Raw genomic sequence first — 57,671 nt, 5'->3', positions numbered from 1 at the left:
CAGGGGGATTTCCTGTTATTACAGAAAGCCGGTGCGGAGTATGGCTTTGAAGTCATCAGCACCCAGACCTATTGTGATGGCGGCAAACGTATCAGCAGTACGGCGGTACGTCAGGCGCTGGCGCAGGACGATTTTGCTCAGGCGCAGCAGCTGCTCGGTCATCCGTTCAGTATTTCTGGCCGCGTGGTGCACGGTGATGCACTGGGGCGCACCATTGGTTTCCCGACCGCCAATCTCCCGCTTCGTCGCACCGTGACGCCGGTTAAAGGTGTCTTTGCGGTAGAGGTGCTGGGACTGGGCGAGCAGCCGATTCCTGGCGTGGCAAACATTGGTACGCGCCCGACGGTAAAAGGTTTACGTCAGCAGCTTGAAGTTCACCTGCTCGACACACATATGAATCTTTATGGGCGCCACATTGAGGTGGTGCTGAAGCAGAAGATTCGCGACGAACAGCGTTTCGCTTCGCTGGACGCGCTGAAAGAACAAATTGCGAAAGATGTGGTGACGGCCCGCCAATTTTTTGGGCTAAAAACACCGGTTTAATGACCGAAATACGGAACCGAGAATCTGATGAGTGACTATAAATCTACCCTGAATTTGCCGGAAACGGGGTTCCCGATGCGTGGCGATCTGGCCAAACGCGAACCGGGAATGCTGCAACGTTGGTATGATGACAACCTGTACGGCATCATCCGCGCAGCCAAAAAAGGGAAAAAAACCTTTATCCTGCATGATGGCCCTCCGTATGCGAACGGCAGCATTCATATTGGTCACTCAGTTAACAAGATTCTGAAAGATATTATCGTTAAGTCGAAAGGCATGGCGGGCTTTGACTCGCCGTACGTTCCGGGCTGGGACTGCCACGGCTTACCGATTGAGCACAAAGTCGAGCAGATGATCGGCAAGCCGGGCGAGAAAGTCAGCGCCGCTGAATTCCGCGCTGCCTGCCGCAACTACGCGGCGGAGCAGGTTGAAGGCCAGAAAAAGGACTTCATCCGTCTTGGCGTGCTGGGCGACTGGGATCGTCCTTATCTGACCATGGATTTCCAGACCGAAGCCAACATCATTCGCGCGCTGGGCAAGATCATCGGTAATGGCCACCTGCACAAAGGCGCCAAGCCGGTGCACTGGTGCATGGACTGCCGTTCCGCGCTGGCGGAGGCGGAAGTTGAGTATTACGACAAAACCTCACCTTCCATCGACGTAATGTTTAACGCGCTGGACGCCGACGCGGTACGCGCGAAGTTTGGCGTTGCGGCGTCGGAAGGCCCGGTTTCACTGGTGATCTGGACCACCACGCCGTGGACCATGCCAGCAAACCGCGCCATTTCACTGCACCCGGAGTTCGACTACCAGCTGGTGCAGATTGCCGGCCGCAGCCTGATCCTCGCGAAAGATCTGGTGGAATCGGTGCTGAAACGCGCGGGCATCAGCGAGTGGCAGGTGCTGGGCGAGTGTAAAGGCGCCGCGCTGGAGCTGCAGCTGTTCCAGCATCCGTTCCTTGAGCAGATCCAGTCGAAAGTGGTACTGGGTGAGCACGTCACGCTGGACGCTGGTACCGGTGCGGTGCACACCGCGCCAGGCCACGGTCCGGATGACTATGTCATCGGCCAGAAGTACGGCATCGAAACCGCTAACCCGGTCGGTCCGGACGGCGCTTATCTGCCGGGCACCTATCCAACCCTGGATGGCGTCAACGTATTTAAAGCCAACGACATGATCGTTGCGCTGCTGCAGGAAAAAGGCGCGCTGCTGCACGTGGAAAAGCTGCTGCACAGCTATCCGCATTGCTGGCGTCACAAAACGCCGATCATCTTCCGTGCTACGCCGCAGTGGTTTATCAGCATGGATCAGAAAGGTCTGCGTGCGCAGTCGCTGAAAGAGATCAAAGACGTGCAGTGGATCCCGGACTGGGGCCAGGCGCGTATCGAAGCGATGGTCGCTAACCGTCCGGACTGGTGCATCTCGCGTCAGCGTACCTGGGGCGTGCCGATGGCGCTGTTCGTCCATAAAGAGAGCGAGCAGCTGCACCCGGATACGCTGGAGCTGATGGAGAAAGTGGCGCAGCGCGTCGAGCAGGACGGTATTCAGGCGTGGTGGGATCTCGATCCGCGCGATCTGATGGGCGATGACGCCGATCACTACGTCAAAGTACCGGATACCCTCGACGTCTGGTTTGACTCCGGATCGACCAGTTTCTCGGTGGTGGATGCGCGTCCGGAATTTGAGGGACACGCCCCGGATATGTATCTGGAAGGCTCGGATCAGCATCGTGGCTGGTTCATGTCGTCGCTTATGATCTCCACGGCGATGAAGGGCAAAGCGCCTTACCGCCAGGTACTGACTCACGGCTTCACCGTCGACGGTCAGGGCCGCAAGATGTCGAAATCAATCGGCAACACCGTGGCACCGCAGGACGTGATGGACAAGCTGGGCGCGGATATTCTGCGTCTGTGGGTGGCCTCAACCGACTACTCCGGTGAGATGGCGGTATCCGACGAAATCCTGAAACGTGCCGCCGATAGCTATCGCCGTATCCGTAATACCGCGCGCTTCCTGCTGGCTAACCTTGCAGGCTTCAACCCGGCGACCGACTGCGTCAGCCCGGAAGAGATGGTGGTGGTGGATCGCTGGGCTGTCGGCCGTGCGCTGGCGGCACAGCAGGATATCGTGCAGTCCTACGAGAACTACGATTTCCACGAAGTGGTGCAGCGTCTGATGCACTTCTGCTCCATCGAGATGGGCTCGTTCTACCTCGACGTGATCAAAGATCGTCAGTACACCGCGAAGGGCGACAGCCTGGCGCGTCGCAGCTGCCAGACCGCGCTGTGGCATATCGCTGAAGCGCTGGTGCGCTGGATGGCGCCGATCATGTCGTTCACCGCCGATGAGATCTGGGGCTATCTGCCTGGCGAGCGTCCACAGTATGTGTTCACCGAAGAGTGGTATCAGGGCCTGTTTGGCCTGGCGCAGGACGAAGCGCTGAACGATGCGTACTGGGCAGAACTGCTGAAAGTGCGCGGTGAAGTGAACAAGGTGATCGAGCAGGCGCGCAGCGATAAGCGCATCGGCGGCGCACTGGAAGCCACCGTTACGCTGTATGCCGATCCGGAACTGGCGGCGAAGCTGCAGGCGCTGGGCGATGAGCTGCGTTTCGTGCTGCTGACCTCGGGCGCGACCGTGGCGGATTACGTGACGGCCAGCGACGAAGCGCAGCAGAGCGAACTGTTAAAAGGTCTGAAAATCGCGCTGCACAAAGCAGAAGGCGAGAAATGCCCGCGCTGCTGGCATTACACTACTGACGTCGGCCAGAATCCGGAGCATGCTGCGGTGTGTGGACGTTGCTACACCAACGTAGCCGGAAACGGTGAAGTGCGGAAATTTGCCTGATGAGTAAACTGTGCTCAACCGGACTGCGCTGGGTATGGCTGGTGCTGGTGGTGATCGTCATCGATTTTGCCAGCAAGCAGTGGGTCATGGACAACATGATGCTGCATGAAACTCAGCCGCTGATGCCGTTCCTGAACCTGTTCTACGCGCACAACTATGGCGCGGCGTTCAGCTTCCTGGCAGACAAAGGTGGCTGGCAGCGCTGGTTCTTTGCCGGCATTGCCATCGCCATTGTGGTGTCGCTGCTGGTGATGATGTATCGCAACCGCGCCAGTAATAAATTAACCAACATCGCCTACGCGCTGATTATCGGCGGGGCGCTGGGTAACCTGTTTGATCGTGCCTGGCACGGCTTTGTGGTCGACTTCATCGACTTCTATGTCGGTGACTGGCACTTTGCCACCTTTAACATTGCCGACTGCGGAATCTGCATTGGTGCGGCGCTGGTGGTGCTGGAGGGTTTTCTGAGCCCGAAAGGCAAACAGGTCATGAATAAATAAGGGTAACAGATGACAGATATCGTTCAGCGCGACAGCGCGCTGCTGGTGCATTTTACACTGAAGCTGGAGGATGGCTCGACGGCTGAATCCACGCGCGCCAACGGCAAGCCTGCGCTGTTTCGTCTGGGCGATGGCAGCCTGTCGGCGGCGCTGGAGCAGGAGCTGGTCGGGCGTAAAGTGGGCGATCAGCACGCCTTTACGCTGGCGCCGGAAGACGCCTTTGGCGCTGCCAGCCCGGATCTGATCCAGTACTTCTCGCGCCGTGATTTCATCGACGCGGGCGAGCCGGAAGTTGGTGCCATCATGCTGTTCAGCGGCATGGGCGGCAGCGAAATGCCGGGCGTGATTCGTGAAATTTCCGGTGACTCAATCACCGTCGATTTCAACCATCCGCTGGCGGGTCAGCGCATTAAATTTGAGATTGAAGTGCTGGAGATCGATCCGGTGCTGGAGGCCAGTGATGCAAATCCTGTTAGCTAACCCACGCGGCTTCTGTGCCGGCGTTGACCGCGCCATCAGCATCGTCGAGCGGGCGCTGGAGATGTATGGCGCGCCGATTTATGTGCGCCACGAAGTGGTGCATAACCGCTACGTGGTTAGCAGCCTGCGCGAGCGCGGTGCGATCTTCATTGAAGAGATCAGTGAAGTACCGGACAACGCGATTCTGATCTTCTCGGCACACGGGGTTTCCCAGGCGGTACGCGCTGAAGCAAAAGCGCGCAGCCTCACTATGCTGTTTGACGCCACCTGTCCGCTGGTGACCAAGGTGCATATGGAAGTGGCGCGCGCCAGCCGTAAAGGGGTGGAAGCGATCCTTATCGGCCACGCCGGTCATCCGGAAGTGGAAGGCACCATGGGCCAGTACAGCAACCCTAACGGCGGCATGTATCTGGTGGAGTCGCCAGAGGATGTGTTTAAGCTGCAGGTTAAAGATGAAAGCAATTTGTGCTTCATGACGCAGACCACGCTGTCGGTGGATGATACCTCGGACGTCATTGACGCGCTGCGTCAGCGCTTCCCGGCCATCATCGGACCGCGAAAAGATGACATTTGCTATGCCACCACCAACCGCCAGGAAGCGGTGCGCGTGCTGGCGCAGGATGCGGATGTGGTGCTGGTGGTCGGCTCGAAAAACTCCTCCAACTCAAACCGTCTGGCAGAGCTGGCGCAGCGTGCCGGCAAGCTGGCGAAGCTGATTGATTCTGCGGACGATATTCAGGAAGAGTGGGTTAAAGGCGTGCAGTGTATCGGCGTAACCGCCGGCGCTTCGGCTCCGGATATTCTGGTGCAGCAGGTCATTCAGCGCCTGCGTGAGCTGGGCGGCGAAGCGGCAATTGAGCTGATTGGCCGTGAAGAGAATATTGTGTTTGAAGTGCCGAAAGAGCTACGCGTTGACGTACGCAACGTGCAGTAAGCGCTTCAATTTGCTCACAGAAACAGGCCGACAATGTTCGGCCTTTTCTTTATCCTTTATGACCTCAGCCGTGACTTCCAGCCGGCGGGATTGCTTTTACTGATAATCCGCGACGGCTGGCCTAAAATTCTTATTATCCCGTTATTATTGTGGCGTGACTGTTATCTGACCGTTAACCTGTTAACGCTTTGCATGCATAGTTTTGTATCAGGAATGAATAAATATGAGTGAAATCCGCATTGCTATTGTTGGTGCGCCGGGTCGCATGGGACGCAATCTGATTCAGGCCGCACAGCAGGCGGAAGGCGTGGTGTTAGGCGCGGCGCTGGCACGCAGCGGTTCCTCGCTGCTGGGTGCGGATGCCGGTGAACTGGCAGGGATCGGCAAAACCGGCGTACGGGTAACCGACGATCTGCTGCAGGTGGTGAATGATTTCGATGTGCTGATCGACTTCACCCGCCCGGAAGGCACGCTCGAGTATCTGGCGTTCTGCCGTCAGCATCAGAAAGCGATGGTGATTGGCACCACGGGTTTCGATGACGCCGGCAAGGCAGCCATCCGTGCGGCGGCTGAAGAGATTGGCATCGTGTTCGCCGCGAATTTCAGCGTAGGCGTCAATCTGGTGCTGAATCTGCTACAGCAGGCGGCAAAAGTGATGGGTGACTATGCGGATATCGAGATTGTCGAAGCGCATCACCGCCACAAAGTGGATGCGCCATCAGGCACGGCGCTGGCGATGGGAGAGGCGATTGCCGACGCCATGCACTGGAAGCTAAATGAGCACGCGGTATACGCGCGCGAAGGTCACACCGGTGAGCGCAAGGCGCAGACCATCGGTTTTGCTACCGTACGCGCGGGCGATATTGTCGGTGAGCATACTGCGATGTTTGCGGATATCGGCGAGCGCGTAGAGATTACGCACAAGGCTTCCAGCCGTATGACCTTTGCTAACGGAGCTGTTAAGGCCGCCGCATGGTTGAAAGACAAAAAATCTGGCCTTTATGATATGCGTGATGTGCTGGATTTAACGATGTTGTGAGTGTTGTGAACCATCGTGATGTGGTTATTTCAATCGGTAAGATATTGATTGAGCAGGGCAATGTGATCATTGCCCTTTATTTTGTCTTAAAAATAGCGCTCTGATAGTGTTTTTTGATTAGGGTGGCTGTTTTTGCGCTTTATCTGTGATTTTTGAATCATCGAATGGCTGTTTTTGACCATTTGGTCAAAAATTTATGCTCGCCAAGCCTGTTTCGTCATTATTTGCCTCAGGCAACCGATTATTCTCGTGAGATGTTTCGCTATTTTATCGCCTTGCGTCACTTTTAACATTCAGTAGCCCGAAATATACAAAAAAATAACCACTCAGGGTAGACAATCACAAGGTCGATCATTAGAATGCGCGCAATTTGCCAAAAATCGAGCGGTCAGGCGGTTTTTGCATTGATTCAGCGCATCATTTTGAATTAATATGCAGATATTGTGACTGTTTATTCCCTGGAGGATGTTTTGATTAAGTCAGCGCTCTTGGTTCTGGAAGACGGAACCCAATTCCACGGTCGGGCCATCGGGGCAACGGGATCGGCAGTGGGGGAGGTCGTTTTCAATACGTCAATGACCGGTTATCAAGAAATCCTCACTGATCCTTCCTATTCCCGCCAGATCGTCACCCTCACTTATCCTCATATCGGCAACGTTGGTGCCAATGCCGCCGATGAAGAATCCAGTCAAATCCATGCTCAGGGCCTCGTCATTCGCGATCTGCCGCTGATTACCAGCAACTTCCGCAGCGAAGAGAGCCTGTCAGCCTATCTGCAGCGCAACAATATTGTCGGTATCGCCGATATCGATACGCGCAAGCTGACGCGCCTGCTGCGTGAGAAAGGGGCACTGAACGGCTGCATCATCGCCGGCGACAGCCCGGATGCGGCGCTGGCGCTGCAAAAAGCGCAGGCGTTCCCGGGCCTGAAAGGCATGGACCTGGCGAAAGAAGTGACCACGGCGGAAACCTACGCATGGCAACAGGGAAGCTGGGCGCTGAAAGGAGGCCTGCCTGAGCAGCAAAGTGCCGACGCGCTGCCGTTCCACGTGGTGGCGTATGACTACGGCGCCAAGCGCAACATCCTGCGCATGCTGGTGGATCGCGGCTGTCGCCTGACAGTTGTACCGGCGCAAACGCCGGCAGATGAGGTGCTGGCGCTGAATCCGGACGGGATTTTCCTGTCGAATGGCCCTGGCGACCCGGAGCCGTGCGACTACGCCATCAGCGCGATTCAGGCCTTCCTGAAAACCGACATTCCGGTGTTTGGTATCTGCCTCGGCCATCAGCTGCTGGCACTGGCCAGCGGCGCGAAAACCGTGAAGATGAAACTCGGCCACCACGGCGGCAACCATCCGGTGAAAGACCTCGACAACAACACCGTGATGATCACCGCGCAAAACCACGGTTTTGCCGTCGATGAAACCAACCTGCCGGCTAACCTGCGTGTGACGCATGTTTCCCTGTTTGACCAGACCGTACAGGGCATTCACCGCACCGACAAACCGGCATTCAGCTTCCAGGGACATCCGGAAGCCAGCCCAGGCCCGCACGATGCGGCGCCGCTGTTCGATCACTTTATCGAACTGATCGAAGCTTACCGTTCTAACGCGAAGTAATCAGGAGCCCACGATGCCAAAACGTACTGACATAAAATCTATCCTGATCCTTGGCGCTGGCCCGATTGTGATTGGCCAGGCATGTGAATTCGACTATTCGGGTGCGCAGGCGTGTAAGGCGCTGCGTGAAGAGGGTTACCGCGTCATTCTGGTGAACTCCAACCCGGCCACCATCATGACTGACCCGGAAATGGCGGATGCGACCTACATCGAGCCTATCCACTGGGAAGTGGTGCGTAAAATCATCGAAAAAGAGCGCCCGGATGCGGTGCTGCCGACCATGGGTGGCCAGACCGCGCTGAACTGTGCGCTGGAGCTGGAGCGCCAGGGCGTACTGGCCGAGTTCGGCGTAACCATGATCGGTGCTACCGCTGATGCGATTGATAAAGCCGAAGACCGTCGCCGCTTCGACGTAGCGATGAAGAGCATCGGCCTGGATACCGCACGTTCCGGTATCGCGCATACGATGGAAGAAGCGCTGGCGGTAGCGGAAGACGTCGGTTTCCCGTGCATCATTCGTCCGTCCTTCACCATGGGCGGCACCGGCGGCGGTATCGCATACAACCGCGAAGAGTTTGAAGAGATTTGCGAGCGCGGCCTCGATCTGTCACCGACCAATGAGCTGCTGATTGATGAGTCGCTGATTGGCTGGAAAGAGTACGAGATGGAAGTGGTGCGTGATAAAAACGATAACTGCATCATCGTCTGCTCGATCGAAAACTTTGACGCGATGGGGATTCACACCGGTGACTCCATCACCGTGGCGCCGGCACAAACGCTGACCGATAAAGAGTATCAGATCATGCGTAACGCCTCGCTGGCGGTGCTGCGTGAAATCGGCGTCGAAACCGGCGGTTCCAACGTCCAGTTCTCGGTGAACCCCAAAGACGGTCGCCTGATCGTTATTGAGATGAACCCGCGCGTATCGCGCTCCTCCGCGCTGGCCTCGAAAGCGACCGGTTTCCCGATTGCCAAAGTTGCGGCCAAGCTGGCGGTAGGCTTTACGCTGGATGAGCTGATGAACGACATCACCGGTGGCCGTACGCCGGCTTCGTTCGAGCCGTCCATCGACTACGTCGTGACCAAAATTCCCCGCTTCAACTTCGAGAAGTTTGCCGGTGCCAATGACCGTCTGACCACGCAGATGAAATCGGTCGGTGAAGTGATGGCGATTGGCCGCACGTTCCAGGAATCGATGCAGAAAGCGCTGCGCGGTCTGGAAGTGGGCGCCAGCGGTTTTGACCCGAAAGTAGATCTGGATGATGGCGAAGCCCTGACCCGTATCCGCCGCGAGCTGAAAGATGCCGGTTCTGACCGCATCTGGTATATCGCTGATGCCTTCCGTGCCGGCATGTCGGTCGACGGCGTGTTTAACCTGACCAACGTTGACCGCTGGTTCCTGGTGCAGATTGAAGAGCTGGTGCGTCTGGAAGAGCAGGTGGCGCGTGAAGGCGTCAACTCGCTGAGCGCAGATTTCCTGCGTGCGCTGAAGCGTAAAGGCTTCGCCGATGTGCGTCTGGCAACGCTGGCGGGCGTGGCGGAAAGCGAAATCCGCAAGCTGCGTCATCAGTTCAACCTGCATCCGGTTTATAAGCGCGTCGATACCTGTGCGGCGGAGTTCGCCACCGACACCGCGTATATGTACTCCACTTATGAAGAAGAGTGCGAAGCCAATCCTAACCAGGATCGTGAAAAAATCATGATTCTGGGCGGCGGACCAAACCGTATCGGCCAGGGCATCGAATTCGACTACTGCTGCGTGCACGCGGCGCTGGCGCTGCGCGAAGACGGTTACGAAACCATCATGGTCAACTGTAACCCGGAAACCGTTTCAACTGATTACGATACCTCAGACCGTCTCTACTTTGAGCCGGTGACGCTGGAAGACGTGCTGGAAATCGTGCGCATTGAGCAGCCGAAAGGCGTTATCGTGCAGTACGGTGGTCAGACGCCGCTGAAGCTGGCGCGCGCGCTGGAAGCGGCTGGCGTGCCGGTGATTGGTACCAGCCCGGATGCTATTGACCGTGCGGAAGACCGTGAGCGTTTCCAGCAGGCGGTGGATCGCCTGAAGCTGAAACAGCCGGCTAACGCCACGGTGGCGACGCTGGAACAGGCGGTCGAGAAAGCCGCCGGTATCGGTTACCCGCTGGTGGTGCGTCCTTCATACGTGCTGGGCGGTCGGGCGATGGAAATCGTCTATGACGAAGTGGATCTCAAGCGTTACTTCCAGACTGCGGTGTCCGTGTCCAACGATGCTCCAGTGCTGCTGGATCGCTTCCTCGATGATGCGGTGGAAGTGGACGTCGATGCGATTTGCGACGGCGAACGCGTGCTGATTGGCGGCATCATGGAACACATCGAGCAGGCGGGCGTGCACTCCGGTGACTCGGCCTGTTCGCTGCCGGCGTACACCCTGAGCAGCGAGATTCAGAACGTGATGCGTCAGCAGGTGGAAAAACTGGCCTTCGAACTCAACGTGCGCGGCCTGATGAACGTGCAGTTTGCGGTCAAGGATAACGAAGTTTACCTGATTGAGGTGAACCCACGTGCCGCGCGTACCGTGCCGTTTGTCTCCAAAGCCACCGGCGTGCCGCTGGCGAAAGTGGCGGCACGCGTGATGGCTGGCAAAACCCTGGCTGAGCAGGGCGTGACCGAAGAGGTGATTCCGCCGTACTACTCGGTGAAAGAAGTGGTGCTGCCGTTCAACAAATTCCCGGGCGTGGACCCGATTCTTGGGCCGGAAATGCGTTCGACCGGTGAAGTGATGGGCGTGGGCCGCACCTTCGCGGAAGCATTCAGCAAAGCCATGCTGGGCGCCCAGAGCAATATGAAGAAGCAGGGGCGTGCGCTGCTGTCGGTGCGTGAAGGCGACAAGAAACGTATTGTTGACCTGGCCGCGAAGCTGCAGAAGTTTGGCTTCGAGCTGGATGCAACGCACGGTACTGCCGTGGTGCTGGGTGAAGCCGGCATCAATCCGCGCCTGGTGAACAAGGTGCACGAAGGGCGTCCGCACATTCAGGACCGCCTGAAGAACGGTGAGTACACCTACATCGTTAACACCACTGCAGGACGTCAGGCGATTGAGGATTCCAAACTGATTCGCCGCAGCGCGCTACAGTACAAAGTGCATTACGACACCACGCTGAACGGCGGCTTTGCCACCGCGATGGCACTCAACGCGGACCCGACCGAAAAAGTGATTTCGGTGCAGGAGATGCACGCGCAGATCAAAGGCTAAACCGCCTGCTCTGCGACTAAACGGCCCCGTGCGGGCCGTTTTTTTTGGCTGTTTTGCCGGCGTTGCATAAGGTTATGCGTTACAAATCTATTGATTTGACATAATTTTTATCAGTTGATGCGAAACCAGTTACATTCAGGCGTATCCGCACAAAATTATAAATACCTCTCCGCTAAGCGCACCGTACTATTTCGCTGCTCAATCATAGAGCGCTCACCTTAACGGGATATAAAAATGAAATTGCGTGCTTTCACTCTCAGCGCAGTGGCTGCGTTACTTGTTGCTGCACCCCTCGCCAGTCAGGCGGAAATTACCCTGCTGAAGCAGGATCCGCAGGCCGGTGATCCCCTTAGCCGTCTTGATTTCAAAGTGGGCGGCAGTATTCGTCCGCAGTACCTGCATCAGAACGGTGTTAACGACAAATCCTATAAGCGTAACGGCTACGATGGCGGTTCACGTTTCCGCTTCAGCGCTAACTACTACCTGTTTGACGATGTCAGCTGGGTGGGTTACTACGAGCTGGGCGTTAACTTCCCGGCATGGTGGGGCTGGGATAACCACTATGCGGACGGCGCTCATAACACCACGCGTCGCCAGCTGTATACCGGTTTCAAAAGCGCGTCGCTCGGCGAGCTCTATTTCGGCCAGCAAAACAGCGTGTATTACGATGTGGTCGGCGCTAAAACCGATATCTGGGACTACGACATGCTGGCCCAGGCGCCGGGCAACGGCATCAACGGCGACTACGACGGATCTTACCGTTCACGCAAGATGCTGAAGTACAAAAACACCTTCGGCGATGCAGATGTCTATGCCGCTTATCTGTTTGAGGATAACGACTATCTGCCGGGTAACGGCCTGCGCTACAAGCGTAAGGGCGGCGGTTCGCTGGGCGTGAACTATCACATCAGCAAAGATCTGGCGTGGGGCGCCGCATGGAACTACACCCGCGCGGATATCCGCAATCCGGGCAATGGCGACAGCAAGCGTTACGACCAGAATATCTACGGCACCGCGCTGAGCTGGACGCCGGACAACTGGACGCTGTCGGCTGGTGCGGGCTGGTATGAGAACTTCTCACCGACCAAACGCAATACCGTTAACAACTACTTCGCGGATGATGCGTGGGGCGTTGAATACTTCGCCGGTTATAAATTCCCGATTGGCCAGTATGCCGTGAAGAGCATCCAGCCTTACTTCATGGGCGACCGCCTGGAGTTCGTCAACGGACGTAACTACCAGCGTATCGATAATGGTGTGGGCGTCAGCGCGCAGCTCGACTACGGTTTCCGCGTCGACTACGAGTACGTGATCACCTCCAGTACTGATAAATCACTGGGCAACGTTAATCTGGTGCGTCTGCGCTACGATTTCTGATGCGTGTTAACGGCTCCTGCGGGGGCCGTTTTTTTGGGGCGGGCACAGTGCGCTTTTCTTTACACAGCGCGCGGGCAGCGCGGGGCATTACCCTGAGTTGTAGCGCCTTCACCGCGAAATCTGGCGGCTCTTTCCGCTAACTGCCGCAAAGCCGGAGTAAAACTCTGTGCGTCAGACAAAACACCGAGCCAAGCGGGCTTTACGTAAATAGCACTATCGCCCTATCGACGAAAGTTTCACCTTTACGTATCATTGCGCCAATTTTTTCCTGTAGGTCTTTTAACATGATTAGTTTGATCGCGGCACTGGCAGCAGACCGTATTATTGGTATGGAAAACGCCATGCCATGGCACCTGCCCGCCGACCTCGCGTGGTTCAAGCGTAATACGCTGAACAAACCGGTGATTATGGGCCGTCTGACGTTTGAATCGATTGGCCGGCCGCTACCGGGACGTCTGAATATTGTGATCAGCAGCCAGCCCGGTAACCACGATGGCGTAACCTGGGTGACGTCGCCGGAAGAGGCGATTGCCGCAGCGGGTGAGGCAGAGGAGATCATGGTGATTGGCGGCGGGCGGATTTATGCGCAGATGCTGGCGCGCGCCGATCGTCTCTATCTGACGCATATCGATGCGGAAGTGGAAGGTGATACCCAGTTCCCGGATTACGAGCCGGACGAGTGGCAGTCGACGTTCAGTGAGTTCCATGATGCCGACGCGCAGAATTCGCACAGTTACTGCTTTGAGATTCTGGATCGCCGCCGTTGATTGTGGCCTGGTGCGCATGGATGCGCAGCCTGTAAAAACGGCGCAATACGACTGCCTGGTGCGCATTAATGCGCAGCCTGTAAAGGCAGGGATATAGTGGTTCAGGAGCGCAGTTTATTGTAGCGGCGCAATTTATTGCGCGATAACACCGTGCGCTATCAGGCTGATGGGTGCCACGGTACAGATTGTCATGGTAGGGGCGCCATTTATGGCGACCGAAAAAAAGCCCCGCTAACATCGCGGGGCTTTTTGTTTACTGCATATCGCTCAGGGAAGAGGGCGCATTCACTGCGCTTTCCGCCATCGCCTGGTCGCGATTCGAGACCTGCACGTAATACTGGCCGCTCTCCCAGTGCAGCAGGGTCAGGGTTCCGCCCCAGCAGCAACCAGTGTCGAGCCCGATCACATGCTCCGGCGTGCCTTTTCCTTCCAGCGAAGCCCAGTGACCAAAGATTTGCGTATACTCGCTGCCGATTTTGCCGGGCACCTGGAACCACGGCTTCAGCGGTGGCGGCGCTGAAGCGGGCGCCTCTTTGCAGATCATATCGAGCTGACCATTGGGGAAACAGAAGCGCATGCGCGTCAGCGCATTGGTACTGAAGCGCAGGCGTGCCAGGCCGCTCAGCTCTGGCGTCCAGTTGTTCGGCATGTCGCCATACATGGCATCAAGAAACAGCGGATAGCTGTCGCTGGCCAGTACCGCTTCGACTTCACGCGCGCACTGCTTTGCCGTCTCCAGATCCCACTGCGGCGTGATACCGGCGTGCGCCATCAGCAGTTTTTTCTCTTCATCCACCTGCAACAGCGGCTGGCGACGCAGCCAGTTTATCAGCTCGTCGGCATCGTCGGCCTCCAGCAGCGGTGTCAGGCGATCTTTTGGCTTATTACGGCTGATACCGGCGTACACCGCCAGCAAATGCAGGTCATGGTTGCCCAGCACCAGGCGCACGCACGCGCCGAGCGACTTGACGTAGCGCAGTACCTCAAGCGAACCCGGACCGCGCGCCACCAGGTCGCCGGTCAGCCATAGCTCGTCCTGCTGTGCATCGAAATCAACCTGCGCCAGCAGCGCACGTAATTCGTCATAACAGCCGTGAATATCGCCAATCAGGTATGTGCTCATTAAGTCAGTCCGATGAAAACGCGCCGCCCGGACTGGCCGGGCGGAGGAGGAATTAGTGAATGTGGGTTTGCACCGCGAGCCGGAACACCGGAATCTCGACGTGGAAGGCGTCGCCTTCTTCGTCAGTCATCACATAGTGTCCCTGCATGGTGCCCATCGGCGTTTCCAGAATCGCGCCGCTGGTGTACTGAAACTCGCTGCCGGGCGCGATGTGCGGCTGCTCACCGACCACGCCTTCACCCTGAACTTCGGTCTCGCGTCCGTTGCCGTTGGTGATCAGCCAGTAGCGGCTGCGCAGCTGCACGCTGTTGCGCCCGAGGTTACGAATGGTGATGGTGTAGGCAAACACGTAACGATCCTCATCGGGAAAGGATTGCGATTCCACATACTGACTCAGTACCTGGACACAAACGCGGGCCAGTTCACTCATGCACTCAGTTCTCCGCAGATTCAGCCTGATGATTGCCCAGCCAGTTTGCCAGCTGGCAATACTGCGCTACGGTGACGTTTTCTGCCCGCAGCGAGGCGTCGATGTTCAGTTCATCCAGCGCACCGGCCGTGAACAGGTGTCCGAGGCTGTTGCGCAGGGTTTTACGCCGCTGACCGAATGCTTCGGTGGTGATACGGCTCAGCAAACGCACATCGCTGACCGGATGCGGCGGCTGGGTAAAAGGCACCAGACGCACCACCGCCGAATCCACTTTCGGTGGCGGGGTGAACGATTGTGGCGGCACTTCCAGCACCGGAATCACCTGACAATAATATTGCGCCATCACGCTGAGACGCCCGTAAGCTTTGCTGCCCGGACCGGCTACCAGACGGTTAACCACCTCTTTCTGCAGCATGAAGTGCATATCTTTAATCGAACCAGTATAGCTGAAAAGGTGAAACATCAGCGGCGTCGAGATGTTGTAAGGCAGATTGCCAAACACGCGCAGCGGCTGACCCCGCTCCTGCGCCAGCGCGGAGAAGTCGAAGGTCATCGCATCCTGCTGATAAATCGTCAGCTTGGGACCGAGGAACGGATGCGTCTGCAAACGCGCGGCCAGATCGCGGTCCAGCTCAACCACGGTCAGCGCATCAAGACGCTCGCCCACCGGCTCGGTTAACGCACCCAGACCCGGGCCAATCTCCACCATGGCTTCACCCTTTTGCGGATGAATAGCGGAGACGATGCTGTCGATAATGTACTGATCGTTCAGGAAGTTCTGCCCGAAACGTTTACGGGCGTAGTGCCCCTGATGGACGCGATTATTCATTACTGCTCTTGATCATAGTGATGGCGAGGTTAAGCGCCGTGATAAAGCTGCCCGGCTCTGCGTGGCCCAGACCGGCAAGTTCCAGCGCGGTGCCGTGGTCAACGGAGGTACGGATAAACGGCAGGCCGAGGGTGATATTCACCGCGCGACCAAACCCCTGAAATTTTAACACCGGCAGGCCCTGGTCGTGATACATCGCCAGTACCGCATCGGCATGCTGCAGATATTTCGGCTGAAACAGCGTATCCGCCGGTAACGGACCGGTGAGCTGCAGGCCCTGCTGGCGCAGTTCGTCGAGCGCCGGAATGATGGTATCGATCTCTTCCCGGCCCATGTGGCCGCTTTCGCCAGCATGCGGGTTGAGGCCGCAGACAAAGATATGCGGCTGCGCAATGCCAAACTTACGCTGCAAATCCTGATGCAGGATGGTGATCACTTCATGCAGGCTGTCACGCGTGATGGCGTCCGCGACATCTTTCAGCGGCAGATGCGTGGTGGCCAGCGCCACGCGCAACGCTTCGGTCGCCAGCATCATCACCACGCGATCGCCACCGGCGCGCTCGGCAAAGAACTCGGTGTGACCGGTGAAGGGGATGCCGGCGTCATTGATCACGCCCTTGTGGACCGGACCGGTGACCAGCGCGGCAAACTCGCCGCTGAGGCAACCGTCGCAGGCGCGGGCCAGCGTCTCCAGTACATAGTGACCGTTGGCAACGGTCAGCTCGCCGGCCGTCACCGGCTGCGCCGTCGCAATGTGCAGCAGCGTCAGCGTACCGGCCTGCTGCGGCTGCGGCGCCACGCCGGGCTGATAGTCACGCAGCGTCAGCGGCAGACCCAGTTGCGCCGCGCGCTGGCGCAGCACGTCGCCGTCCGCGCACACCACCAGCTCAACCGGCCAGTCACGCTGAGCCAGCGCAACGGCGAGATCGGGACCAATCCCGGCGGGTTCGCCGGGCGTGATCACTACGCGATAATTACTGACCATTGCCATCCAGAATCTTCACGTAAGCACTGGCGCGCTGTTCCTGCATCCAGGTTTGTGCTTCTTCGGCAAACTTACGGTTGAACAGCAGACGATAAGCGCGCTCTTTCTGCGCGGCATCGGTTTTATCCACCTGGCGGGTATCCAGCAGCTGGATCAGGTGCCAGCCGAAGGAGGAGTGCACCGGCGCACTGACCTGGCCTTTCTGCAGCTTCAGCAGCGCATCACGGAACGCCGGATCGTAGATTTCCGGAGACGCCCAGCCGAGGTCGCCGCCCTGGTTCGCTGAACCCGGATCGTCAGAGAACTGCTTCGCGGCAGCAGCGAAGGTGGTTTTGCCACTCTTGATGTCTGCGGCGATCTGTTCGATCTTCTGGCGCGCCTGATCGTCAGTGAGGATCGGTGACGGCTTCAGTAGAATGTGGCGGGCATGCACTTCGGTGACCGAAATGTTTTTGCTCTCACCGCGCAGGTCGTTCACTTTCAGGATATGGAAGCCAACGCCAGAGCGGATCGGGCCGACGATGTCGCCTTTCTTCGCACTGCTCAGCGCCTGCGAGAACAGCGTCGGCAGCTCTTCAATTTTGCCCCAGCCCATGTTGCCGCCTTTCAGCGCCTGCGGGTCGGCAGAGTAGGTTACGGCCAGTTTACCGAAATCGGCACCGCCTTTCAGTTCGCCCACCAGCTGACGCGCCAGCGCTTCCTGGTCGTCAACCTGCTGCTGGGTGGGATTTTCCGGCAGCGGCAGCAAAATCTGGCTGATGTTGAGTTCGGTGCCCTGGGTATTCTGCGAGCCGATCTGCTTAGCCAGCGTATCCACTTCCTGCGGCAGAATGGTGACGCGACGGCGCACTTCGTTGTTCCGCACCTCGGAGATCAGCATCTCTTTACGGATCTGCGCGCGATAATCGTTGTAGTTCATGCCGTCGTAGGCCAGGCGGCTGCGCAGCTGATCGACGCTCATGCGGTTCTGTGCGGCGATGTTCTGGATCGCCTGATCCAGTTGCTGATCGCTCACCTGCAGACCGGCTTTTTCGCCCATCTGCAGAATGATGGCGTCCATGACCTGGCGTTCAAGGATCTGATGACGCAGGGTTTTGTCATCCGGTAGCTGCTGACCCGCCTGCTGCGCCTGCGACTTCACGGTACGCAGCATGTTGTCTACATCACTTTCCAGCACCACGCCGTTGTTCACGACTGCGGCAACTTTATCGACCATCTGTGGGGCTGCGAACGCAGTGTTAGCGGTGATCGCCACACCAAGAATCAGCATTCTCCAGTTCTTCATACTTTATCCATTGTTGTTTCCGCACTGCGGGATAGCCTGTCAAATATCACAACATCAGAAAGCACGCTGGTAAGGGATGATGCCCTGACGCAGCATTTCATTGGTGCCTAAGCCATAGTTAGAACTCAGACCACGCAGCTCAATGTTGAATGAGATTTGGTTGTCATACTTGCTGTCGTTGTTTTCCCAACCGTTGATCTTGCGTTCGTAACCCAGACGAATGGCGTAGCAGCAGGAGCTGTACTGCAGGCCAACCAACTGCTCGGCCGGACGGCTGTTGCGGGTGTCATAGTAATAACCCCCCACCAGCGACCAGGCATCGGCAATCGGCCAGCTGGCGGTGGCACCCACCTGCGAGATACCGTTTTTGAAGATTGGGTTGGTGACATAGCTCGGGTTGTTTAACGCCTGCGCCACATACTCCGGGCTGCTGTAGCGATAGCTCAGCTGCACCATACGGTCGGCATCACGACGATATTCCACAATGGCGTTGCCCTGGGAAACGTTATCCAGCCGCGTATCGTATTGCAGGCCGCCGCGCACGCCCCAGCGATCGCTCACTTTCCAGTAAGTATCACCCGCCCACACCAGGCTACCGGTATCATCTTCTTTGTTCGTCTGGTTTACGCCGGTACGAGACGGGGTAAACGAGTAGATTTGACCCACGGAAACGTTAAAACGTTCAACCAGATCGTTATCATAAATACGCGTGGTCACGCCGGTCGCCACTTCGTTAGACGAAGCGATACGATCGAGGCCGCTGTAGGTGCGATCGCGGAACAGGCCGGTGTAGTCGGTCTGCAGCAGCGTGGAGTCGTACGGATAGATGTTGCTCTGGTCGCGGTATGGGATATACAGGTACTGCACGCGCGGTTCCAGCGTCTGGGTGTAGCCTTCGGCCCAGTCCATATTGCGGTCAAATACCAGGCGACCATCTACCTTGAACTGCGGCAGGGTGCGGTTGACCGACTCTTTCAGCTGATTGGTGCGCGTGGTGTCGATATTTTCGTTGTAGTAATTAACGTTATCCTGCTGGTAATGCGTTGCCAGCAGCTTGGCTTCGGTATCCAGACTGGCCCAGCCGTTGGACAGCGGCAGGTTGAGCGTTGGCTCGATGTGCAAACGCGTCGCTTCCGGCATTCTGTCACTGACGTTGGTGAACTTCACCGCCTGTCCATAGATGCGACCATCAAATGGCCCGATGTCGTTCTGGTACAGATTGACATCCAGCTGCGGCATCGCCCGATACACGTTCTGGCTGCTGGTATTACCAAATACCTGGAAATCTTTACTGGACAGCGTCGCGTCCCAGTTGGTGTCAGCGTAGCCGACGCTGAATTTCTGCGTGGCGTAGCCGTCAGTCGAGCTGTAGTACTTCGAATCAAGATCGTTGAAGTAATAAGGATCGCTGACTTTGGTGTAGTCGGCGTTGAAGCGCCAGTGCTGATCGTAGACGCCGGAGTGACGCCAGTAGAACAGCCAGCGGTCGTCGTTGCTGTCGTTTTGCACCGCCGGTCGCGCGGCTTTATCTTTGTTGTACTGATTGTCAGACGGCAGATAGTCCAGCTCTAACAGGCCGGCACCAAACTGCGTCAGGTAGCGGAACTCGTTCTGCAGCTGCAGACCGCGCTTGCTCATGTAGTGCGGCGTAATAGTGGCATCGGCCTGAGGCGCGATGTTCCAGTAGTACGGCAGCATGAATTCGAAGCCGTTGTTGCTGCCGTATTTCGCGTTGGGGATCAGGAAGCCGGAGCGGCGGCGGTCGCCAATCGGCAACTGCAGATACGGGCTGTAAAACACCGGCACGTTGCCGAGCTTAAAGCGCGCGTTCCAGATCTCCGCCACTTCTTCTTCACGGTCCTGAATCACTTCAGAACCGACCACGCTCCAGCTGTTGGAACCCGGCAGACAGGAGGTAAAGCTGCCGTTTTCCAGAATGGTATAGCGGTTATTACCGCGCAGTTTCATCTGATCCGCATCACCGCGGCCCTGACGGCCAACCATCTGGTAATTACCGTTCCACACGTTGGTGTCTTTGGTGTTCAGATTGGACCAGGCTTTCGGACCTTTCAGGATGACCTGGTTGTCGTCATAGTGCACATTACCCAGCGCATCGACGGTACGCACCGGTGCCGTTTGCCCGTCCTGCTGACGCTGATGCAGCTGCATTTCGTCGGCAACCAGACGGCTGTTCCCCTGCTGTACATCAACATTGCCGGTGAACACCGCGTCGTTCGGATAGTTCCCTTTCGCTGAGTCAGAGTTGATGGTTACCGGCAGCGAATTCGCGTCGCCACTGACCAGCGGGCGGTTGTAGCTCGGCACGCCCAGCATACACTGCGACATCAGATCGTCGGCCAGTGCATGCTGACTATAAAGCGCTGCACCAATCATGGTAGCCAGCAGGGTAGGTATACGTTTTTTCATACGCGGTTTCGATAATTCCATGAAAACTGGCATCATGCCGACAATCCGGACAGAGACTAACGTACCGCCCGGCGTTGCGCCAGTGTTAATCCTGCTCTGCCTGCGTTGCCGTTAGGCGCGGAGATAAATGACAGGTATGATAATGCAATTTTCAGCCGCAAGCATGGCGAATTGAGGAGTTTATGCGCTACTGGGGAAAAGTTATTGGTCTGGCTCTCGGCTTACTTTCCGGGGCAGGCTTTTGGGGCATCGTACTGGGTCTGATCATTGGTCACATGTTTGACAAAGTGCGCAGTGTAAAAGGGCAGGGCTACTTCGCCAATAATCAGGCGCGCCAGACGCTGTTCTTCAGCACCACGTTCCAGGTGATGGGCCACCTGACCAAGTCAAAAGGGCGCGTCACCGAAGCGGATATCCAGATCGCTTCTCTCTTTATGGATCGCATGCAGCTTCACGGTGATGCGCGCACCGCGGCGCAGCGCGCGTTTCGCGAAGGGAAGCAGAGCGAATATCCGTTACGTAACAAACTACGCGAGCTGCGCAGCGCCTGCTTTGGCCGTTTCGACCTGATTCGGATGTTTCTGGAAATTCAAATCCAGGCGGCGTTTGCTGATGGTTCGCTGCATCCCAACGAGCGTCAGGTGCTGTACGTCATCGCGGAAGAGCTGGGGATTTCCCGCGCGCAGTTCGATCAGTTCCTGCGCATGATGGAGGGCGGTCAGCAGTTTGGTGGCGGTTCGTCGTACGGCGGCAGCGCTTATCAACAGGCGAAACGTGGTCCGACGCTGGAAGATGCCTGCAGCGTGCTGGGTGTCAAAAGCAGCGATGACAGCACCACCATCAAGCGCGCCTACCGCAAGCTGATGGCCGAGCACCATCCGGATAAGCTGGTGGCGAAAGGTCTGCCGCCGGAGATGATGGAGATGGCGAAGCAGAAAGCGCAGGAAATTCAGGCCGCGTACGACCTGATTCGCAAAGAGAAGGGCTTTAAATAAGGGGCTGCGGCCCCTTAAAAATCTGCTGGCTGGCGAAACGTCATGCTGTTGCCAAACGCCGGATGAGTAATGGTCAGCGATTCGGCGTGCAGCTGCAGGCGCGGTGCCATGGCTAACGCCTCAGGATGGGCATAGAAGCGATCGCCGAGAATCGGATGCCCGAGCGCCAGAAGATGCACGCGCAGCTGGTGTGAACGGCCGGTGATCGGCTTCAGCTGCACCCGCGCGCTGTTATCGGCGTCATACGCCAGCACCTGATATTCCGTCTGTGCCGGTTTACCCAGTTCCACACTCACCATCTGCTTCGGCCGGTTAGGCCAGTCGCAAATCAGCGGCAGATCGATCATGCCCTGTTCCGCCGCCGGATGTCCCCAGACGCGCGCCACGTACTGTTTCGCGGGCTCGCGCTCGCGAAACTGCCGCTTCAGCTCACGCTCGGCCGCCTTGGTCAGCGCCACCACAATCACACCGCTGGTGGCCATATCGAGCCGGTGCACCGACTCCGCCTGCGGAAAATCACGCTGGATGCGCGTCATCACGCTGTCCTTGTGCTCTTCCAGCCGGCCAGGCACCGACAGCAAACCGCTCGGCTTATTGACCACCATGATGTGCTCGTCCTGATACAGAATATGCAGCCAGGGGTCGAGCGGCGGATTGTAGGGTTCCATCAGCATGATTCAGCGCGGCCTCAGCGATTATTGGTGCGTAACAACGATCAGACGCAGCGCATCAAGGCGCCAGCCGGCTTCACCGAGGCTGGCCAGTACCTGCTCGCGGTTGCTCTCCAGCGCATCGACCTCATCATCACGGATGTTGGGGTTGACCGCTTTCAGCGCTTCGAGGCGCGACAGCTCGGCGCTCAGCTTCTCATCGGCTTCGGCTTTGGCCGCCGCAATCAGCGCCTGCGCTTCCGGCACGATGACTTTTTCCGCCTGCGTCAGAATGTGATGCACATCCTGCTGCACCGCGTTCACCAGCTTGCTGCCGGTATGGCGGTTGACTGCGTTGAGCTGACGGTTAAAGCTTTCGAACTCGACTTTACCAGCGAGGTTGTTTCCGGCGCGATCCATCAGCAGGCGGACCGGCGTAGGCGGCAGGAAGCGGGTGAGCTGCAGGTGCTTCGGCGCCTGGGCTTCGACCACGTAGATCATCTCTACCAGCAGCGTACCGACCGGCAGCGCCTTGTTCTTCAGCAGCGACAGCGCACAGCTGCCGGTATCGCCGGAGAGAATCAGGTCGAGGCCGTTGCGAATCAGCGGATGTTCCCAGGTAATGAACTGGGTATCCTCGCGTGACAGCGCCTGGTTACGGTTAAAGGTCACGGTGCAGCCATCTTCCGGCAGGCCGGGGAAATCCGGCACCAGCATGTGGTCAGACGGCGTCAGCACGATCAGGTTATCGCTGCGATCTTCCTGGTTGATACCGACGATATCGAACAGGTTGAGCGCAAAGTTCACCAGCTCGGTGTCGTTATCCTGCTCGCCGATGGCATCGGCCAGCGCCTGTGCCGCTTCGCCGCCGTTCGAGTTCAGCTCCAGCAGACGGTCGCGCCCCTGCTCCAGCTGCGCCTTCAGCGTGTCATGCTGTTTGCGGCTCTGGGCGATAAAATCGTCCAGTCCCTGCGGGTTGTCCGGTGCGGCCAGATACTCAATCAGCTGCGGGTAGGCGCTGTCGTAGATGGTGCGGCCGGTCGGGCAGGTGTGCTCAAACGCGTCCAGCCCTTCGTGGTACCAGCGCAGCAGCACCGCCTGGGCGGTTTTCTCCAGCCACGGCACCAGAATCTGGATGTCATGCAGCTGGCCGATACGATCGAGACGGCCGATACGCTGCTCAAGCAGATCCGGGTTAAACGGTAAATCGAACATCACCAGCCGGCTGGCGAACTGGAAGTTACGCCCTTCCGAGCCGATTTCCGAACACAGCAGCACCTGCGCGCCGTCTTCCTGCGAAGCGAAGAAAGCGGCCGCGCGGTCACGTTCGATAATCGATAGCCCTTCATGGAATACCGCGGCGCGGATGCCTTCACGCTCGCGCAGCACCTGCTCCAGCTGCAGCGCGGTGGCGGCCTTGGCGCAAATCACCAGCACTTTCTCTTTACGGTTGCTGGTGAGGTAGCCCATCAGCCACTCAACGCGCGGGTCGAAATTCCACCAGGTGCCGCTGTCGCCTTCGAATTCCTGATAAATCTGCTCCGGATACAGCATGTCGCGCGCGCGCTCTTCCGCCGTTTTGCGCGCCGCCATGATGCCGGAGACTTTAATCGCCGTCTGATACTGCGCCGGCAGCGGCAGGCGAATCTGATGCAGTTCGCGTTTCGGGAAGCCTTTGACGCCGTTACGCGTGTTACGGAACAGCACGCGGCTGGTGCCGTGGCGATCCATCAGCATCGAAATCAGCTCTTTGCGCGCGTCGTCTTTGCCGTCGCGATCGCTGTTCGCCACCTGCAGCAGCGGTTCGATGTCCTGCTCGCCGACCAGGTCGTTGATCAGGTTCATCTCCTCTTTGCTGATGGCGTGATCGGCCAGCAGCGTGCTGACGGCGTCAGCCACCGGGCGATAGTGCTGCTGTTCAGCCACGAACTGGCTGAAGTCGTGGAAGCGATTCGGGTCCAGCAGGCGCAGGCGGGCAAAGTGGCTCTCCATGCCGAGCTGTTCCGGCGTCGCGGTCAGCAGCAGCACGCCGGCGGTCTTTTCCGCCAGCTGTTCGATAACCTGATATTCGCGGCTCGGCGCGGCTTCGCTCCACGCCAGATGATGGGCTTCGTCGACCACCAGCAGATCCCAGTCGGCTTCGGCCAGCAGCTCCAGCCGCTGTTTGTTGCGGCGGACAAAATCCAGCGAGCAGATAATCAGCTGCTCGGTATCAAACGGGTTATCGCTGTCGTGCTGCGCTTCGGTATAGCGGTCGTCATCAAACAGCGCAAAGCGCAGGTTGAAGCGGCGCAGCATCTCCACCAGCCACTGGTGCTGCAGGGTTTCCGGCACCACGATCAGCACGCGCTCGGCGCGTCCGGCCAGCAGCTGCTGCTGAATAATCATCCCGGCTTCGATGGTTTTACCCAGGCCGACTTCATCAGCCAGCAGCACGCGCGGCGCGTGGCGGCGACCAACGTCGTGCGCGATGTGCAGCTGATGCGGAATCAGGTTGGTGCGCATGCCGCGCAGGCCGCTGATCGGCAGGCGATATTGCTCGCTCTGGTATTTGCGTGCGCGGAAGCGCAGGGCGAAGCGATCCATGCGGTCCAGCTGGCCGGCAAACAGGCGATCCTGTGGTTTGCTGAACACCAGTTTGCTGTCGAGCATCACTTCGCGCAGCACCACGTTGCTTTCGTCGGTATCAAGACGCGTGCCGATGTAAGTCACTAAATCGTTTTCGTTGCGGACTTCATCAACCTGCATCTGCCAGCCTTCGTGGCTGGTGACGGTATCACCCGGATTAAAAATCACGCGGGTGACCGGAGAATCATTACGGGCATAGAGGCGGTTTTCGCCGGTGGCGGGAAACATCAGTGTGACCATGCGCGTATCCAGCGCCACGACTGTCCCCAGTCCCAGCTCACTTTCCGTATCACTAATCCAGCGTTGACCCAGTGTAAAAACCATATATTTTTTGCTCGATTCTCTAAAAGATAGAAAGACGTTCGCCTGCTCTCAGACAATACCCCACCGCCAGACAGTTATCTGGTCAGCTGGTGCACGCGGTGAGAATCAGGAAGGGCGCTATGGTACTGGATGGCAGGGCATTCGTCACCTGTCAAAAAAGCCCCAGCTGCCCGGTGATCAGTGTAGCAAAGTCATCGCCGACAAACGGTAAAATCCCTTCGGCGATCGGCTGCAGCTGCTTGCTGACGTAGTGATCGTAATCCAGCGGCGTGCTGCGTGCTTCCAGCGGCTCCGGTCCGGCGGTGGCGATCACATAGCGGATCGATCCGCCGTTCTGATACTGCAGCGGACGCTGCAGTTTACGATTATGTTCATCAGCGAGACGCGCGGCGCGCACGTGGGGCGGCACGTTGCGCTCGTAATCTTTCAGCGGCCGGCGCAGGCGCTTTTTATACACCAGCAGATCGTCCAGCTCACCGGCCAGCAGCTGTGCCACGGTGTCGCGAATGTAATCCTGCCAGGGTTCACCGCGAAAGATGCGGCCATACAGCGTCTGCTGGAACTGCTGCGCCAGCGGCGTCCAGTCGGTGCGCACCGATTCCAGCCCCTTAAACACCAGCCGCTCATCGCCGTCGCGGCGAATCAGTCCGGCATAGCGCTTTTTACTGCCCTGTTCGGCGCCGCGTATGGTTGGCATCAGGAAGCGGCTGAAGTGGGTTTCATACTCCAGCTCCAGCGCGCTGTCGAGACCGTAAGTCTGCTGCAGATGCTGTTGCCACCAGCGATTGACCACCCCGGTCAGCCGCTGGCCGATCGCGGCGGCATCGGCCTCGCTGTGGGCGCTTTTCAGCCAGACAAAGGTGGAATCGGTGTCACCGTAGATCACGTCAAAGCCTTCGGCTTCAATCAGCTCACGCGTTTGCTGCATGATGGCGTGACCGCGCAGGGTAATCGACGAAGCAAGGCGCGGATCGAAAAAGCGACAGGCGCTGGTGCCGAGCACGCCATAAAAAGCGTTCATGATGATCTTCAGCGCCTGCGACAGCGGCTGGTTGCCGTCGCGTTTGGCGGCCTCGCGCCCCTGCCAGATCTGTCCAACAATCGCCGGTAAACAGTGGGTGTGGCGCGAAAAGCGCGCGTGGCGAAAGCCAGGAACCGAATCGGCGTCGTCCGGATGCGCCAGGCCTTCCACCAGCCCGACCGGGTCAATCAGAAAGGTGCGGATGATCGACGGATAGAGGCTTTTGTAATCCAGCACCAGCACCGAATCATACAGTCCGGGGCGCGAATCCATCACGTAGCCGCCGGGGCTGGCTTCCGGCGCCACTTCGCCGAGGTTGGGCGCGACGAAGCCGGCGCGGTGCATGCGCGGAATATACAGGTGGCTGAACGCCGCCACCGATCCGCCGTGGCGATCCACCGCCAGGCCATTGACGGTGGCGCGCTCCAGCAAAAACGGCATGATGGCGGTGTGCTGGAAGATGCGCGTGACCAGCTCGCAATCCTTCAGATTGTAGGTGGCCAGCGCCGGTTTATCGTGGGCAAAGCGCCAGTTGATCTCTTCCATGCGCTGCCACGGATTGTTGATGGCTTTGCCTTCGCCCAGCAGCTCGCGCGACACCGCCTCCAGGCTAAATGAGGCGAAGTCCCAGAACGCCGATTTCAGCGCCTCGATCCCGTCAATCACCAGCCGGCCGCTGGCCTGAGCGAAGAACACGCCGGGCTTAAAGCCGTGCTCGCGCCACTCCAGCGGCTGCTGCTGACGGCCAAGACGCAGCGGAATACCGTAGCGGTCGGCATGTTTTTGCAGCACGCGCAGATCGAACTGCACCACGTTCCAGCCGATGATAACATCAGGATCGTGACGGGCGAACCAGGCGTTAAGCTGCTCCAGCAGCTGTGGCCGGCTGTCGAGGTAAATCAGCTCGAAATCCAGCTGGCTGGCATCACCGTTAGGCGGGCCGAGCATATACACCTGGCGCTGGCCGCAGCCCTCCAGCCCGATGCAGTACAGCTCGCCGTGCTCGGTGGTTTCGATGTCGAGCGACACCCATTTCAGCTGCGGACGGTAATCGGGATGCGGCTTAAGGCGCGCATTGACGAGGCTGTCGCCGCGCGGCTCGCCGCTGAACCACACCGGTGCCGTGATGAAGCGCTCCATCAGGTAGCGTTCCGGCGGGCGGATATCTGCTTCATACACTGCAATGCCGTTTTCACGCAGGCGTTTTTCGATGCTTTGCAGCTGCCGGTGGCTGCGGCAATAGAGTCCCAGCACCGGTCGGCGACGGAAATCTTTCAGCTCCAGCGGCTGCAGGCGCGTATGGCGCTCGTCGCGAATCAGCGCTTCGGTTTGCGCCTGGAACTCGTGTGGAATAAACGCCACTGACTCCTGCGCAGGCAGCACCAGGCGCTGCGGGCCCTGGTCGGTGGCCAGCCACAGCACCACTTCGCTGCCGGTCGGGGTATCCCGCCAGTGACGAGTCAGTAAAAAGCCTGCACGCGGTTCGGTCACGTTAACTCCGGAGAATGAATTCATCTCAGTATATCATGGATGTTTATACAGTGTACTGTGGGCGCCTGCGTCGTGTGCAGCGCGCGAGCGTGCGGCGCAGCGGGGAATTGCTTGACGCTGTGAGGCTGTCTCAGGACAATCCAGCCTCTATATTCCGCAGAGGATAGTTATGGAAGCCTGGATCCAACACCTGTTTACGCAATCGCTGGAGTACGCGCTGATTGCCGTGGCGCTGGTGACCTTTCTTGAGTCGCTGGCGTTTGTCGGCCTGCTGTTGCCGGGCACGGTATTGATGGCCAGCCTCGGCGCGCTGGTGGGCAGCGGACAAATCGGGCTCTATCCGGCGTGGGCCGCCGGGCTGGCCGGCTGTCTGATTGGCGACTGGGTGTCGTACGGCATCGGCTGGAAATTCCAGGGACCGCTGCACCGCTGGAAATACCTGCAAAAGTACAAAGGGCTGCTGGATAAAACCGAGCATGCGCTGCATCAGCACAGCATGTTTACCATCCTGGTGGGGCGCTTTGTCGGACCGACGCGTCCGCTGATTCCGCTGGCGGCCGGCATGCTGGAGCTGCCGGTGCGTAAATTCCTGCCGCCGAACATTATCGGCTGCATCCTGTGGCCGCCGGCCTACCTGATGCCGGGCATTCTGGCGGGCGTGGCGATTGACGTGCCGCAGGCGGCGCAGGGCGACAGCTTCAAATGGCTGCTGCTGGCGGTGGCGCTGCTGCTGTGGATCGGCGGCTGGCTGCTGTGGCGCTGGTGGCGCAGCGGCAAAAGCGTCGACTGGGCCACGCCTTATCTGCCACAGGCGCGGCTGCGCTGGCTGGCTCCGCTGATGGCGCTCATCAGCGTGGGTGCCTTCATTGCGCTGTTGTTCCACCCGATGATGCCGATTTTCCTGCAGCTGCTGTGGAAGGTGTTCTTCGCTTAACGCGGTGATACGCCAAGGATGGCGGCCGCCGGGCTTTCACCGCGCAGCAGGCTGGCGGTGCTGCCATCCCAGTACACCCGACCGTCAACAATCACCAGGCTGCGTGACGCAATCTGCTGCGCATCTTCCAGACTGTGTGACACCATCAGCAGCGTAATAGCGCGCGCCTCGCACACCGCGCGCACCAGCTGCAGCATCTCACTGCGCAGCGCCGGATCGAGTGCCGAAAACGGTTCATCCAGCAGCAGCACCGGCTGATTGCGCAGCAGGCAGCGCGCCAGCGCCACACGCTGCCGCTGGCCGCCGGAGAGCTGGCCGGGCAGACGCGCCAGCATCGATTCCAGCCCGGTTTGCGCCGCAATCTGCTGTACCTGCTGCTGCTGTTGGCGCGTCAGCTTCATACCGGGATGCAGGCCCAGCCCCAGATTTTGCTGCACCGTCAGGTGCGGAAACAGATTGTTCTCCTGAAACAGCATCGATACCGGCCGCGCGGAAGGCACGCTGCGGGTGTGGTCGACGCCATCGATCAGCAGGCTGCCCTGACTCACCGGCAGAAAGCCGCCGAGCAGGCTCAGCAGGGTACTTTTGCCCGCGCCGCTCGGGCCGAGAATGGCGAGACGTTCACCGGCCTGTGCGCTAAAGCTGAAGCGCATCGGCAGATGCTGGTAGAGATAAGTGAGGTTATTCAGTGTCAGCATGGCGACCCGGTAATTTTTCCATCAGCGTAAACAGCAGCAGGCATAACAGCAGCAGTAGCAGCGCGGTCACCGCGCCATCAGCACCGCGATAGGCGCCAATCTGCTGGAACAGATAAAACGGCAGGGTGCGGAAATCGGCGCTGCCGAACAGCGCCACCACGCCGAAATCGCCAATCGACAGCACGCAGGCAAAGGCCAGCGCCTGCGCCAGCGGACGTTTCAGCGCCCGCAGTTCAATCAGCCGCAGGCGAGTAAACCCGCTAATACCCAGCGAGGCGCACAGCTGAGCGTAGCGCGCGCTGAGATCGCGCATCGGATTTTCCAGCACTTTCATCGCGTAGGGGATGGCGATCAGCGCGTTGGTGAAGATCACCAGCGCATCGGCGCGCTGCGGCAGGCCAACGGTGGCGTTGAACAGCAGGAAAAAACCGCTCGCCAGCACAATGCCCGGCATTGCCAGAATTAGCATCCCGCTCAGTTCCATCGCCTGCGCGGCATAGCGATGCTGGCGCTGACGCAGCTCGCGGCTGCTCCACAGCAGCATCATGGTCAGCAACACGCACAGCACACCGGCCCCGAGCGCGATGCGCAGCGACGTCCACGTCGCCTGCCACAGCGCGGGCTGTTGCAGCGCGCCGGCAATGCCGCCGCGTAAACCGTCGACCAGCACCGCCGCCAGCGGTGGCAGCAGCAGCAGCAGCGCCAGCGTAATCAGCAGCGCATCTGCGACGCGTGCGTGCCAGGAGTCCTGCGGATCGCGCCAGCCGCGCACCGTCTGGCTACCGGCCGGAATCGCTTTACTGAAGCGCTGACTGAGCAGCACCAGCAGCAGACAGCAGCCAAGCTGCAATAACGCCAGCAGCGCGGCGCGGCCGGGATCGTAATCAAAGTTTAGCGCCTGATAAATCGCCAGCTCCAGCGTGGTGGCCTGTGGACCGCCGCCCAGTGCCAGCACGGTGGCAAAACTGGCGAAGCACAGCATAAAGATCAGCGCCGCCGTTGGCAGCAGCGGACGGCGCAGCCACGGCCACTCCAGCAGGCGAAACAGCGGCCAGCCGCGCAGACCGAGCTGCGCCGCCAGCTGGCGCTGCTCGCCGGGAATACTCTCCAGCGCCTGCAGCAGCATGCGCGTCGCCAGCGGCAGATTAAAGAACACGTGCGCCAGCAAAATGCCCTGCAGGCCGTAAGGTGAGAAGTGATAATCGATGCCGGCGGCGGCGCACAGCTGCGCCAGCCAGCCGCTGCGCCCGTAGACGCTGAGCAGACCGAATACGGCAACCAGCACCGGCAGCACCAGCGTCATGGCGCACAGGCGCAGCAGCAGGGTACGGCCGGTAAAACGGCGGCGATAGAGCGCGCGGGCCAGCAGAATGGCCGGCAGCACCGAGAGCAGCGCTGACAGCAGCGCCTGTTCAAAGGAGAACGCCAGCACATGGTGCAGATAGCTGTCGCTGAGCAGCGCGCGCCAGTCGGTGGCCGGCGCAGTCAGCAGCAGGGCACCGAGCGCCAGCAGCGCGACCGTACACAATAGCAGCGCGCTGAACGCGCCGGGCAGCAGCCAGCCGGGCATCAGCGGCTGACGGCGCGCTGCCACGCGCTCACCCACGCCGCGCGGTGGTCGGCCACCTCTGCAGGGGTGAATTGCAGCGCCGTAGCGGGCACCGGTAACGTCTGATAGCCGGCGGGCAAATCGCTTTTGATCACCGGATACATCCAGTTGCCGGTGGCGATCGTGTTCTGGAACGCTGGCGACACCATAAACTGCATGAACTGCTGCGCCAGCTGCGGCTGTTTGCTGCTGGCGAGCTGCGCGCCCACTTCCACCTGCAGATAATGGCCTTCGCTAAACGGCGCGGCGGCGTAGTTATCCTTTTTCTCTTCTATGATGTGGTAAGCCGGCGAGGTGGTGTAGCTCAGCACCAGATCGCTTTCGCCTTTGAGGAACAGGCCATAAGCTTCGCTCCAGCCTTTGGTCACGGTCACGGTTTTGCTGGCCAGCTTCTGCCAGGCCGCCGGTGCGCCATCGCCGTACACTTTCTGCATCCACAGCAGCAGACCGAGTCCCGGCGTGCTGGTGCGCGGATCTTCATAAATCACCCGCCATTTTTCCGGGCTCTCGACCAGCTCTTTCAGGCTGTGCGGCGGATTCTTCAGCTTATTCTTGTCGTAAACGAACGCGAAATAGCCGTAATCGAACGGGATAAAGGTGTCATTGTGCCAGCCGTCCGGCAGCTGCAGCGCGCCGGTATCCACCGTGCTTTTGCTGAACAGGCCGGTTTTTTCCGCCGCCTGAATCAGGTTATTGTCCAGCCCCAGCACCACGTCGGCCTTGCTGTTTTTGCCTTCCATGCGCAGGCGATTAAGCAGCGATACGCCATCCTCCAGCGCCACATAGTTCAGCTCACAGCCGCACCGGGCCTCAAAGGCTTTTTTCACTGCCGGACCGGGGCCCCAGTCGGCGGCGAAGGAGTCATAGGTATACACGGTGAGGACGGGTTTGGCCGCCAGAGCCGGCGCAGCGATCAGCAACAACAGGGGCAGAACTTTCTTTAACACTTTGCGTTCCTTAAGGAGAGGGTAAGGTTGTGTCGCAAAGGATCTGAGGGCGGAGCATCTCAAATCCCTACGCCGGTACGAGCCGGATCAGGTTCGACGGGTCTCTCTCAGCCAGTTAACCGGCACCCCGTTGAGAACGACATATTCTAGACATTTACATCACAACGCGAAAGGTTCACCTGCCGCTCGTGTAGTCCCATGCTGCCCTTTTTACAGCTCCGGCGGGGCAAACCAGGCGGACTTGAAGTCAAACCAGCCGAGCGTGTTCAGCCGCACGCCACGCATGCTGCGCTGGCCCTCCAGCAGCAGCCAGTGATGAAACAGCGGATGCAGATAGTCGCTGTTCACCAGCTGTTTGCTCCACTCCGCCAGCGGCAGCGCTTTCTCACGCCAGCGTGCGGCGTCGGCCTGCCAGTCCAGCGGGATACAGTGATGCATCAGCGGTAGCTCGTAGAGCTGAGCGAACAGGGCGTAGTCGAGCGGCAGGGTAAAATTGACGCTGCCCAGCCAGATGTCACTCTCGCCCGCGCCGTCGAACCAGCTTTCATAGCTCACTTCACGGGTAATCAGCTCGACGCCCTGCTGCGCCAGCAGCGGCCGCAGCGCATTGGCGATGCCCTCGTGTTCCACGTGGTGGCTGTACCAGCTGAGCGTCAGCTGGGTCACGCCGTCGGGCTTGCGGGCTGGGGTGATATCGCGCCGATGGTGCCAGCGCGGCAGCAGGCCATAAGCCGGAAACCAGTAGCGCTGATAGCCGACGCCGGCATGATTGAGCAGCGCGATGGGGTTGAGCAGATCGCTCACCCAGCGGCGGAAACCCGCATCGCGACCGCGTTCAGAGCGCTGATCGAACAGCAGAAAATAGCAGCCTTCCTCAAGACGACTCTCTTCCGATTTTTCGTCGTCGTTTTCACCTTCCAGTTTTACACCGGCGTAGACCAGCTCATCGCTGATCTCCGGCAGCACCCAGATCGAGACATCATCAATCAGCGCGCGGTAGCCGAAGTAGTCATCAAACGCGGCGATTTTCAGCTGGGTTTGCTGATTGCGCACCACGCTGTACGGACCGGTGCCAATGGGCTGACGTGCAAAGTGGCGCAGCGTCGGCCACTCACGCGGCAGAATCATGGCGCTGACGCTGGCCAGCAGCCACGGCAGCCAGCAGTCCGGCTGGCTGAGATGGATATCCAGCGTCCACGGCGCCGGCGAGTGCAGCCTGTCGATGTGTGAAAACAGCGGCTGGCTGCGCACCCGTTCCAGCGAGGCGATGACATCTTCCATCTCCAGCTCGCGACCGTGATGGAAACGGATCGCCGGCCGCAGGAAGAAGCGCCAGTGCAGCGGAGACGTCTGCTGCCAGTGATGGGCGATATCGGCGGCGATTTCCCCCTTTTCCTCATTTATACGCGTCAGGTCGCTGAAAATCTGTCGCGCCAGATGGGTTTCCGAACGGCGCAGCGGCGAGCCGGGCAGCAGGTTAGGCAGCGGGCGATAGTAGAGCACGCGCAGAATATGCTTACCCTGGCGAAAGCTACGGCCAAGGTGCGCGGCAATCATCTGCCGCACCTGGTTTTTATCGCCCACCAGCTGCACCAGCTGGTCGATGCGATCCTGCTCCAGCAGATCTTCGGCGCGCTGCTGCTGGAGCGCCAGTCCGGTGTAGCAGAAGCTCAGCAGTGAACGTTTACCGCGGCCGGCTTCTGCCTGCCAGATCAGCCAGCCCGCCGCCTGCATGGCGTTCAGCAGGTTGCGCATGTGGCGGCGCGAACAGTGCAGCAGTTCGGCCAGCTCGCTCAGCGTGGTTTCCTGATCCTGGCCCTGACAGTGTTGCCACAGGCGGATGAATTGCTGTTGCAGACGCGCAGAGGACATAAAAGGGGAACTCCTTCTCGACTTCGCTCAGTTTTTCCTGCCCCATATTAGAGGCATACTGGCGGGCAATGGAAGAGCGGGAGGCATTCAGCAATGAATGGCGCTCTGCCAGCGGTTCCGCCGACGTGGAACCTTTTCTGAGTAGGGTGCAATTTCACCGCCAGCGGAGTTTTTCTCTGCTGGCTTTTTTCGTTTTGCTGTGGAATCTTCTACGCTGTTTTTTCCCGGTCTTTTTCTTCAAAGGGATTTCTGCATGAAATCGCTGTTACCGCGGCCGCGCCGCCTGAATCCGGTTTATCTCTCCTTTATGGCGGTGTCGTTTATGGTCGGCGTGGCGGGTGCGCTGCAGGCGCCGACGCTCAGCCTGTTTCTGACGCGCGAGGTGCAGGTACGGCCGTTCTGGGTCGGCCTGTTCTTCACCATCAATGCCGTCGCCGGGATCGTGATCAGCCTGCTGATGGCGAAGCGTTCGGATAACCGCGGCGATCGCCGTCATCTGATCCTGTTTTGCTGCCTGATGGCGGTGGCCAATGCGCTGCTGTTTGCTTTTAACCGTCACTATCTGACGCTGATCACCTTCGGCGTGCTGCTGTCGGCGCTGGCCAGCGTGGCGATTCCGCAGATCTTCGCGCTGGCGCGGGAATATGCCGATCAGTCGGCGCGTGAAGTAGTGATGTTCAGTTCGGTGATGCGCGCGCAGCTGTCGCTGGCGTGGGTGATCGGACCGCCGCTGTCCTTCGCGCTGGCGCTCAACTACGGCTTCGTCACGCTGTTTTGCGTGGCGGCGGTGATTTTTCTGCTGAGTATGCTGCTGATCTGGCGCACGCTGCCCTCGGTGCCGCGCATCGCCGCCACGCCGGAGCAGGTGCTGATGCAGCTCAGTCCGTGGAAAGACAGCCAGGTGCGGCTGCTGTTTATCGCCTCGGTGGTGATGTGGGCGTGCAATACCATGTATATCATTGATATGCCGCTGTACATCAGCGCAACCCTTGGCCTGCCGGAGAAGCTGGCGGGGCTGTTGATGGGCACCGCCGCCGGGCTGGAGATCCCGATCATGCTGCTGGCCGGTCATTACGCGAAGCGTTACGGCAAGCGCAAGCTGATGCTGCTGGCACTGGTAGCGGCGATTGTGTTTTATCTCGGGCTGGTGCTGTTCCATTCCCGCACCGCGCTGATGGTGCTGCAGCTGTTTAACGCCGCGTTTATCGGCATCATTGCCGGCATCGGCATGCTGTGGTTTCAGGATTTGATGCCGGGCCGTGCCGGTGCAGCGACCACCATGTTCACCACCTCGATCTCAACCGGGCTGATTATTGCCGGCCTGATTCAGGGGATACTGAGTGAGCGCTTTGGTCATGAGTCGGTGTACTGGCTGGCGCTGGTGATGGCGGTGGTGGCGCTGCTGCTGGCGGCGCGGGTGCGCGATGCGCAGTGAGGGCGGTGTGGCGGTTGAAGGTTGAAGGTCGCCATAGATGGCGACCAGATTACTCACGCGTTTGCTGCAGGGTGCGCATCGCTGCGCACCGGGTAAACCTTAACGCAGAAACGCGGGCTGGCGGGATTCGTAGCTGGCGATAGATGCTTCGTGCTGCAGCGTCAGGCCAATGCTGTCGAGGCCGTTGATCATGCAGTGACGGCGGAAGCTGTCGATTTCAAAGCTATAAACCTTGTCGCCGGCGGTGACGGTCTGCGCTTCGAGATCGACGGTGAAGCGGATGCCCGGCTGCGCGGCCACCAGCTTAAACATCTCATCGACCTGCTCTTCGCTTAGCTTCACCGGCAGCAGCTGGTTGTTGAAGCTGTTACCGTAAAAGATATCGGCGAAACTCGGCGCAATCACCACGTGAAAACCGAAGTCGGTCAGCGCCCACGGTGCGTGTTCACGCGAGGAGCCGCAGCCAAAGTTCTCGCGCGCCAGCAGGATGCTGGTGCCTTTGAACTCCGGTTTATTCAGCACAAAGCTGGCAGTCGGCTGCGTGCCGGCATCGTCATCAAAACGCCAGTCGTGGAACAGGTGCGCGCCAAAGCCGGTGCGCGTCACTTTCTGCAAAAACTGCTTCGGGATGATGGCATCGGTGTCGACGTTAGCGGCATCCAGTGGAGCCACGATCCCGGTGTGTTGGGTAAATTTGTTCGCCATGGCTTAAGCTCCCTGAGTCAGTTGACGAATGTCGGCAAAACGACCGGTTACCGCTGCTGCGGCAGCCATCGCCGGGCTCACCAGATGGGTGCGACCGCCGCGCCCCTGACGACCTTCAAAGTTACGGTTACTGGTTGAGGCACAGCGCTCGCCCGGATTCAGACGGTCGTTGTTCATCGCCAGGCACATTGAACAGCCCGGCAGACGCCACTCAAAACCGGCTTCGAGGAAGATTTTGTCCAGGCCTTCGGCTTCAGCCTGCGCTTTCACCGGACCGGAACCCGGAACCACCATTGCAACTACGCCCGGCGCCACTTTGCGGCCTTTGGCGATCGCGGCGGCCGCGCGCAAATCTTCAATACGTGAGTTGGTGCAGGAGCCGATAAACACTTTATCGATCGCCACATCGGTCAGTTTGATGCCCGGCTGCAGATCCATATAGGCCAGCGCTTTCTCGGCGGAAGCGCGCTCAACCGGATCGGCAAACGAGGCCGGATTCGGGATGGCCTGATCCACGGCCATCACCTGGCCCGGATTGGTGCCCCAGGTGACCTGCGGCGCGATATCGGCAGCATTCAGCGTTACAACGGCGTCAAACTGCGCGTCGCTGTCAGACTTCAGGGTGCGCCAGTAAGCGACCGCCTGTTCCCACTGCTCACCCTTCGGCGCAAACTGCTTGTCTTTCAGATAGGCAAACGTGATGTCATCTGGTGCCACCAGGCCCGCTTTGGCGCCCATCTCGATCGCCATGTTGCACAGCGTCATGCGGCCTTCCATGCTCAGCGCTTCAATCGCCGGGCCACAGAATTCAACCACGTGACCGGTGCCGCCGGCGCTGCCGGTTTTACCGATGATCGCCAGCACGATGTCTTTGGCGGTGATGCCCGGCGCAGCCTCGCCCAGCACTTCAATCTTCATGGTTTTTGCCCGGCCCTGTTTCAGGGTCTGGGTGGCGAACACGTGTTCCACTTCGGAGGTGCCGATACCGAACGCCAGGGAACCGAAGGCGCCGTGTGTGGCGGTGTGCGAGTCGCCGCAAACGATAGTCATGCCCGGCAGCGTCATGCCCTGCTCAGGACCGATAACGTGCACAATGCCCTGGAACGGGTGGTTCAGGTCATACAGCTGAATGCCGAACTCAGCACAGTTCTTCATCAGCTCCTGCATCTGGATACGCGCCATTTCACCCGAGGCGTTGATGTCTTTGGTCTGGGTGGAAACGTTGTGGTCCATGGTGGCAAAGGTCTTCGACGGCTGGCGCACTTTGCGGCCGTGCGCACGCAGACCGTCAAACGCCTGCGGCGAGGTGACTTCGTGAATCAGGTGACGATCGATATACAGTAACGGCGTTTCGTCTGGCGCTTCGTGAACGACATGTGCATCAAATAACTTCTGGTATAAGCTTTTCATTTTGTTATTTTTCCTCGCTGATGTAACCGGCAATGATGCTGCCCATTTCATCGGTGCTCACGGCAGGGCCGTCACCGGCCAAATCACGGGTGCGATGGCCCGCTTCCAGCGCACGGCTTACCGCGCGCTCAATGCTATCCGCAGCGGCGTCAGCGTTCAGGCTGAAACGCAGCAGCATCGCCAGCGACAGAATCTGCGCAATCGGGTTGGCGATGTTCTGGCCGGCGATATCCGGCGCAGAACCGCCTGCCGGTTCGAACAGGCCGAAGCCGTCTTCATTCAGGCTGGCCGAAGGCAGCATGCCCATCGAGCCGGTAATCATCGCGCACTCGTCCGACAGAATGTCGCCGAACAGATTCGAGCAGAGTAAAACGTCAAACTGCGACGGATCCTTAATCAGCTGCATGGTGGCGTTGTCGATGTACATATGGCTCAGCTGCACATCCGGATAATCTTTTGCCACTTCGTTAACGATTTCACGCCACATCACTGACGTCGCCAGCACGTTAGCTTTATCTACCGAGGTCACTTTGTTGCGACGCTTGCGCGCGGCTTCAAAGGCGTTGCGGGCAATACGCTCGATTTCGAAATGGTGATAGACCTCGGTATCAAAAGCGCGTTCATGCGCGCCGCTGCCTTCGCGGCCTTTCGGCTGACCGAAATAGATACCGCCGGTCAGCTCACGCACGCACAGGATATCGAAACCGCGGGCGGCGATGTCGCTGCGCAGCGGGCAAAACGCTTCCAGACCTTTATACAGCGCCGCCGGACGCAGGTTGCTGAACAGCTTGAAGTGTTTACGCAGCGGCAGCAGCGCACCGCGCTCGGGCTGGCCAGCTGGCGGCAGGTGTTCCCACTTTGGACCGCCGACCGAGCCGAACAGAATGGCATCGGCCTGCTCAGCACCGGCCACGGTGGCGGCCGGTAAAGGTTCACCGTGACGATCGATGGCGATACCGCCGACATCATATTCGCTGGTGGTGATGCGCATATCGAAGCGCGCGCGAATCGCGTCGAGAACTTTCATGGCCTGCGCCATCACTTCCGGACCGATTCCGTCGCCTGGCATTACCGCAATATGATAAGACTGAGTCATAGTTACACCGTTTCCTTCTGATCTTTAAATTTACGCTGCAATTCTTTTTCGACCTGCTTGGCCCGCCAGATGTTGTTCAGGGCATTCACCATCGCTTTCGCTGAGGATTCGACGATATCGGTCGCCAGGCCTACGCCGTGGAATTTGCGTCCGTTGTAGTTGACGACGATATCGACCTGACCCAGCGCGTTTTCGCCGTGGCCTTTCGCGGTCAGCTTGTAGTTCACCAGCTCAGCATCGAAGCCGGTGATCCGGTTGATGGCCTGGTAGACGGCATCGACCGGACCGTTGCCGGTGGCGGCGTCGGCTTTGGCTTCATCGCCGCAGCCCAGCTGCACCGATGCCGTCGCAGTGACGCTGGAGCCGGTCTGCACGTTGAATTCGTTCAGCTGGAAGTACTCCGGCTCTTCATTCTGCTTATTAATGAAGGCCAGTGCTTCCAGGTCATAATCGAACACCTGGCCTTTTTTATCCGCCAGCTTCAGGAAAGCGTCATACAGCGTATCCAGGTTGTAATCGGACTCTTTGTAACCCATCTCTTCCATGCGGTGCTTCACGGCGGCACGGCCGGAGCGGGAGGTCAGGTTCAGCTGAATTTTATGCAGGCCAATCGACTCTGGCGTCAGGATTTCGTAGTTTTCGCGGTTCTTCAGCACGCCATCCTGATGAATGCCGGAAGAGTGGGCGAAGGCGTTAGAACCGACCACCGCTTTGTTGGCCGGAATCGGCATGTTGCAGATCTGGCTGACAATCTGGCTGGTGCGGTAGATTTCCTGATGGTTGATGTTGGTGTGCACGTTCATGATCTGCTGGCGGGTTTTGATCGCCATGATCACCTCTTCCAGCGCACAGTTACCGGCGCGCTCGCCCAGGCCGTTCAGCGTACCTTCGACCTGACGCGCACCGGCCAGCACTGCCGCAATGGCGTTACCGGTCGCCATGCCCAGATCGTCATGGGTGTGAACGGACAGAATGGCTTTGTCGATGTTTGGCACGCGCTGCACCAGCTGACCGATAATGTTGGCGTATTCGCCCGGCAGCGTGTAGCCCACGGTGTCCGGAATATTGATGGTGGTGGCACCGGCGTTGATCGCGGCCTCTACCATGCGGCACAGATCGTCAATCGGCGTGCGGCCACCGTCTTCGCAGGAGAACTCAACGTCGTCGGTATAGTTGCGCGCCCGCTTAATCATGTGCACCGCGCGCTCAATCACTTCCGGCAGCGTGCTGCGCAGCTTCGTGGCGATATGCATCGGCGAAGTGGCGATAAAGGTATGAATACGGAACGCGTCGGCCACGCGCAGCGATTCGTACGCCGCGTCGATGTCTTTCTCGACACAGCGCGCCAGACCACACACGCGGCTGTTTTTGATGGTCCGGGCAATGGTCTGCACCGATTCGAAATCGCCTGGCGAAGAGACCGGAAAACCGACTTCCATTACATCCACGCCCATCCGTTCCAGCGCCAGGGCGATCTGCAGTTTTTCTTTAACACTCAGGCTGGCCTGTAATGCCTGTTCGCCGTCGCGCAGAGTGGTATCGAAAATTATTACTTGCTGGCTCATGGTCATCTTCCTTTTGCATTGACTTCGCCGGTGCTACGAGCATAAAAAAACCCGCGCAGTGGCGCGGGTTTTTTAACTTTCAGCAGGTTCGAATCAGTTGTTGATTTCGCCCACGAGTCTACCGCGCAAACTGGATGCGTTAAGTAGTAGACCGAGTAGACGAAAAGAACGTGACATGAATCAAACCTCGTAAAATGAGTGCTGCACATATTGGTACTGGATTCGCCTGGCGATGTCAACCCTAAGTGAAAGGGTATTTCTGGCTCCATGAAAGGGTGATCTGCTGGGATTATCTGCCATCGCAGAGCATTGCCATTAATTAACTGCGTCATTAATAGCTTAAGCCACTTAAAAAATCTTTTAAAAAAGACAGGTAATTTTAAGTTGCTGAATTTTATGTTTTAAGTGGCTTCGGAACGCAATCGAAAAAAACAAGACAACGCGCATTGCTTAGCAGAATGTCATGTGGGAATGGGATTTCAGAGTTAATCACGCCGGAAACGCGATGAAGGAAAAAATTGTGGCCTGAGCGCCCGGGCAATATGAAAATCATATTTCTTACAACACGCTGTAAATAATCTGCAAACCAGCATTTTCCTCTGTGCTTATGCCGTCGTATTAGTTTAATCCTCCCGGGCGATAATCACGCGTCAGTGCCTTTTTTGCCACAGACAGCGCCGCGCCGCCTTATGACGTTTGCAGGCCGGGTTTTCTGCGGTTATGGTAATCGACCTACTCTCAAAAGAATCCACGCAGGTAGATTCCCTGTACCTGGAAGACGGAATGCATAGCGTCTTCTGAGCATAAACATAAGGTTTTGATCTTAATTGGCAATAAAGGGACAGATGCGAGCGGCACGCAGGATAGCGTTTGCCGGGGCAGCTGGCTCTCAAGCCTGGAGGCAGAAAATGGAGATGTTGTCAGGAGCCGAAATGGTCGTCCGTTCGTTAATCGATCAGGGCGTTAAGCAGGTATTCGGTTATCCGGGCGGTGCGGTGCTCGATATTTATGATGCGCTGCAAACGGTCGGTGGTATTGACCACGTGCTGGTGCGCCACGAGCAGGGCGCTGTACATATGGCGGATGGCCTGGCGCGCGCGACCGGCGAAGTCGGCGTGGTGCTGGTCACCTCGGGTCCTGGCGCCACCAACGCCATCACCGGCATTGCAACCGCCTATATGGATTCCATTCCGCTGGTGATCCTCTCCGGTCAGGTGCCGTCCTCGCTGATTGGCTATGACGCCTTCCAGGAGTGCGACATGGTGGGTATCTCGCGTCCGGTGGTGAAGCACAGCTTCCTGGTGAAAAGCACCGAAGAGATCCCGACGGTGCTGAAAAAAGCCTTCTGGCTGGCGGCCAGCGGTCGTCCGGGGCCGGTGGTGATCGATCTGCCGAAAGATATTCTGAATCCGGCCAACAAGCTGCCGTACGTGTGGCCGGAAACCGTCAGCATGCGCTCTTACAATCCGACGCTGCAGGGCCATAAAGGCCAGATCAAGCGCGCGCTGCAGACGCTGCTGGCCGCGCACAAGCCGGTGATTTACGTCGGCGGCGGGGCCATTACTTCAGGCTGTGAGGCGGAACTGCTGCAGCTGGCAGAGCAGCTGAATATTCCGGTCACCACCTCGCTGATGGGGCTCGGCGCGTTCCCGGGCACGCATCGTCAGTGTGTGGGCATGCTCGGTATGCACGGCACCTATGAAGCCAACATGACCATGCACAACGCCGATCTGATCTTTGGTATCGGCGTGCGCTTCGACGATCGCACCACCAACAATCTGGCGAAGTATTGCCCGAATGCCACCGTGATGCACATTGACGTCGATCCAACCTCGATCTCCAAAACCGTCAGCGCCGATATTCCGATTGTCGGCGATGCCAGACAGACGCTGACGCAGATGCTGGAGCTGCTGGCGCAGAGCGAAGCGAAGCAGGAGCTCGACAGCCTGCGTGACTGGTGGCAGAGCATTGAAGGCTGGCGCAGCCGCAAGTGCCTGGAATTTGACCGCAGCAGCGACAAAATCAAACCGCAGGCGGTGATTGAAACCATTTGTCGTCTGACGCACGGCGAGGCCTACGTGACCTCGGACGTCGGCCAGCACCAGATGTTCGCCGCGCTGTACTACCAGTTCGATAAACCGCGTCGCTGGATCAACTCCGGCGGCCTCGGCACCATGGGCTTTGGCCTGCCGGCGGCGCTCGGCGTGAAGATGGCGCTGCCGCAGGAAACCGTGATTTGCGTGACCGGCGACGGCAGTATCCAGATGAACATTCAGGAGCTGTCGACCGCGCTGCAGTACGACCTGCCGGTGCTGGTGCTGAACCTGAACAACCGCTTCCTCGGCATGGTGAAACAGTGGCAGGACATGATTTACTCCGGCCGCCATTCGCAATCCTATATGGAATCGCTGCCGGACTTCGTGCGCCTGGCGGAAGCCTATGGCCACGTCGGTATCGCCATTCAGCATCCGGCTGAGCTGGAAGAGAAGTTGCAGCTGGCGCTCGATACGCTGGCCAAAGGGCGTCTGGTGTTTGTGGATGTCACGGTGGACGGCAGTGAGCACGTCTACCCGATGCAGATTCGCGGTGGCGCGATGGACGAGATGTGGTTGAGCAAAACGGAGAGGACTTAATTATGCGTCGTATTTTATCAGTTCTGCTGGAGAACGAATCCGGCGCATTGTCGCGCGTGGTGGGGCTGTTTTCTCAGCGCGGCTACAACATTGAGAGCCTGACCGTGGCACCGACCGACGATCCGACGCTGTCGCGCATGACCATTCAGACCGTGGGCGACCAGAAAGTGCTGGAGCAGATCGAAAAGCAGCTGCACAAGCTGGTGGACGTGTTGCGCGTCAGCGAACTGGGGCAGGGTGCTTACGTCGAGCGTGAAATCATGCTGGTGAAGATTCAGGCCAGCGGTTACGGGCGCGAAGAGGTGAAACGCAGCGCGGAAATCTTCCGTGGACAGATTATCGATGTGACGCCAACGCTGTACACGGTTCAGCTGGCCGGCACCAGCGATAAACTCGACGCGTTCCTCAACACCGTGCGCGAAGTAGCGGAAATCGTTGAAGTGGCGCGTTCCGGCATCGTGGGTGTATCACGTGGCGATCGCGTAATGCGTTAATACCGCAAAGTTATCATCTGTGTTCGAGCTAACCCGGTGGAATGCCGGGTTTTTTTATTTTATGCGCTTCGGCCGCTTGCGCATGAAAACCGGTTGCTCAGCGTAGTGTTCTGCGGTTAGATGTTACAAATGTTTTACCCTTAGCTACTCTGCGGACATTTTCGCCAGCCCTGGCTTATCAGAATTAAGGTGTCATCGTGAAACTGGATGAAATTGCGCGCCTGGCGGGCGTGTCGCGCACCACGGCGAGCTATGTCATCAATGGCAAAGCGCGGCAGTATCGTGTCAGCGACAAAACCGTTGAGAAAGTCATGGCGGTGGTGCGTGAGTATAACTATCACCCCAACGCGGTGGCTGCAGGCCTGCGCGCCGGACGCACCCGTTCGATTGGTCTGGTGATCCCCGATCTGGAAAACACCAGTTACACGCGCATCGCCAACTACCTTGAGCGTCAGGCGCGTCAGCGCGGCTATCAGCTGCTGATCGCCTGTTCCGAAGACCAGCCGGATAACGAAATGCGCTGCATTGAGCATCTGCTGCAGCGTCAGGTGGATGCGATCATCGTCTCGACTTCGCTGCCGCCAGAGCACCCGTTCTATCAGCGCTGGGTCAACGATCCGCTGCCGATTATTGCGCTCGACCGCGCGCTGGATCGTGAACACTTCACCAGCGTGGTCGGGGCCGATCAGGATGACGCGCAGGCGCTGGCGGCTGAATTGCGTCAGCTGCCGGTGAAAAATGTGCTGTTCCTCGGTGCGCTGCCGGAGCTGTCGGTGAGCTTCCTGCGTGAAATGGGCTTCCGCGAGGCGTGGCAGGGCGATGAGCGCCCGATCGATTTCATCTATTGCAACAGCTTTGACCGCGCCGCTGCGGCGACGCTGTTTGAAAATTATCTCGAGGATCACGCGATGCCCGAAGCGCTGTTTACCACCTCGTTTGGCCTGCTGCAGGGGGTGATGGACGTAACTCTGAAGCGTGACGGCCGGCTGCCCACCGACCTGGCCATCGCCACCTTTGGCGACCACGAATTATTAGACTTTCTGGAGTGCCCGGTGCTGGCGGTAGGACAGCGTCACCGCGATGTCGCCGAGCGCGTACTGGAGCTGGTGCTGGCATCTCTTGATGAACCTCGTAAACCGAAGCCAGGTTTAACCCGCATACGTCGTAATTTATTCCGCCGCGGACAATTAAGTCGTCGCGCTAAATGAAGTGGCGGGCGAGACGTCGCCCGCGTTAATTTCTGCCAGCACTATTTAGCGTTGCGCGTATTGGGGTAAAAAAGCGTAAATTATCAGCGGTCGGGCTAACGAATTATCAGCGCTGAATTTTCTTATTTGTTTACATCTTCAGCAATCGTCCATAGCAGAGCGGGCGCGATGGTGCTGGGCTTCCTTTCAGAAATCCCCTAAAATGCCGCCGCCGTCGCAGATTGGGGCAGAATAATCGCAGCGGTAAAATTGCGCTAATTTTCACCGATAAATCCGACGCAAATTTTTTTTATACTGTTATTCATCGGGTTAATTTTAAATTGCCCCTTCATTCTCCTCTTATTCTTCTCTCCGGTTAATTTCATTCGGTGTAAAGAGTGATATTCACTTGCCGTTGCGGCTTGACAAGGATTTCATCGGCTCCGTAAACTCGTTTCGTGGTAAAAAGTGGGATAAAGTGGTGAAAACGGGTAACTGAGGGGTAGGGCTGGCATGTTCCGTGGAGCAACGTTAGTCAATCTCGACAGCAAAGGGCGCCTGGCGGTGCCAACGCGATACCGCGAATTGCTGCTCGCAGAGTCTCAGGGTCAGATGGTTTGTACCATTGACCTCCATCAGCCCTGCCTGCTGCTTTATACCCTGCCCGAATGGGAAGTTATTGAGAAAAAACTGGCCCGGTTATCCAGTATGAATCCGAATGAGCGTCGCGTGCAGCGTCTGCTGTTAGGACATGCCAGCGAGTGCCAGATGGATAATGCAGGCCGTTTATTGCTGGCGAATACGCTGCGCCAGCATGCGAGCCTGACCAAAGAAGTGATGCTGGTTGGACAGTTCAACAAGTTTGAGCTGTGGGATGAACAGACCTGGTATCAACAAGTTAAGGACGATATTGACGCAGAACAGTCAGCTCAGGAGCCTTTATCTGAGCGGTTGCAGGACTTGTCGCTATAGCTATGCAGGAAAATTTTAAACACACCACAGTGCTGCTGGATGAGGCGGTTAACGGCCTCAATATCAGGGAAGACGGCATTTATATTGACGGCACTTTTGGTCGCGGCGGTCACTCACGCCTGATCCTGTCGCAGCTGGGCGCGAACGGACAGTTACTGGCTATCGACCGCGATCCGCAAGCCATAGCCGCAGCCGCTGAGATAAAAGATCCGCGCTTCTCGATTGTACACGGGCCGTTTTCCGCGCTGGCTGAGTATGTTGAAGCGCGCGGGCTGACCGGCAAAATCGACGGCGTACTGCTGGACCTGGGCGTCTCTTCGCCTCAGCTGGACGACGCCGAGCGCGGTTTCTCGTTTATGCGCGACGGACCGCTGGACATGCGCATGGACCCGACGCGCGGTCAGTCAGCCGCCGAGTGGCTGCAGAGCGCCGAAGAAGCCGATATTGCGTTTGTGCTGAAGACCTACGGTGAAGAGCGCTTCGCGAAACGCATCGCCCGCGCCATCGTCGAGCGTAACCGGGAACAGCCGATGACGCGCACCAAAGAGCTGGCCGATCTGATTGCGGCGGCAACGCCGGTAAAAGACAAGTTTAAGCATCCGGCGACGCGCTGCTTCCAGGCGATACGTATCTGGATCAACAGTGAGCTGGAAGAGATCGATATCGCGCTGAAAGGAGCATTGAAGGTGCTGGCACCGGGCGGGCGTTTATCCATCATCAGCTTCCATTCACTGGAAGATCGGCTGGTGAAGCGCTTTATGCGCGACCAGAGCCGCGGACCGCAGGTGCCGGCCGGGATTCCGATGACCGAGAGCCAGCTGAAAGCGCTGGGCGGACGTGAACTGAAAACCCTCGGCAAGCTGATTCCTGGCGAGGCCGAAGTCAAAGACAACCCGCGCGCGCGCAGTTCGGTCCTGCGCATTGCTGAGAGAACCGCACCGTGATTGGCAATGAGCGTCACAGCCTGCCCGGCGTGATTGGCGGTGACCTGCTGCGTTTCGGCAAGATCCCGTTGCTGCTGCTGATCGCCGTGCTGGTGTCTTCGGTGCTGGTGGTGACCACCACGCATAAGACCCGTCTGCTGACGGCGCAGCGTGAACAGCTGGTGCTGGAGCGTGATGCGCTGGATATCGAATGGCGCAACCTGATTCTTGAAGAGAACGCGCTGGGCGATCACAGCCGGGTGGAACGGATAGCAACCGATAAGCTGCAGTTGCAGCATGTTGATCCTTCACAGGAAAATATTGTGGTGCAGAAATAAGGAATCGCAGACCTCAATGAGCGGCGCAGGCAAAACGCTGAAGTTAAGAAAACAGGAAGATAAGGCCAGCTTTGTAAGCTGGCGTTTTGCGTTGCTGTGCGGCTGTATTCTTCTGGCACTGGGCGGATTGCTGTCGCGCGTGGCGTGGCTGCAGGTGATCAGCCCGGATAAGCTGGTGAAAGAGGGCGATTTGCGTTCGCTGCGCGTGCAGGAAGTGCCTACCGCGCGCGGCATGATCAGCGATCGCGCCGGGCGTCCGCTGGCGGTGAGCGTGCCGGTTAACGCGATCTGGGCCGATCCCAAAGAGCTGACCGAGCATGGCGGCGTTACCGTGGATAGCCGCTGGAAAGCCCTGTCGGATGCGCTGTCGATCCCGCTGGATCAGCTGGCGGCACGCGTCAACGCGAATCCAAAAGGGCGCTTTATCTATCTGGCGCGTCAGGTCAATCCGGCCATTGGCGAATACGTGAAAAAGCTCAAGCTGCCGGGTATTTATCTGCGCCAGGAGTCGCGCCGCTACTATCCGGCCGGCCAGGTCACGGCGCACCTGATTGGTTTCACTAACATCGATGGCCAGGGCATTGAAGGCATCGAGAAGAGCTTTGATAAATGGCTGACCGGCGAGCCGGGCGAACGTACCGTGCGCAAAGACCGCTACGGTCGGGTGATTGAGGATATCTCCTCGGTCGACAGCCGCGCCGCGCACAACCTGACGCTGAGCATCGACGAACGTCTGCAGGCGCTGGTGTACCGCGAACTGAACAATGCCGTTGCCTTCAACAAAGCCGAATCGGGCACTGCGGTGCTGGTGGACGTGAACACCGGCGAAGTGCTGGCGATGGCTAACAGCCCGGCTTATAACCCGAATAATCTCAGCAACACGCCGAAAGATGTGATGCGTAACCGTGCCATTACCGACATCTTCGAGCCGGGTTCCACCGTCAAGCCGATGGTGGTGATGACCGCGCTGCAGCGCGGCGTGGTGAAAGAGAACAGCGTCCTGAACACCGTGCCGTATCGCGTTAATGGTCATGAGATCAAAGACGTGGCGCGCTACAACGAATTGACCCTCACCGGGGTTCTGCAGAAGTCGAGTAACGTCGGGGTTTCGCGCCTCGCGTTAGCGATGCCCTCCTCAGCGCTGGTAGAAACTTACGCGCGCTTTGGTCTGGGTAAACCGACCAATTTGGGGCTGGTCGGGGAAAGTAGTGGCTTATACCCTCAAAAACAACGGTGGTCTGACATAGAGAGGGCCACCTTCTCTTTCGGCTACGGGCTAATGGTAACGCCGTTACAGTTAGCGCGAGTCTACGCAACCATTGGCAGCTATGGCATCAATCGCCCGCTGTCGATTACCAAAGTTGACCCGCCAGTGGCGGGCGAGCGCGTTTTCCCGGAAGACCTGGTGAAAACCGTGATGCACATGATGGAGAGCGTGGCGCTGCCGGGTGGCGGTGGTGTTAAAGCCGCCATCAAGGGCTATCGCATCGCGATCAAAACCGGTACCGCGAAAAAAGTCGGACCGGACGGACGCTACGTCAATAAATACATTGCTTACACCGCGGGCGTTGCGCCCGCCAGTCGTCCGCGTTTTGCACTGGTGGTGGTGATCAATGATCCCCAGGCCGGTAAATATTATGGTGGTGCGGTTTCTGCACCGGTGTTTGGCGCCATCATGGGCGGTGTCCTGCGCACCATGAACATTGAACCGGATGCGCTGCCAACAGTGGATAAAAACGAGTTGGTGAAGAATAAGAGAAGTGAGGAATCAAGTGACAGATCGTAACCTGCGCGACTTGCTGGCCCCGTGGGTGCCTGGCGCGCCGGCGCGTCCACTCCGTGACATGACACTGGACAGCCGCGCTGCGGCTGCTGGCGATCTGTTTATCGCCGTGGCGGGCCATCATGCTGATGGACGTCGTTTTATTCCACAGGCCATCGCCCAGGGCGTGGCGGCGGTGATTGCCGAGGCTGAAGGCGAAGCCAGCGATGGTGATATCCGCGAGATGCACGGCGTCCCGGTCATCTACCTGGCGCAGCTGCCGCAGCGCCTCTCCGCGCTGGCCGGGCGCTTCTACCAGCAGCCGGCTGACAAACTGAAGCTGATTGGCGTGACCGGCACCAACGGCAAAACCACCACCACGCAGCTGATTGCGCAGTGGGCCAACCTGCTGGGCGAAACTGGCGCGGTGATGGGCACGGTGGGCAATGGCCTGTACGGTCAGCTGGTACCGAGTGAAAACACCACCGGTTCGGCGGTAGATGTTCAGCATATTCTGCACGATCTGGTCGGGCAGGGCGCCACCGTGGCCGCCATGGAAGTCTCCTCGCACGGTCTGGTGCAGCATCGCGTGGCCGCGCTGCCGTTTGCCGCCGCGGTGTTTACCAATCTGAGCCGCGATCACCTTGATTATCACGGTGACATGCAGGGCTACGAATCGGCCAAATGGCTGCTGTTCTCTGAGCATCAGGTGGGCGAGGCCATCATCAACGCTGACGATGAAGTCGGCCGCCGCTGGCTGGAAAAATTACCGGATGCCGTGGCCGTCACGCTGGGCAACAATCTGCAGCCCGGCTGTCGTGGCCGCTGGCTGCAGGCGACAGCGATCGATTATCACGACGGCGGCGCACACGTGCAGTTCAGTTCAAGCTGGGGCAACGGCGAGTTTGATAGCCGCCTGATGGGGGCCTTCAACGTCAGCAACCTGCTGCTGGCGCTGGCGACGCTGCTGACGCTGGATTATCCGCTCGACACGCTGGTGGCCAGTGCCAGCCAGCTGCAGCCGGTATGCGGTCGTATGGAAGTGTTCACCGCGCCCCAAAAGCCGACGGTGGTGGTCGATTACGCGCATACGCCTGACGCGCTGGAAAAAGCGCTGGAAGCGGCCCGGCTGCACTGCAAGGGCCAGCTATGGTGCGTATTTGGTTGCGGTGGCGATCGTGACAAAGGCAAACGTCCGCTGATGGGTGCGATTGCCGAACAGTTCGCCGACATCGTGGTGATCACCGATGACAATCCGCGGAGCGAAGAGCCGACGGCGATTGTTAACGACATTCTCACCGGCCTGCTCGATCCGGGCCGGGCTCGCGTCATTGCAGGTCGAGCGCAGGCGGTCACCCATGCGGTGATGCAGGCCAGCGCCGATGACATCGTGCTGGTGGCCGGTAAAGGCCACGAAGATTATCAAATCATCGGTAACCGCCGTCTCGACTACTCCGACCGCGACACCGTCGCCCGTTTGCTGGGGGTAATGGCATGATTCCGATTACGCTGCATACCCTGGCAGAGATCAGCGGCGGCCAGCTGCACGGCAGCGATCTCACTATCGCGGATGTCACCACCGATACCCGCAACGTCACCGCCGGCAGCCTGTTTGTCGCGCTGGTGGGCGAACGTTTTGACGCACACGATTTTGTCGCCGACGCCATCGCCAGCGGTGCCCAGGCGCTGCTGGTTAACCGTGTTTTAGCGGTCGACGTGCCGCAGGTGGTGGTCGCCGATACGCGAATTGCTTTTGGTCAGCTTGGCGCCTGGGTACGTCAGCAGGCGAAAGCGCGCGTGGTCGGGCTGACCGGCTCCTCCGGTAAAACCTCGGTGAAAGAGATGACCGCGGCGATTCTGCGCCAGTGCGGTGAAACGCTGTATACCGCCGGTAATCTCAACAACGATTACGGCGTGCCGATGACGCTGCTGCGCCTGACGCCACAACACGCGTATGCCGTGATTGAAATGGGCGCGAATCATCAGGGTGAAATTGCTTACACCACCAATCTGGTGCGTCCGGAAACCGCGCTGGTCAACAACCTGGCGGCAGCGCATCTGGAAGGCTTCGGTTCGCTGGCGGGCGTGGCGAAAGCCAAAGGCGAAATCTTTGGCGGCTTACCGGTGCACGGCACCGCCATCATCAACGCTGACAGCAATGATTTGCCCAACTGGCAGCCGCAGTTTGCTGATAAAACCCTGTGGCGCTTTTCGCCGCAGCCGATGGCAGACGCCGAGTTCCGCGCCAGCGATATCGTGCTGCGCGCTGACGCCACGCTGTTTACCCTGCACACGCCGCGCGGCGACATCGCCATCGAGCTGCCGCTGCCGGGCCGGCACAATATCGCTAATGCGCTGGCCGCTGCCGCGCTGGCACTGTCGGTAGACGCGCCGTTAACCGCCATCCAGTCTGGCCTTAAAACTTTGCAGCCCGTTCCTGGGCGTCTGTTCCCGATTCGCCTTGCTGATAATCAGCTGCTGCTGGACGACAGCTACAACGCCAACGTCGGTTCGATGACCGCCGCTGCGCAGGTGCTGGGCGATATGCCGGGCTACCGCGTTATGGTGGTGGGTGACATGGGTGAGCTGGGCGACGAAGCCGAAGCCTGTCATCGTCAGGTGGGCGAAGCGGCGAAAGTCGCCGGTATTGATTGTGTGCTGAGCACCGGCAGGCTCAGTCATTTTATTAGTGAAAGCAGCGGCAAAGGCGAACATTTCGCCAGTAAAGCCGAACTGACTGAACGTTTACGCACGCTGCTGTCCCAACATCCGGACATCACTATTTTGGTTAAAGGTTCACGTAGTGCCGCCATGGAGCAGGTAGTACAGAGCTTACAGGAGAAAGGAACATGCTAGTCTGGCTGGCCGAACATCTGGTCGCATTTTATTCCGGCTTTAACGTCTTTTCCTATCTGACGTTTCGCGCCATTGTCAGCCTGCTGACCGCCCTGTTCATCTCTTTATGGATGGGCCCGCGCCTGATCGCCTGGCTGCAGAAACTGCAGATTGGTCAGGTGGTACGTAACGATGGTCCGGAGTCGCACTTCAGCAAGCGCGGCACGCCGACCATGGGCGGCATTATGATTCTGACCTCCATCACGGTTTCAGTGCTGATGTGGGCTTATCCGTCTAATCCTTACGTCTGGTGCGTGCTGGTGGTGCTGGTTGGCTTCGGAGTGATTGGCTTCGTTGATGACTACCGCAAAGTGGTGCGTAAAGACACTAAGGGGCTGATTGCGCGCTGGAAATATTTCTGGATGTCGGTGATTTCGCTCGGTGTGGCATTCGCGCTGTTCATTGCCGGCAAAGACACGCCTGCGACGCAGCTGGTGGTGCCGTTCTTCAAAGATATCATGCCGCAGCTCGGCCTGTTCTACGTGGTGCTGGCCTACTTTGTGATTGTCGGTACCGGGAATGCGGTCAATCTGACTGACGGTCTGGATGGCCTGGCCATTATGCCAACGGTGTTTGTGGCGGCCGGTTTTGCGCTGGTGGCCTGGGCGACCGGTAACGTGAAATTCGCTGAGTATCTGCACATCCCGTATCTGCGCCACGCCGGTGAGCTGGTGATTGTCTGTACCGCGATTGTCGGGGCCGGTTTGGGCTTCCTGTGGTTCAACACCTATCCGGCGCAGGTCTTCATGGGCGACGTGGGTTCGCTGGCGCTGGGCGGCGCGCTCGGTACGCTGGCGGTGCTGCTGCGTCAGGAGTTTTTGCTGGTGATCATGGGCGGCGTATTTGTGGTTGAGACGCTGTCGGTGATCCTGCAGGTGGGTTCGTTCAAGCTGCGCGGTCAGCGTATTTTCCGCATGGCACCGATTCACCACCACTATGAACTGAAAGGCTGGCCGGAGCCGCGTGTGATCGTGCGCTTCTGGATTATTTCGCTGATGCTGGTGCTGATTGGCCTGGCAACGCTCAAGGTACGTTAATCATGGCTGACTATCGGGGCAGAAAAGTCGTCATCATTGGATTAGGCATTACCGGCCTGTCCTGTGTTGATTTCTTCCTCGCGCAGGGCGTAACGCCCTGCGTGATGGATACCCGTGTGTCACCGCCGGGGCTGGACAAACTGCCAGAGCAGGTGGAGCGCCACGTTGGCGGTATCAACAGCGACTGGCTGCTGGCATCCGATTTGATCATCGCCAGCCCGGGCATCGCGCTGGCGCATCCGGCGCTGAGTGAAGCGGCCGACGCTGGCATTGAAATTGTCGGCGATATCGAACTGTTCTGCCGCGAAGCCCAGGCGCCGATTGTGGCGATCACCGGTTCCAATGGCAAAAGCACCGTCACCACGCTGGTGGGTGAAATGGCGCGCGCTGCAGGCTGGCAGGTGGGCGTGGGCGGCAATATCGGGCTGCCGGCGCTGACGCTGCTCAAGTCACCGGCGCAGCTGTATGTGCTGGAGCTGTCCAGTTTCCAGCTGGAAACCACCCACAGTTTGAAAGCGGCGGCGGCGACCATCCTCAACGTCACCGAAGATCACATGGATCGTTATCCGCTGGGGATGCAGCAGTATCGCGCCGCTAAATTACGCATTTATGAAAACGCGGATATCTGCGTGGTCAATGCCGACGATGGCATGACCATGCCAGTGCGCGGCGCCGATCGCCGCTGCGTCAGCTTTGGCATCGACGTTGGCGATTATCACCTCAATCAGCAGCAGGGCAGCACCTGGCTGCGGGTGAAGGGCGAGAAAGTCCTTAATACCGATGAGATGAAACTGGTCGGGCAGCACAACTACACCAATGCGCTGGCCGCGCTGGCGCTGGCCGATGCGGTGAATATCCCGCGCGCTTCCAGTCTGAAAGCGCTAACCACTTACAGCGGCCTGCCGCACCGCTTCCAGCTGGTGCATGAAGCGCATGGCGTGCGCTGGATTAATGACTCGAAAGCCACCAACGTGGGCAGCACCGAAGCCGCGCTTAACGGCCTGCGGGTGAACGGCACACTCTGGCTGCTGCTGGGTGGCGATGGCAAAGGGGCGGACTTCACGCCGCTGGCGCGCTATCTGCAGGGCGACAACGTGCGGCTGTTCTGCTTTGGCCGCGACGGCGACGCGCTGGCCGCGCTGCGTCCGGCAGTGGCGACGCGCACCGAAACACTGGAGCAGGCGATGACGCAGATTGCCGCGCAGGTACAGGCGGGCGACCTGGTGCTGCTGTCACCGGCGTGCGCCAGTCTTGACCAGTTCCGTAATTTTGAACAGCGCGGCGATCGCTTCGCGCAACTGGCGAAGGAGCTGAGCTGATGCGTATTCCCGGAGCCAGTATCGCCAGTTTTATTTCGCTGCGCCTGCGTGATTGGGTGATGGGCGCGCGCGACAACGACGACGCGCCGGTGGTGCTGTATGACCGCACGCTGCTGTGGCTGACGTTTGGCCTGGCGATTATCGGTTTTGTCATGGTCACCTCGGCGTCGATGCCGGTTGGACAGCGTCTTAATGACGATCCGTTCTATTTCGCCAAGCGTGATGCTTTCTATATTTTGCTGGCGCTGGGCATGGCATTAGTGACGCTGCGCGTGCCGATGGATTTCTGGCAGCGCTACAGCAACGCCATGCTGATGGCTTCGGTGGCGATGCTGCTGATCGTGTTGGTGGTCGGCAGCTCGGTTAACGGTGCATCGCGCTGGATCGCGCTCGGGCCGCTGCGTATTCAGCCGGCTGAATTGTCCAAACTGTCGCTGTTCTGCTATCTCGCCAGCTATCTGGTGCGCAAAGTGGAAGAGGTGCGTAACAACTTCTGGGGCTTCTGTAAGCCAATGGGCGTGATGGTGGTGCTGGCGGTACTGCTGCTGGCCCAGCCGGATCTCGGTACCGTGGTGGTGCTGTTTGTCACCACGCTGGCAATGCTGTTCCTCGCGGGCGCGAAACTGTGGCAGTTCCTGGCGATTATCGGCTCCGGCATTTTTGCCGTGGTGCTGCTGATCATCGCGGAACCTTACCGTATGCGCCGCGTCACCTCTTTCTGGAACCCGTGGGAAGATCCGTTCGGCAGCGGCTACCAGCTGACCCAGTCGCTGATGGCGTTTGGTCGCGGCGAATTCTGGGGCCAGGGCTTAGGCAACTCGGTGCAGAAACTGGAGTATCTGCCGGAAGCGCATACCGACTTTATCTTCTCAATTATCGGTGAGGAGTTGGGTTATGTCGGTGTGGTTTTGGCGCTGTTGATGGTATTCTTCGTCGCTTTTCGCGCAATGTCGATTGGTCGTCGCGCGCTGGAGATCGACCAGCGTTTTTCCGGCTTCCTCGCCTGTTCCATTGGCGTGTGGTTTAGCTTCCAGGCGCTGGTTAACGTTGGCGCAGCGGCGGGTATGCTGCCGACCAAGGGCCTGACGCTGCCGCTGATCAGTTACGGTGGTTCGAGTCTGATCATTATGTCGACCGCCATCGTCTTTTTATTGCGCATAGATTATGAAACGCGTCTGGCAAAAGCCCAGGCGTTCACCCGAGGTGCCCGATGAGTGGTAAACGGCTGATGGTCATGGCGGGCGGTACCGGCGGACACGTATTCCCCGGACTGGCCGTGGCGCATCATCTGATCGAACAAGGCTGGCAGGTGCGCTGGCTGGGAACCGCAGACCGGATGGAAGCCGACCTGGTGCCTAAGCATGGCATCGACATCGACTTCATTCGCATCAGCGGACTGCGCGGTAAAGGCGTAAAGGCCCTGCTGCTGGCACCGGTGCGCATTTTCAATGCGTGGCGCCAGGCGCGCCGCATCATGAAAAACTGGCAGCCGGATGTGGTGCTGGGCATGGGCGGTTATGTTTCCGGTCCGGGCGGCCTCGCGGCATGGAGCTGCGGCATTCCGGTGGTGCTGCATGAGCAGAACGGTATTGCCGGGCTGACCAACAAGTGGCTGGCAAAGATCGCCACCAAAGTGATGCAGGCGTTTCCCGGCGCGTTTCCTGATGCCGAGGTGGTGGGCAATCCGGTGCGCAATGATGTGCTGGCGCTGCCGCTGCCGGCGCAGCGTCTGGCGCACCGCAGCGGGCCGATTCGTGTGCTGGTGATTGGCGGCAGCCAGGGCGCGCGCATCCTGAATCAGGTTGTGCCGCAGGTCGCTGCCGAACTGGGTGACGCCATCACGCTGTGGCACCAGACCGGCAAAGGCGCACGCGAGACCGTGCAGCAGGCATATCAGGCCGCTGGCCAGCCGCAGCACAAGGTCACCGAGTTTATCGATGACATGGCGCAAGCCTATGCGTGGGCCGATGTGGTGGTGTGTCGCTCCGGCGCGCTGACCGTCAGTGAAGTGGCGGCAGCAGGTTTACCGGCGATTTTTGTGCCGTTCCAGCACAAAGATCGTCAGCAGTACTGGAATGCGCTGCCGCTGGAAAAAGCCGGCGCGGCCAGAATTTTTGAACAGCCGCAGTTTAGTGCTGCGGCCGTCGCAGACACGCTGCGCCACTGGGATCGCGCCACGCTGCTGGCGATGGCGGAAAAAGCCCGCCAGGTGGCGATTCCCGATGCGACCGATCGGGTGGCACAAGAGGTTGCGCGCGTCGCGAAGTAAGTTAACCGGTCAGTTTGACTGGCCCGCATCTGCGTATAGGTGCAAACGGGAAAACAGGTAACAGAGACAGATGAATACACAACAATTGGCAAAACTGCGTTCTATTGTGCCCGAGATGCGTCGCGTCCGGCACATCCACTTTGTCGGCATCGGCGGTGCCGGCATGGGCGGTATTGCCGAGGTGTTGGCGAACGAAGGCTATCATATTAGCGGCTCCGATCTGGCGCCCAATCCGGTTACGCAGCATCTGGCCTCGCTGGGCGCGACCATTTACTTCAACCACCGGCCGGAAAATGTCACCGACGCCAGCGTGGTGGTGGTTTCCACCGCCGTGGCGCAGGACAACCCGGAACTGGTGGCGGCGCGTGAGCAGCGTATTCCGGTGATTCGCCGGGCGGAGATGCTGGCTGAGCTGATGCGTTTCCGTCACGGCATCGCGATTGCCGGCACGCACGGTAAAACCACCACCACTGCGATGGTGACCAGTATTTATGCGGAAGGCGGCCTCGATCCGACGTTCGTTAACGGCGGTCTGGTTAAAGCGGCGGGCACGCATGCGCGCCTTGGCAGCAGCCGTTACCTGATTGCTGAAGCGGATGAAAGCGACGCGTCTTTCCTGCATCTGCAGCCGATGGTGGCGATTGTCACCAACATCGAAGCAGATCACATGGATACCTATCAGGGCGATTTTGAGAACCTGAAGCAGACGTTTATTAACTTCCTGCACAACCTGCCGTTCTACGGACGCGCGGTGATGTGCGTGGACGATGTGGTGATTCGCGATTTGATTCCGCGCGTAGGCCGTCAGGTCACAACCTATGGCTTCAGCGATGACGCGGATGTGCGGGTGGAAAACTATGAACAGCGCGGCGCGCAGGGCCACTTTACCCTGATTCGGCACGATAAGCCGGTGCTGCACGTGACGCTGAATGCGCCGGGTCGCCATAACGCGCTGAACGCCGCGGCAGCGGTGGCGGTGGCCAGCGAAGAGGGCATTGACGACAACGCGATTCTGGCGGCGCTGGAAAGCTTCCAGGGCACCGGTCGTCGTTTCGACGTGCTGGGCGAGTTCGACACTGCGGCGGTTAACGGCAAAGCGGGCAGCGCGATGCTGGTCGACGATTATGGTCATCATCCCACCGAAGTGGATGTCACCATTAAAGCGGCGCGCGCCGGCTGGCCGGAGAAAAAACTGGTCATGGTGTTCCAGCCGCATCGCTACACGCGAACCCGCGATCTGTTTGATGACTTCGCGAACGTGCTGTCGCAGGTGGATGTGCTGCTGATGCTGGATGTCTATCCGGCGGGCGAAGCACCCATTCCGGGCGCGGATAGCCGTTCGCTGTGTCGCGCCATTCGCCATCGCGGCAAGGTCGATCCGATTCTGGTCTCCGAGCACGAGGCATTGCCGGATGCGCTGGCACCGCTGCTGTCCGGCGACGATCTGGTGATTGTGCAGGGCGCTGGCAACATCGGCAAAATCGCCCGCAAGCTGGCTGAGATTCAGCTGCAGCCTGCTCTGAACACGGAGGCGCGCCATGGCTGAGAAAGTCGCGGTATTAATGGGCGGGACCTCCGCCGAGCGTGATGTGTCGCTGATGTCCGGCAGCGCGGTGCTGGCCGGACTGCGCGAGATGGGCATTGATGCGCACGGTGTCGATACCCGTGACGTGTCGGTGCTGGATCTGAAGCAACAGGGCTTTGCCAAAGTGTTTATCGCCCTGCACGGTCGCGGCGGTGAAGATGGCACGTTGCAGGCGCTGCTGGAATTTTTACAGCTGCCCTATACCGGCAGCGGCGTGATGGCGTCGGCCATCACCATGGATAAACTGCGCAGCAAACTGCTGTGGCAGGGCAGGGGACTGCCGTCGGGCAAATTTGTCTGGCTGACGCGCCAGCAGTATGAGCAGGGCCTGGATGCATCGGCCCAGGCCGCTATCGCTGCGCTTGGCCTGCCACTGTTTGTGAAACCCAGCTGCGAAGGATCGAGCGTTGGCATCAGCCGCGTGAACCAGGCGGAGGCGCTGCCGGCCGCGCTG

At 58.9% G+C, this 57,671-nt stretch carries 46 protein-coding genes and 1 riboswitch (2 of these 47 cut by a window edge); of the genes, 28 read left to right on the top strand and 18 right to left on the bottom strand.

The window, feature by feature from the left end; genetic code table 11:
• The 10 genes from ribF to folA all read left to right on the top strand — a co-directional run.
• Positions 1-543: the 3' portion of a bifunctional riboflavin kinase/FAD synthetase gene (gene ribF / locus MXF20_RS07925; RefSeq protein WP_058774845.1), read on the top strand. 396 nt of this gene lie to the left of the window's left edge; 543 of the gene's 939 nt are visible here — the last part of the coding sequence; its start codon lies off the left edge, out of view; the stop codon is at positions 541-543.
• A gap of 27 nt (positions 544-570) precedes the next feature.
• Positions 571-3,390 carry an isoleucine--tRNA ligase gene (gene ileS, locus MXF20_RS07920; protein ID WP_325968668.1) on the top strand — a complete coding sequence of 940 codons (2,820 nt, stop codon included), beginning with the start codon at positions 571-573 and terminating at the stop codon, positions 3,388-3,390.
• Entirely contained in the window at positions 3,390-3,890 is a 501-nt protein-coding gene (gene lspA, locus MXF20_RS07915; protein ID WP_325968666.1) for a signal peptidase II, read from the top strand. Before ileS ends, lspA begins: the two co-directional genes overlap by 1 nt.
• Before the next feature lie 9 nt (positions 3,891-3,899).
• Positions 3,900-4,370 (top strand): FKBP-type peptidyl-prolyl cis-trans isomerase, encoded by a 471-nt coding sequence (gene fkpB / locus MXF20_RS07910; RefSeq protein WP_325968663.1) that lies wholly within the window; start codon positions 3,900-3,902, stop codon positions 4,368-4,370.
• Complete coding sequence (ispH, locus tag MXF20_RS07905) at positions 4,351-5,304, top strand: 4-hydroxy-3-methylbut-2-enyl diphosphate reductase (RefSeq protein WP_325968662.1); 954 nt, start codon at positions 4,351-4,353, stop codon at positions 5,302-5,304. The genes fkpB and ispH overlap by 20 nt, the downstream gene beginning before the upstream one ends.
• Positions 5,305-5,527: 223 nt before the next feature.
• On the top strand, positions 5,528-6,343 hold the full coding sequence (gene dapB, locus MXF20_RS07900) for a 4-hydroxy-tetrahydrodipicolinate reductase (RefSeq protein WP_325968660.1): 816 nt from the start codon (positions 5,528-5,530) through the stop codon (positions 6,341-6,343).
• Positions 6,344-6,813: 470 nt separating this feature from the next.
• Positions 6,814-7,962: a glutamine-hydrolyzing carbamoyl-phosphate synthase small subunit gene (gene carA / locus MXF20_RS07895; protein WP_031279710.1), complete on the top strand. Its 1,149-nt coding sequence runs from the start codon at positions 6,814-6,816 to the stop codon at positions 7,960-7,962.
• Positions 7,963-7,975: 13 nt separating this feature from the next.
• Positions 7,976-11,200 carry a carbamoyl-phosphate synthase large subunit gene (carB, locus tag MXF20_RS07890; protein ID WP_325968656.1) on the top strand — a complete coding sequence of 1,075 codons (3,225 nt, stop codon included), beginning with the start codon at positions 7,976-7,978 and terminating at the stop codon, positions 11,198-11,200.
• 234 nt (positions 11,201-11,434) lie between these two features.
• Positions 11,435-12,577: a porin gene (locus MXF20_RS07885; protein ID WP_418936845.1), complete on the top strand. Its 1,143-nt coding sequence runs from the start codon at positions 11,435-11,437 to the stop codon at positions 12,575-12,577.
• Between the two features lie 284 nt (positions 12,578-12,861).
• Positions 12,862-13,344 carry a type 3 dihydrofolate reductase gene (gene folA / locus MXF20_RS07880; protein ID WP_325968654.1) on the top strand — a complete coding sequence of 161 codons (483 nt, stop codon included), beginning with the start codon at positions 12,862-12,864 and terminating at the stop codon, positions 13,342-13,344.
• Between the two features lie 253 nt (positions 13,345-13,597).
• On the opposite strand, the gene apaH is transcribed toward folA, so the two are convergent.
• From apaH to lptD, 6 genes are read right to left on the bottom strand one after another with little or no spacing between them, the layout of a single operon-like run.
• The gene (apaH, locus tag MXF20_RS07875) at positions 13,598-14,467 is read right to left on the bottom strand and encodes a bis(5'-nucleosyl)-tetraphosphatase (symmetrical) ApaH (RefSeq protein WP_325968652.1); all 870 of its coding nucleotides are present in this window, start codon (positions 14,465-14,467) and stop codon (positions 13,598-13,600) included.
• A 52-nt stretch (positions 14,468-14,519) separates the two neighbouring features.
• Positions 14,520-14,897, bottom strand: coding sequence for a Co2+/Mg2+ efflux protein ApaG (apaG, locus tag MXF20_RS07870; protein ID WP_325968649.1), 378 nt, complete (start codon positions 14,895-14,897; stop codon positions 14,520-14,522).
• 4 nt (positions 14,898-14,901) lie between these two features.
• Positions 14,902-15,726 (bottom strand): 16S rRNA (adenine(1518)-N(6)/adenine(1519)-N(6))-dimethyltransferase RsmA, encoded by an 825-nt coding sequence (gene rsmA, locus MXF20_RS07865; protein WP_325968647.1) that lies wholly within the window; start codon positions 15,724-15,726, stop codon positions 14,902-14,904.
• Positions 15,719-16,711, bottom strand: coding sequence for a 4-hydroxythreonine-4-phosphate dehydrogenase PdxA (gene pdxA, locus MXF20_RS07860; protein ID WP_325968646.1), 993 nt, complete (start codon positions 16,709-16,711; stop codon positions 15,719-15,721). The genes rsmA and pdxA overlap by 8 nt, the downstream gene beginning before the upstream one ends.
• Positions 16,701-17,996 (bottom strand): peptidylprolyl isomerase SurA, encoded by a 1,296-nt coding sequence (gene surA, locus MXF20_RS07855; protein WP_031279707.1) that lies wholly within the window; start codon positions 17,994-17,996, stop codon positions 16,701-16,703. The genes pdxA and surA overlap by 11 nt, the downstream gene beginning before the upstream one ends.
• 54 nt (positions 17,997-18,050) lie before the next feature.
• Complete coding sequence (gene lptD, locus MXF20_RS07850; RefSeq protein WP_325968645.1) at positions 18,051-20,423, bottom strand: LPS assembly protein LptD; 2,373 nt, start codon at positions 20,421-20,423, stop codon at positions 18,051-18,053.
• Between the two features lie 182 nt (positions 20,424-20,605).
• On the opposite strand from lptD, the gene djlA reads away from it, so the two are divergent.
• Positions 20,606-21,418, top strand: a complete 813-nt coding sequence (gene djlA, locus MXF20_RS07845; protein ID WP_325968643.1) for a co-chaperone DjlA — start codon at positions 20,606-20,608, stop codon at positions 21,416-21,418.
• A gap of 14 nt (positions 21,419-21,432) precedes the next feature.
• Here djlA and rluA read toward each other — a convergent pair whose 3' ends face one another.
• The 3 genes from rluA to polB all read right to left on the bottom strand — a co-directional run bounded on the left by rluA (position 21,433) and on the right by polB (position 27,532).
• Positions 21,433-22,092, bottom strand: coding sequence for a bifunctional tRNA pseudouridine(32) synthase/23S rRNA pseudouridine(746) synthase RluA (gene rluA, locus MXF20_RS07840; protein ID WP_021507583.1), 660 nt, complete (start codon positions 22,090-22,092; stop codon positions 21,433-21,435).
• 21 nt (positions 22,093-22,113) lie between these two features.
• Complete coding sequence (rapA, locus tag MXF20_RS07835) at positions 22,114-25,020, bottom strand: RNA polymerase-associated protein RapA (protein WP_325968641.1); 2,907 nt, start codon at positions 25,018-25,020, stop codon at positions 22,114-22,116.
• 151 nt (positions 25,021-25,171) lie between these two features.
• Positions 25,172-27,532: a DNA polymerase II gene (gene polB / locus MXF20_RS07830; protein WP_325968640.1), complete on the bottom strand. Its 2,361-nt coding sequence runs from the start codon at positions 27,530-27,532 to the stop codon at positions 25,172-25,174.
• 169 nt (positions 27,533-27,701) lie between these two features.
• Here polB and MXF20_RS07825 point away from each other — a divergent pair, with 169 nt between their 5' ends.
• The gene (locus tag MXF20_RS07825) at positions 27,702-28,466 is read left to right on the top strand and encodes a DedA family protein (protein ID WP_325968639.1); all 765 of its coding nucleotides are present in this window, start codon (positions 27,702-27,704) and stop codon (positions 28,464-28,466) included.
• Here the strand turns inward: MXF20_RS07825 and thiQ are convergent.
• From thiQ to sgrR, 4 genes are all read right to left on the bottom strand, one after another.
• Positions 28,463-29,164: a thiamine ABC transporter ATP-binding protein ThiQ gene (thiQ, locus tag MXF20_RS07820; RefSeq protein WP_325968638.1), complete on the bottom strand. Its 702-nt coding sequence runs from the start codon at positions 29,162-29,164 to the stop codon at positions 28,463-28,465. The two genes, MXF20_RS07825 and thiQ, sit on opposite strands and share 4 nt — an antisense overlap.
• The gene (thiP, locus tag MXF20_RS07815; RefSeq protein WP_325968637.1) at positions 29,148-30,758 is read right to left on the bottom strand and encodes a thiamine/thiamine pyrophosphate ABC transporter permease ThiP; all 1,611 of its coding nucleotides are present in this window, start codon (positions 30,756-30,758) and stop codon (positions 29,148-29,150) included. Before thiP ends, thiQ begins: the two co-directional genes overlap by 17 nt.
• Entirely contained in the window at positions 30,734-31,720 is a 987-nt protein-coding gene (thiB, locus tag MXF20_RS07810; protein ID WP_325968635.1) for a thiamine ABC transporter substrate binding subunit, read from the bottom strand. Before thiB ends, thiP begins: the two co-directional genes overlap by 25 nt.
• 46 nt (positions 31,721-31,766) lie before the next feature.
• Positions 31,767-31,860, bottom strand: a riboswitch (TPP riboswitch).
• Between the two features lie 70 nt (positions 31,861-31,930).
• Positions 31,931-33,592 carry an HTH-type transcriptional regulator SgrR gene (sgrR, locus tag MXF20_RS07805; protein WP_325968634.1) on the bottom strand — a complete coding sequence of 554 codons (1,662 nt, stop codon included), beginning with the start codon at positions 33,590-33,592 and terminating at the stop codon, positions 31,931-31,933.
• Between the two features lie 253 nt (positions 33,593-33,845).
• Here sgrR and MXF20_RS07800 point away from each other — a divergent pair, with 253 nt between their 5' ends.
• Positions 33,846-35,027 carry an MFS transporter gene (locus MXF20_RS07800; protein WP_325968633.1) on the top strand — a complete coding sequence of 394 codons (1,182 nt, stop codon included), beginning with the start codon at positions 33,846-33,848 and terminating at the stop codon, positions 35,025-35,027.
• Positions 35,028-35,126: 99 nt separating this feature from the next.
• Here MXF20_RS07800 and leuD read toward each other — a convergent pair whose 3' ends face one another.
• The 5 genes from leuD to leuL form a co-directional block, all read right to left on the bottom strand.
• Complete coding sequence (gene leuD, locus MXF20_RS07795; protein ID WP_325968632.1) at positions 35,127-35,732, bottom strand: 3-isopropylmalate dehydratase small subunit; 606 nt, start codon at positions 35,730-35,732, stop codon at positions 35,127-35,129.
• A gap of 3 nt (positions 35,733-35,735) precedes the next feature.
• On the bottom strand, positions 35,736-37,142 hold the full coding sequence (leuC, locus tag MXF20_RS07790; RefSeq protein ID WP_325968630.1) for a 3-isopropylmalate dehydratase large subunit: 1,407 nt from the start codon (positions 37,140-37,142) through the stop codon (positions 35,736-35,738).
• A gap of 4 nt (positions 37,143-37,146) precedes the next feature.
• Positions 37,147-38,238, bottom strand: a complete 1,092-nt coding sequence (gene leuB, locus MXF20_RS07785) for a 3-isopropylmalate dehydrogenase (protein ID WP_325968629.1) — start codon at positions 38,236-38,238, stop codon at positions 37,147-37,149.
• A 2-nt stretch (positions 38,239-38,240) separates the two neighbouring features.
• Entirely contained in the window at positions 38,241-39,803 is a 1,563-nt protein-coding gene (leuA, locus tag MXF20_RS07780; protein ID WP_325968628.1) for a 2-isopropylmalate synthase, read from the bottom strand.
• A 93-nt stretch (positions 39,804-39,896) separates the two neighbouring features.
• Positions 39,897-39,980 carry a leu operon leader peptide gene (leuL, locus tag MXF20_RS23415; RefSeq protein WP_125308910.1) on the bottom strand — a complete coding sequence of 28 codons (84 nt, stop codon included), beginning with the start codon at positions 39,978-39,980 and terminating at the stop codon, positions 39,897-39,899.
• A 731-nt stretch (positions 39,981-40,711) separates the two neighbouring features.
• Between leuL and ilvI the strand changes: the two genes are divergently transcribed.
• The 15 genes from ilvI to MXF20_RS07705 all read left to right on the top strand — a co-directional run.
• Positions 40,712-42,436: an acetolactate synthase 3 large subunit gene (gene ilvI / locus MXF20_RS07775; protein ID WP_104188108.1), complete on the top strand. Its 1,725-nt coding sequence runs from the start codon at positions 40,712-40,714 to the stop codon at positions 42,434-42,436.
• Positions 42,437-42,438: 2 nt separating this feature from the next.
• Entirely contained in the window at positions 42,439-42,930 is a 492-nt protein-coding gene (ilvN, locus tag MXF20_RS07770; protein WP_010615603.1) for an acetolactate synthase small subunit, read from the top strand.
• Positions 42,931-43,127: 197 nt separating this feature from the next.
• Positions 43,128-44,138 carry a catabolite repressor/activator gene (gene cra / locus MXF20_RS07765; RefSeq protein WP_325968626.1) on the top strand — a complete coding sequence of 337 codons (1,011 nt, stop codon included), beginning with the start codon at positions 43,128-43,130 and terminating at the stop codon, positions 44,136-44,138.
• Positions 44,139-44,630: 492 nt separating this feature from the next.
• On the top strand, positions 44,631-45,089 hold the full coding sequence (mraZ, locus tag MXF20_RS07760) for a division/cell wall cluster transcriptional repressor MraZ (protein ID WP_325968625.1): 459 nt from the start codon (positions 44,631-44,633) through the stop codon (positions 45,087-45,089).
• 2 nt (positions 45,090-45,091) lie between these two features.
• Positions 45,092-46,033, top strand: coding sequence for a 16S rRNA (cytosine(1402)-N(4))-methyltransferase RsmH (gene rsmH, locus MXF20_RS07755; protein WP_325968623.1), 942 nt, complete (start codon positions 45,092-45,094; stop codon positions 46,031-46,033).
• Positions 46,030-46,350: a cell division protein FtsL gene (gene ftsL, locus MXF20_RS07750; protein ID WP_021507567.1), complete on the top strand. Its 321-nt coding sequence runs from the start codon at positions 46,030-46,032 to the stop codon at positions 46,348-46,350. The genes rsmH and ftsL overlap by 4 nt, the downstream gene beginning before the upstream one ends.
• A 16-nt stretch (positions 46,351-46,366) precedes the next feature.
• Positions 46,367-48,136 (top strand): peptidoglycan glycosyltransferase FtsI, encoded by a 1,770-nt coding sequence (locus MXF20_RS07745; protein ID WP_021507566.1) that lies wholly within the window; start codon positions 46,367-46,369, stop codon positions 48,134-48,136.
• On the top strand, positions 48,123-49,610 hold the full coding sequence (gene murE / locus MXF20_RS07740; RefSeq protein ID WP_325968621.1) for a UDP-N-acetylmuramoyl-L-alanyl-D-glutamate--2,6-diaminopimelate ligase: 1,488 nt from the start codon (positions 48,123-48,125) through the stop codon (positions 49,608-49,610). The genes MXF20_RS07745 and murE overlap by 14 nt, the downstream gene beginning before the upstream one ends.
• Positions 49,607-50,968, top strand: coding sequence for a UDP-N-acetylmuramoyl-tripeptide--D-alanyl-D-alanine ligase (gene murF / locus MXF20_RS07735; RefSeq protein ID WP_325968620.1), 1,362 nt, complete (start codon positions 49,607-49,609; stop codon positions 50,966-50,968). Before murE ends, murF begins: the two co-directional genes overlap by 4 nt.
• Positions 50,962-52,044: a phospho-N-acetylmuramoyl-pentapeptide-transferase gene (mraY, locus tag MXF20_RS07730; RefSeq protein WP_325968618.1), complete on the top strand. Its 1,083-nt coding sequence runs from the start codon at positions 50,962-50,964 to the stop codon at positions 52,042-52,044. Before murF ends, mraY begins: the two co-directional genes overlap by 7 nt.
• 2 nt (positions 52,045-52,046) lie before the next feature.
• Positions 52,047-53,363, top strand: coding sequence for a UDP-N-acetylmuramoyl-L-alanine--D-glutamate ligase (gene murD, locus MXF20_RS07725; protein ID WP_325968617.1), 1,317 nt, complete (start codon positions 52,047-52,049; stop codon positions 53,361-53,363).
• Positions 53,363-54,577, top strand: coding sequence for a cell division protein FtsW (gene ftsW, locus MXF20_RS07720; RefSeq protein ID WP_325968616.1), 1,215 nt, complete (start codon positions 53,363-53,365; stop codon positions 54,575-54,577). Before murD ends, ftsW begins: the two co-directional genes overlap by 1 nt.
• Entirely contained in the window at positions 54,574-55,632 is a 1,059-nt protein-coding gene (gene murG, locus MXF20_RS07715) for an undecaprenyldiphospho-muramoylpentapeptide beta-N-acetylglucosaminyltransferase (protein ID WP_325968615.1), read from the top strand. The genes ftsW and murG overlap by 4 nt, the downstream gene beginning before the upstream one ends.
• A 70-nt stretch (positions 55,633-55,702) precedes the next feature.
• A complete protein-coding gene (gene murC, locus MXF20_RS07710; protein ID WP_325968614.1) occupies positions 55,703-57,178 on the top strand; it encodes a UDP-N-acetylmuramate--L-alanine ligase in 1,476 nt (491 codons plus the stop codon).
• Positions 57,171-57,671, top strand: the 5' portion of a protein-coding gene (locus MXF20_RS07705) for a D-alanine--D-alanine ligase (protein WP_325968613.1). Its footprint extends 420 nt past the window's final position; 501 of the gene's 921 nt are visible here — the first part of the coding sequence; its start codon is at positions 57,171-57,173; its stop codon lies beyond the right edge, outside the window. The genes murC and MXF20_RS07705 overlap by 8 nt, the downstream gene beginning before the upstream one ends.

The sequence above is a fragment of the Pantoea dispersa genome (assembly GCF_035783935.1).
Lineage (GTDB): Bacteria > Pseudomonadota > Gammaproteobacteria > Enterobacterales > Enterobacteriaceae > Pantoea > Pantoea dispersa_C.
Note: the sequence above shows the minus strand (reverse complement) of the source record. Positions and strands in the feature narration are given on the sequence as shown.

Coding starts and splice junctions, on each gene's coding strand:
- ileS (WP_325968668.1), top strand. CDS start 571: ATGAGTGACTATAAATCTACCCTGAATTTGCCGGAAACGGGGTTCCCG.
- lspA (WP_325968666.1), top strand. CDS start 3,390: ATGAGTAAACTGTGCTCAACCGGACTGCGCTGGGTATGGCTGGTGCTG.
- fkpB (WP_325968663.1), top strand. CDS start 3,900: ATGACAGATATCGTTCAGCGCGACAGCGCGCTGCTGGTGCATTTTACA.
- ispH (WP_325968662.1), top strand. CDS start 4,351: ATGCAAATCCTGTTAGCTAACCCACGCGGCTTCTGTGCCGGCGTTGAC.
- dapB (WP_325968660.1), top strand. CDS start 5,528: ATGAGTGAAATCCGCATTGCTATTGTTGGTGCGCCGGGTCGCATGGGA.
- carB (WP_325968656.1), top strand. CDS start 7,976: ATGCCAAAACGTACTGACATAAAATCTATCCTGATCCTTGGCGCTGGC.
- MXF20_RS07885 (WP_418936845.1), top strand. CDS start 11,435: ATGAAATTGCGTGCTTTCACTCTCAGCGCAGTGGCTGCGTTACTTGTT.
- folA (WP_325968654.1), top strand. CDS start 12,862: ATGATTAGTTTGATCGCGGCACTGGCAGCAGACCGTATTATTGGTATG.
- apaH (WP_325968652.1), bottom strand. CDS start 14,467: ATGAGCACATACCTGATTGGCGATATTCACGGCTGTTATGACGAATTA.
- apaG (WP_325968649.1), bottom strand. CDS start 14,897: ATGAGTGAACTGGCCCGCGTTTGTGTCCAGGTACTGAGTCAGTATGTG.
- rsmA (WP_325968647.1), bottom strand. CDS start 15,726: ATGAATAATCGCGTCCATCAGGGGCACTACGCCCGTAAACGTTTCGGG.
- pdxA (WP_325968646.1), bottom strand. CDS start 16,711: ATGGTCAGTAATTATCGCGTAGTGATCACGCCCGGCGAACCCGCCGGG.
- surA (WP_031279707.1), bottom strand. CDS start 17,996: ATGAAGAACTGGAGAATGCTGATTCTTGGTGTGGCGATCACCGCTAAC.
- lptD (WP_325968645.1), bottom strand. CDS start 20,423: ATGAAAAAACGTATACCTACCCTGCTGGCTACCATGATTGGTGCAGCG.
- djlA (WP_325968643.1), top strand. CDS start 20,606: ATGCGCTACTGGGGAAAAGTTATTGGTCTGGCTCTCGGCTTACTTTCC.
- rluA (WP_021507583.1), bottom strand. CDS start 22,092: ATGCTGATGGAACCCTACAATCCGCCGCTCGACCCCTGGCTGCATATT.
- rapA (WP_325968641.1), bottom strand. CDS start 25,020: ATGGTTTTTACACTGGGTCAACGCTGGATTAGTGATACGGAAAGTGAG.
- MXF20_RS07825 (WP_325968639.1), top strand. CDS start 27,702: ATGGAAGCCTGGATCCAACACCTGTTTACGCAATCGCTGGAGTACGCG.
- thiQ (WP_325968638.1), bottom strand. CDS start 29,164: ATGCTGACACTGAATAACCTCACTTATCTCTACCAGCATCTGCCGATG.
- sgrR (WP_325968634.1), bottom strand. CDS start 33,592: ATGTCCTCTGCGCGTCTGCAACAGCAATTCATCCGCCTGTGGCAACAC.
- MXF20_RS07800 (WP_325968633.1), top strand. CDS start 33,846: ATGAAATCGCTGTTACCGCGGCCGCGCCGCCTGAATCCGGTTTATCTC.
- leuD (WP_325968632.1), bottom strand. CDS start 35,732: ATGGCGAACAAATTTACCCAACACACCGGGATCGTGGCTCCACTGGAT.
- leuC (WP_325968630.1), bottom strand. CDS start 37,142: ATGAAAAGCTTATACCAGAAGTTATTTGATGCACATGTCGTTCACGAA.
- leuB (WP_325968629.1), bottom strand. CDS start 38,238: ATGACTCAGTCTTATCATATTGCGGTAATGCCAGGCGACGGAATCGGT.
- leuA (WP_325968628.1), bottom strand. CDS start 39,803: ATGAGCCAGCAAGTAATAATTTTCGATACCACTCTGCGCGACGGCGAA.
- leuL (WP_125308910.1), bottom strand. CDS start 39,980: ATGTCACGTTCTTTTCGTCTACTCGGTCTACTACTTAACGCATCCAGT.
- ilvI (WP_104188108.1), top strand. CDS start 40,712: ATGGAGATGTTGTCAGGAGCCGAAATGGTCGTCCGTTCGTTAATCGAT.
- ilvN (WP_010615603.1), top strand. CDS start 42,439: ATGCGTCGTATTTTATCAGTTCTGCTGGAGAACGAATCCGGCGCATTG.
- mraZ (WP_325968625.1), top strand. CDS start 44,631: ATGTTCCGTGGAGCAACGTTAGTCAATCTCGACAGCAAAGGGCGCCTG.
- rsmH (WP_325968623.1), top strand. CDS start 45,092: ATGCAGGAAAATTTTAAACACACCACAGTGCTGCTGGATGAGGCGGTT.
- MXF20_RS07745 (WP_021507566.1), top strand. CDS start 46,367: ATGAGCGGCGCAGGCAAAACGCTGAAGTTAAGAAAACAGGAAGATAAG.
- murF (WP_325968620.1), top strand. CDS start 49,607: ATGATTCCGATTACGCTGCATACCCTGGCAGAGATCAGCGGCGGCCAG.
- mraY (WP_325968618.1), top strand. CDS start 50,962: ATGCTAGTCTGGCTGGCCGAACATCTGGTCGCATTTTATTCCGGCTTT.
- murD (WP_325968617.1), top strand. CDS start 52,047: ATGGCTGACTATCGGGGCAGAAAAGTCGTCATCATTGGATTAGGCATT.
- ftsW (WP_325968616.1), top strand. CDS start 53,363: ATGCGTATTCCCGGAGCCAGTATCGCCAGTTTTATTTCGCTGCGCCTG.
- murG (WP_325968615.1), top strand. CDS start 54,574: ATGAGTGGTAAACGGCTGATGGTCATGGCGGGCGGTACCGGCGGACAC.
- murC (WP_325968614.1), top strand. CDS start 55,703: ATGAATACACAACAATTGGCAAAACTGCGTTCTATTGTGCCCGAGATG.